The following is a 57,671-nucleotide window of genomic DNA, read 5'->3' on the forward strand; positions in this document are numbered from 1 at the left end:
TTTAGCCATACTATTTACAGTAGGAATCTTTATTATTGCACCTACAGCGGTGGTCAGTGTATTCAAATATCTCACCGTTAACGAGGTGGCCTTAAATCTCATAGAAGGCGTATTTAGAATTGCACTGTTTGTTCTCTATATTCTTCTGATTTCAAAAATGAAGGATATCCAGACGGTATTTCAATTTCATGGAGCGGAGCATAAATGCATTCACTGTTATGAAAATGGGCTGGAGCTGACACCGGAAAACTGCAAGGATTTTCTGACGCTGCATCCAAGATGCGGAACCAGCTTCCTGATGTTTGTAATGGTGATCAGCCTGCTGTTGTTCTCACTGCTGGGCTGGCCCAATCTAATTTGGAGAATTGCATCGCGCCTGCTTTTGGTTCCTGTAATTGCTGGACTCTCCTATGAATTGCTGAGATGGGCAGGACGGAGCGACTCCCCGGTGGTAAAGATCCTCAGCGTACCTGGACTATTACTTCAGAAACTGACGACGAAGGAGCCGGGGCTTGCGCAGCTTGAGGTTGCCGTCGCCGCCATGAAGGCGGTTCTGGTTCCGGTGAATACACCGGTGTATGAGGGTGAATGCGATCTAAATGGACAGTTAATGACAAAACATTAAAATTTTTATAAAGTAAGCCGATAAATATATTAGGACGATTGAAAGCAATAGTCGCGGTTTTCCTTGTATGGCAACAGGAGTGAGCATTTATGAGCCTAATTATCAAAGAACTATTACGAATTGGAGAGACTGCCCTGGATAAGGCAGGCTGCCTTGATCCGAAAATTGACGCAGAGCTGATTATGATGTTTCTGCTTACGTTGAACAAGCAACAGCTTTTTATTAAATCACCTTCGCTTCTCGATGAAAAATCCTGTGAGGCATATTTTAAACTGATTGACATTCGGGCAGGAGGTATGCCTGTTCAGTATATTACCGGAGAGCAGGAATTTATGGGGATTTCCTTTAAGGTCAATGAGAACGTATTGATCCCCAGACAGGATACAGAAACCCTTGTAGAGGAAATCATCAAAATCGCAAAAGAGAAGGCTGGGCAGAAAAAAGCGCCCAGGGGAGGCTGGCAAATTCTTGACCTGTGCTGCGGCAGCGGAGCCATTGGAGTCAGTCTAAGCAAGTATATCAGAGACGCCAAGGTCACAGCTTCCGATGTGAGTGCTAAAGCCATTTCTGTGGCTAAAGAAAACGCAGCGGCTGCAGGAGTGAGCAAACAGATCAAATTTATGGAGAGTGATCTCTTTGGAGCCTTCCGAAAAGGCTTGGGAGGAATGAAGTTCCACATCATTGCATCCAACCCGCCCTATATCCGAAGGGATATCATACCAACCCTTCAAAGAGAAGTGGCAGAGCATGAACCGCTGCTGGCGCTTGACGGTGGAGAGGACGGGCTGAAATTTTACCGAAGGATTCTTGCCGAGGCACCGGACTATCTGAGACCCCAAGGGCTGCTGTTTCTGGAAATCGGCCATGATCAAGGAGAAGCGGTTTCTTCCCTTGCCGATGACATGGAACGCTTTGAAGCCATTGATATTATAAAGGATCTTGCCGGACACGACCGGGTGGTAACCTGCAAGCTGAAGGAACCTGCAAAAGGTCAGCGACGGACAAAATAGAAGATGTAAAGCTAAAAAACTAAATAAAAGAGAACGAATCGATTTCTGAAGAAAATATGAAATTATACCATAATTTATAAATATTATAGAGCCGCTGCTTGAGGCAGGGCAATGGACTGAGCATGATAGAGACCTGGGGTAAGGATAAACTGCTTCCAAATGTTGCATTTTGATTACAAGCAAAAAAGTACTTGCCTATTCAGGCAGCTTATGCTAATATGTAATAGCTATCGTTTAGAACAGAATATTTAAGATAGATATCTATTCGGAAAGAGGTGAAAAGCATGAAGGAAGGAATCCATCCAAACTATAAGGAATGTACGGTTACATGTGCATGTGGAAACACATTTGTTACTAAATCGATGAAGGATGAACTTAGATTAGATGTATGCTCTGCTTGCCATCCGTTCTTTACGGGTCAGCAAAAGTTTATCAATCGCGGTGGTCGTGTAGAGAAGTTCAAGAAAAAGTTCAATATCGAATAATAGCAAAATTAACTGGAAATTCTCATTTCCAGTTTTTTTTAGGTTCCATTCATGCTATAATAGTTCCGACCTATTACAAACTCACCCTACCAATAGGAATGAAAACGACTTTTTAAGCCTTAGCGGTTCTGCCGCCAGGTTTTGATGTTTTTGAAAAAGTGACAGAATAAAAATAAGCTGATATAATATAAAGTTAAATGAGATTAAATGAAATTTATGTAAGATTAGGAGTAGAGAATGTACGATAAATTGGATTTCATCCAGGAAAAGTACGAGGAGCTCTCCCTTAAGGTGTCCGATCCTGAGGTTATCAACGACCAGACTGTATGGCAGAAGCACATCAAGGACATGTCCGAAATGGAGCCCATCGTAAATAAATACAAAGAATATAAGAAGACAGTTGATGAACTGAAAAACACCAAGGAAATGCTCGGCGAAGGCGGCATGGATGAGGAGCTTCGTGAACTGGCAAAGATGGAATTATCCGAGCTGGAAGAGAGGCAAGAAGTCTTAAGCAATGAGCTTCAAGTGCTTTTGCTTCCCAAAGACCCAAATGATGAAAAGAACGTAATTCTTGAAGTACGTGCAGGAACCGGCGGAGAAGAAGCCGGACTTTTCGGCAGCGACCTTTTGAGAATGTACATGAGATATGCAGAACGACGCGGCTGGAAAATTGAGGTAATGGACATCAATGACACCGGCATCGGAGGAATTAAGGAAGCCGTTATTCTGATTAAAGGGAGAGGGGCTTATTCCAGACTGAAGTATGAAAGCGGTGTTCACAGAGTGCAGCGCGTACCGGAAACAGAATCCAGCGGAAGAATTCATACCTCTGCAGCTACCGTAGCAGTATTGCCGGAAATCGACGACGTTGAAGTGGATCTCAATCCAAATGATGTAAGAGTTGATGTTTACCGTGCGTCCGGAAACGGCGGTCAGTGCGTAAATACCACAGACTCTGCAGTGCGGCTGACTCATATTCCAACGGGTCTTGTTGTCACATGCCAGGATGAAAAGTCCCAGATTAAGAATAAAGAAAAAGCATTCAAGGTATTAAGAGCCAGATTATATGACGCGAAGCTTCAGGAACAGAACAAGGAAATTTCCGAAGCAAGAAAGAGCCAGGTTGGCTCCGGTGATAGAAGTGAGCGTATCAGAACCTACAATTTCCCCCAGGGCCGTGTATCAGATCATAGAATCGGGCTAACACTATATAAACTCGATTACTTCCTGGACGGAGACCTGGATGAAATTATCGACGGGTTGATTACGTCCGATCAGGCGGAGAAAATGAAGAATTTCTAAATAAGGTATGCAACTGTCAGCAGGTTTTCTCCGAAAACACGGTCGCTTCCAGTTAACCAAAGCTCCGACGGTTTTCTATGAAAATCTGCCGACTGCCGCCGTATTTAAAATTCTCGGGGCGGAGGACGGTTTTCTACGAAAACGCACACGCCGCGGCGCTTGAGGAAGTACAATTCCGGTTTGAGTATTTAAAATTCTCGGATGCTCGGACGGCTGGTAAAAAAATTTTGCGCAAAAGCCGGTTGGCAAGGAGTTTTCTCCTATGCCGAGGCGTTACATATCAGAAACTAAAACACAAACCATGATAAAAAGAAGGTTATAACCGGATGGAAACAAAAGTATTTGATGTAAGAGATTTGAATAAACAGAATCTTGAGCAGAGCATTATCTATGATGAAGCGGAAGCCAATGAGAAGGTGGAAGCTGCGCTGGAGAAGATCGATGAGGCAGCCGGTATTCTTGCCGGTGGCGGACTTGTCGCGTTTCCTACGGAAACGGTTTACGGTCTGGGAGCCAACGCGCTGGATGGGGATGCTGTCGCTAAAATTTATGAAGCTAAGGGACGACCGAGCGATAATCCGCTGATCGTGCATATTGCCAGAGCCAGCAACATCGGGGAATTGACTCCAGCTTTAACACCGAAAATCATTCGGCTTGTAGATAATTTCTGGCCTGGTCCGCTGACCATTGTTTTGCCCAAGAAGCAGAATATTCCTGACATAACCACAGGGGGGCTGGATACTGTAGCGATACGGATGCCCGACGATCCTGTTGCGCTTGAAATGATCAAAAAAGCAGGCTGTCCAGTTGCGGCTCCAAGTGCCAATATTTCGGGAAGACCTAGCCCCACAAAAGGCGAACATGTGGTTAATGATTTGGACGGCAAGATTGATGCGATTCTTATTGGCAGTGATTGCAGAGTGGGAATTGAGTCTACCGTTTTGGATCTGACCGGAGAGGTCCCGACCATATTGAGACCGGGGATTATAACTGCTGAGAATATAGAGGCTGCTATTGGCGGTAAAGTGGAAATGGATCCTGCTCTCTACGTGAACAGACCTAGGGATGTTTCTGATGGAGAGAACAATGACTTCATTCCGAAAGCACCTGGTATGAAATACACGCACTATGCTCCCAAGGCTGAGATGACCGTAATAGAAGGACAGATTGACAGGGTAAAAAATGAAATTCAGCGGCTGAAGGGCCTGAATGAACGGCTAGGACTGAAGGTCGGTGTGATTCTCTTTGAGGAGAAGGCTTTTATCGAGGCAGCCCACGAATTCTTTGCAAAACTCAGGGATCTTGATGATGAGGGCGTAGACTTAATTTTAGCAGGTGCGTTAAGTGAGCAGGACGGGGTTGGCTTTGCAGTGATGAACAGAATGCTGAAATCGGCAGGTTACAACATCGCTAAGGTGTAAACGACCTTAGTCAGCGCAGGAATTGAAATGGCCCCCGAATTTTGTTGACGCGGAATTCAATTAATTATATGTGGAGGTGCAATATGAAAATTGCTTTGGCTGCAGATCATGGCGGCTTCGAACTCAAGGAAAAGGTGAAGGTTTATCTGCTGGACAAGGGCTATGAGGTGCTTGATTTGGGCAGTGATAACGGGGAGATCTCAGTGGATTATCCAAACTATGGGAAACTCTGTGGTGAAACCGTTGTTAAGGGAGAAGCGGACAAAGGGATTGTCGTATGCGGAACCGGAATCGGTATTTCCATCGCGGCCAACAAGGTCAAAGGAATCCGCTGCGCTCTTTGCACCAATGTTTTCATGGCAGAAATGGCCAGCAAACACAACAATGCCAATATTCTTTCTCTCGGAGGAAGAGTGCTTGACACAGAGCTTGCGCTTGAAATTGTTCATACTTGGCTTACTACGGAATTTGAAGGAGGCCGGCACCAAACAAGAGTCGATATGCTTGACTGCATATAAGGCTATGCCGGAAACTGACCGCGAAAAAGATATATTGAATAAAGATAAAGAGGGGCTTGATTCAGGTCGAGCTAGTTCGCAGTGAAAATCTACAAATTGCTAATTTGTGATTTTCTTGCATAAGTTCGCCAGGCAATTTGCTATGCAAATTGGTCGAGCTAGTATATGGAGGTATTCTAATGGGAAAAGTTTATGTATTTGATCATCCGTTAATTCAGCACAAAACTGCAATGATTCGTGATAAAAACACCAGCGTTAAGGATTTTAGAGAGCTTGTGAGAGAAATTTCAATGCTCATGGCTTATGAAGTAACCAGGGATCTTCCGTTAATGGATGTGGAAGTTGAAACGCCCCTTTGTAAGGCTACCTTGAAGATGCTTCAGGGTGAGGATATCGCCATTGTACCTATTTTAAGAGCAGGCCTGGGCATGGTTGACGGAATGCTGGAACTGATCCCCAACGCAAAAGTGGGACATATCGGCTTATATCGTGACCCGGAGACTCATCTGCCGGTAGAATATTATTGCAAATTACCTTCCGACATCGGAAACAGACAGGTGATCGTTGTAGATCCCATGCTGGCAACAGGCGGCTCCGCAGCGGCAGCCATCGATTTTATCAAGGACAGAGGTGCAAAGAAAGTGGCGTTTATGTGTCTGATTGCAGCACCTGAGGGAATTGAAGTATTACAGGAAAAGCATCCTGATGTTGACATCTACATTGCAGCCAAAGACAGCTACCTCAACGATCACAAGTATATCGTGCCGGGTCTTGGTGATGCAGGAGACAGATTATTCGGAACGAAATGAATTCTTTGAAATAATAGATTGATACGGAAAAATAGAGGTTTGATATGATGGAAACAGCACAAGAGAGAAACGTATACGACGTTCTAAAGGAAAGAGGCCTAATCAAGCAGACAACCCATGAGGATCAAATTCGTGAACTGCTGGGCAAGGAAAAGGTGACCTTCTATATTGGGTTTGACCCCACGGCAGACAGTCTTCATGTAGGACACTTCATGCAGATCATCATTATGATGTACATGCAGAAATACGGTCATAAGCCTATCGCACTTGTTGGGGGCGGCACTGCCATGGTAGGGGATCCTTCCGGCAGAACAGACATGCGGCAGATGATGACCAAGGACACCATCAGAGAAAATAGCGATAAGTTTAAGAAGACCTTCGGTAAGTTTATCAATTTTGATGACGACAAGGCCATTATTGTCAATAATGCGGATTGGCTCCTGGAGCTAAATTACGTTGAGTTTATCAGAGATATCGGAAGACATTTCTCCGTCAACAGAATGCTTACGGCAGAGTGCTTTAAGCAGCGTCTTGAGACGGGACTTTCCTTCTTGGAATTCAATTATATGCTCATGCAGTCCTACGATTTCCTGGAACTGTACAGACGTCACAATTGTAAAATGCAGTTTGGCGGAGACGATCAGTGGTCCAACATCATTCAGGGCGTTGATCTTGTAAGACGTGAAATGGGCGAGCAGGTTTTCGGAATGACCTTTGCGCTGCTTCTTACCAGTGAAGGAAAGAAGATGGGCAAAACTCAGAAGGGTGCGCTCTGGCTTGATCCGGAGAAGACATCTCCTTACGAGTTCTATCAGTACTGGAGAAATGTTGAGGATGCTGACGTAAGAACCTGTCTTTCCATGCTGACGTTCCTGCCAATGGAACAAGTGGAAGAGCTTTCAGCACTCAAGGATGCAGAAATTAATAAAGCCAAAGAAATCCTCGCATTCGAGGTGACTAAGCTGGTTCATGGAGAAGAAGAGGCTGCTAAGGCTCAGGATGCGGCAAGAGCATTGTTTTCCGGAGGAGCAAGTCTTGAAAACGTGCCCAAAACTCAGATTCCTGCTTCCCGCTTTGAAGGCGAAGGCGTTGGTGTTGTAGGTCTCATTGCAGAACTGAAGCTCGTATCCAGCAAGGGTGACGGTTTCAGAACCATTGAGCAGGGCGGACTGACCATCGACGACGTAAAAGTCACAGATGCTAAACTGATGATTACCAAGGATATGTTCCAGGATGGCAAGATCCTGATCAAAAAAGGAAAGAAGACGTTCCACTTGGTTGAACTCTTATAAGAAGAACAAAATTAAATGACATGGCTCCGGCCATGTCATTTTGATATCGTTCGATTAATTTATAATCTTAAGTTTTGAATTTAATTTTGAATTGGGATTATCAGTGCTCCTCAATGAGTCGCAGAGTTTCCCTTACCCATTGAAGTTCCGCGTCATAATGAAGCTGGTGATGGTTGAAGATGATCCTTGCGGAAGTATTCATTTCATCCGGTAGAAACTGCAGCGTTTCAAGTTTGTGTTGATGGATGGTTTCGATGGAGTGATTGAGTCTCACTTCGTAGGCACGGAGGCTAGAGGTGAGCTTTTCGGTATCCAGATGATCCGAGAAGAAGAATGCCCCATCTGAGGCAAACAAAGGTCGATATTCAAATTCAAGCAGTTGATCTAAAAGGTTTTTGAATTCCTGAATGCCTTTCTCAGTCACCGTATAAACGGTCTTTTCCGGCCGGCTTCCCGGCTTTTCTCTGGAAGCCATCAGATAGCCGTCTGCCTCCATTCTTTCCAGGTGATAGTAAATGGTGGGGAGCTTGATTTGTGTAAAATCCGACAACTGATCCAAAATCAATTTTCTAATCTGATATCCGTGCTGTGGTCCGAATCGAAGCAGCAGCCCCAGAATGTAAAGAGGTATCATGGTTTTTTCCTTTCGGTACAGTTCAGAAATAAACTTAAATGAAATTCCTTACTCCTATTATACCAAAAAAACAAGGCCTTTCCTCCTCTAATTTTGTCTTTCTCTATCTCGGTTTTCGTCCCGATACGGTGAGCCCGCAAAAATCCTTGTGAACCAAGATCTCCTGAAAATTGGAGGACGCGATTAACTGCTCCGCCTCCTTTATGGTATAGGCTGCAGATAGAGATGTAAGCATGCCGGGTCGTATCTCCTTTGGCCTTGCAGAAAAGTAAAGAAAGCCTTTGGTCAGGAGATTTACATCTCGGCGGAGGTCGGAAATACAGAAGATTCCACCTGGCTTTAGCACCCGATGGATTTCGCGAAGCGCCAGAATGGGGTCCTCCCATTCATGAAGAGAGCCATTGGAAAATACAGCATCATAGCAATAATCGGGAAACGGCATAGACATGCAGTTTCCTTGTGTGTAGCTCACCCGATGAGCAAGGTTATATTCTTTTGCATTTCCTTCTGCAATGCGAATCATAGCCGGACTGATCTCTAACCCAGTCAATGTAGCGTTCTTCGCACTCTTTAGCCATTCCAGCCCGACATAACCGGGGCCAGGTCCAATCTCCAGAACCCTGCCGCCTGTGATTCCTGCCTTAATAAAGCTTTCTACACCGTTCCAACCCTTATCTCTCATTCCTCTTGCAAACTGGTCAAATAGTTCAACTGTCAGCTCATTTTGTATTCCCGCATTGGTTTCAATTTTCCTTTGTTTTAAGCCCATGTTACAAATTCCTCCTTATAAATAAATAGTCAGTACTGAGCATCATTATACTCAGTACTGACTATACGTCAAGGGGTATTTGTAATTATCGAAGTGTTTTCAGTGCGGTGCTCCATGCTATGACCTGCGAGAAAAGGCCATCCAGCGACTTTTCATGACGCGGATCCGGTGCAAAAGCACCATCTTTGAAATCGGTGAACAGAGAGAGCATTACTTGATCTACGACATCAGCGATTTTCAGCTGGGACATGATCGGACGGAGAGATTCGACCGCTCTTGCACCGCCGATGGCGCCGTAGCTGACAAAACCAGCAGCCTTGTTGGTCCATTCAATATATAGGTAATCAAGGGCATTTTTCAGGGCACCTGAAGTAGCGTGGTTGTATTCCGGTGTCACAAATACAAAACCGTCGAATTCAGCAATCTTTGCCGCCCATTTCTTGGTATGATCTTTGGTATACTGCTGCATTGCCGCAGGATAAGGCTCCTCAAGGAGCGGCAGATTATAATCAAGCAGATCAACCAGCTCAAACTCTGCATCTGCTCTTTTCTTTGATTGCTCAAATACCCATTTTCCTACCGCTTCTCCAGCACGACCAGGACGGGTGCTCCCAATAATAATTCCAATTTTGATCATTTTTACTCCTCCTTTTCGTTTGGGAAATGCTGATTCTTTCCAGATACACATTTCCATGAAACCAATGCTTCATAAGATCTATTCAACATGATTGTGATAGAAATTTTTTCTTCTACTTCAAATCATGTGTTAATCCTAACTAATTTATACCAACAATTGGAGTATATAAGCGCTTTTATCATAAAAATTCTTAAAAAACTTTCTCAGCTGAATAGAATTATCAGCCACCTTTTTTATTTATTCGACAAAATCTTAAGTTTTTCGTAAGGTTTTTTATGCAACCTTTCCGTAGGAATACCGTCTAATATATGATAGAATCATTAGACAATATATGGGATTTGGAACATATCCTCTTATAGCAAGGAGGGTAAAGACTACGCAGAACAAAAAGGGGAAAATTATGGAGCCGTTCATTCAAGTCAAAAATGTCCGCAAGGTTTATCGGATGGGAGAGGAACGCGTCGTTGCTTTGGACAATGTGAGCCTTGATATTTTTAAAGGTGAAGTTGTCTGTTTTCTTGGATCTTCAGGCTCAGGAAAATCGACATTTCTAAATATGGTCGCGGGGCTGGAAAAGCCTACCAAAGGGGAAATTCACATTGGAGGAATTCCGATCCATACACTGAATGAAGAGAATATTACTCTTTTCAGACAGAAGAATATTGGATTCATCTTTCAGGCATATCATCTTCTGCCCATGTTTACAGCAGTCGAAAATGTCAGTCTATCGCTGATTTTTGCTGGTGTTGAGAAAAAGAAACGAGAGAAGATGGCAAAAGAGACCTTGGCGGAGGTAGGTCTAACCGGGTATGAAAATCGAAAGCCGTCGCAGATGAGCGGAGGCCAGCAGCAAAGGGTCGGCATTGCCAGAGCCCTGGTAGGAAACCCAAAGATTATCTTCGCGGATGAGCCTACCGGAAATCTGGATACCCATACTTCGAAAGAAGTAATGGAGATCATGATGCGCAAAGTCAGGGAATTTAACGGGACGCTGATCATCGTAACCCATGACAAAAAGATTGCAGAGTATGCGGACCGGGTGGTTACCATACAGGATGGCAATATTCTGTCCATTGAGGATAATCGGGAGAAAAGTCCGTAAACAACCCGAAAGATGCGAATACAAGGCCTTCGGCCAGAGATTGATAAAGGAAGCAGGGCTTTCCTTCTAAGATTAATGAAAGCCAGACCAATGATCAATATAAAATATGCAAAAGTGTGTGAGGGAAAATATGAACAGCAAGAAAAGGAAAGCAACCATTTCCGTTATTGTGGTGGCAGTTGCATTGATGATCCAGGCAATGCCTCTAGGTGGGCTCGGAACAGGAATTTTTGTCTATGGTGATAATCCGTTTATAAAGTCGAAGCTTGCGCAATCTGCATCTGTCTCTCAGGGAGATGAGAATGCTTTGGTCGCCATCCTGGTGGAGAATACCGGAAAAGATTCGGTTACGTTCAGCAGTGCAGAGCTGACCCTGAGTAAAACGAAAGAGATTACGATCTCGGGGGGAACGACAGGGACCATAACCCTATCAAGTGGAGAATCTACAAGTATCAGCTTCTATGTTACCGTTGGCAAAGATGCGGACATCGGTGATAGAACGATGAATCTAAAATTGAAAAATAACAGCGAGTTGGTTCATGAAAACGCAAATCTCGGTAGATTGAGCGTTTATGAGCTTGTGAAAAGAACCGATGAAGAGGCAAGTAGCTATGCTAACATTGTGGACATTACGCAGTCGATCAAACCGGAGGGAGGCTTTGTTTCCGGACAGGACAACGTCTTCACCGTTGAGGTGGTCAATTATGGAAACAGCAGGATCAAGAATGCGGAAGTGGTGCTGACCTTGCCTGAAGGATTGTCTCTGAATAATGCCAGCAGTTCCGTTTCACTGGGCTATCTCAGCTATAAGCAGCGCAAATCGGCTGCCTTTCCGATTATTGTTGAAGAGAATGCGGCCTCAAAGAACTATCCCATTACAGTAAAACTGAAAGGTCAAGACCAGTCAAACAAAGATGTCAGCATCGAAAAGACCTATTACATAGCGGTCAGCGGAACAGGCGCTTCTCTGCGGGATGCAGATATTGTCAATATCAATATCCCAAGCCAGGTAAGCGGGCAAGATGAATTTGTTATGTCCTTTGATGTGGTAAATAAAAGCCGCTCGGCGATCAAAGATGTCAAAATAGATGTAGAGGTGCCGGAAGGACTGCTGAACAAGACCAGAGCCTCCTTTGTAGAATCTTCTATTCCGGCGGGAGGAAGCAAAAACTATTCCGTTACAATGTTTGCCGATGCAGCAGCAAAGGAGAAGGCGTATACCATTAAAATTTCACTCTCCTCATCGGTCTCCACGGAAAAAACGCCAACAATAACCCAATATGCCAGCATCTACGTATCGGTATCCTCAGATTCCAAGACACCTCAGCTCATGGTGGATGATTACAGCTACGGAGGAACTTTTGTTCAGGCTGGTGATCAGTTTTTGTTAAACCTTGGACTCTTTAACACCAGCGCATCCCATAAAATTACCAATATTAAAGTTACGGTCAGCACAGAGGACGGCAGCATTATACCCGTCAACAGCAGTAATTCTTTCTATATTGACAGCCTGGGAAAAAAGGAGCGAACGGGTCATAGCCTGCTTCTTTCTGTAAAGCCTGGGGCTGAGCAGAAAACAACCCCCCTTACGGTGGATATGTCCTATGAAGACGGAGCGGGAAATGCGTTGACCTCAAAGGATGTGATCTCTATCCCGGTCATGCAGGAAACCCGTCTGGAGGTGGATGATGTCATTGCACCGCCGGAGCTATATACTGGAATGCAAAGCGGGCTTTCGGTTCAGTTCTACAATATGGGAAAGACAACGCTGAATAATCTCAGGGTTTCTGCTGAGGGTAATTTTGACACGCCGGAATCAACAAGCTATTTTGTGGGAAATATGGAAAGCGGAAAGAGCGATTCTTACGATTTTACCTTTATTCCCAGAGAAGAAGGCGCTATGGAGGGAAAGATTATCTTTACCTATGAGGATGCGGCGGGAGACGAGCAGGTGCTGGAACGTCCCTTCTCCTTTAATATTATGGGAGAGATGCCTGCTTGGGAGGAAGAAACTCCACCGGAAGATAACGGGGCGAAGGGCGGCAAACTGCCATGGATCATCGGTGCAGCGGCAGTGTCTGTACTCACCGGCGGCGGAATCTTTATCTGGAAGCGTAGAAAAAGAAAGAAATTAAACCGGGAGATGGAAATCGATGAATAATCGGGATTTAATCGGCCTGGCCTTCCGCAACCTGCTCCGGAGAAAGACGAGAACCATACTGGCCGTCGTCGGTGTTGTGGTGGGGACCTGCGCCATCGTCGTAATGCTTTCCATTGGTTTCGGGCTTTCTGCCAGCTTCCAGGAACAGATCGAAAGCTATGGGAATCTCCACCTAGTCAATGTCTACGGCGGAGGAGGAGGCAGGGCTTATCCGACAGGCGGAGGCAGTGGAAGTGAAAAAGACGGCATATTAAACGACAGAGCAATTACGAAAATGGAAAAAATAGAAGGGGTCGATGCGGTAACCCCGACGTTTCAGGAATATCTCTCCTTCGGAGTGGGCAAGTATATTGCCCAGGCTTCAGTCATCGGCATCCGGCCGGAGGTGATGCAGAAATTCGGCTACGAGCTCCAGGACGGAAGAATGCTTGGAGCGGGAGATAAATTTGAGGTGGTCTTCGGCAATCAGGTGCCCAGCTGGTTCTATAACCCGAAAAAGACCTGGGGCAGCTCTTGGGGCGGAGAAGCCCAGGTGGATGTGATCACCAACAAGATGATTATTACAGCAGACGAATGGTATGGACAGAAGCGACCTCAAGGCAGTAATGAGGAAAAAGTTACATACAAGGAGTATAAAATAAAAGGTGTCGGCATCCTGGCCAATCCCAGCGATGACTCTGCTTATAACGTCTATATGAGCCTGGAGGGCCTGCAAATCATAAGAGATGAGGCGAAGCGGGCGCGCAAAGAGACCGTCTCCAGGCAGGATGATACCTATGAGTCCGCCATGGTCTATGTGGGCGATATCAATGACGTGGAGGATGTGAGCAATAAAATTAGAGAGATGGGCTTTCAGACCAACAGCCTCAACGACTGGCTGAAATCCATGCAGGATACCGCCAGAATGATCCAGGGAATCCTGGGTGGCATTGGTGCGATCTCCCTGCTGGTAGCGGCTTTGGGAATCACCAATACAATGATTATGGCCATTTATGAACGCACAAAGGAAATTGGCATCATGAAGGTCATCGGGGCAAATCTGCGGGATATTCGCAAGATGTTCCTTCTTGAATCCGGCATGATCGGTTTTCTCGGCGGAATCCTCGGACTGATTCTGAGCTTCATTCTTTCTTTGTTGATGAATACGGTTCTGAGTGGTATCATGTCTGTAATGCTTGGCTCCATCGGCGGAGGGGGTTCTACGGTCTCCATCATTCCATGGTGGGTTGCGGTGGGCTCACTGGTATTCTCGACGGCAATCGGAATTATCGCCGGATATTCTCCTGCCAGAAGAGCAATGCGTTTAAGTGCATTGGAAAGCTTGAGGAACGAATAGTAAAGATCATAAGCAAAGCCTCCTCCCTAAACTTCATGTGTTTGGGAGGAGGCTTTGGCATTCTATCCCTGACGGGGTACCTTACTTCCTTCGGCAGGGAGCAAAGGAGCCTGCGGCCAGGGGCCGAAAGCTTCATTGCGGAAGTGGCGTAGCCACTCTTTTTATATTAAGCTCAAGGAGGAACTTGCCTTGTTGTGGGAAAGGAAGTATCTTTCCCTATTCTAATTTACAGATGTTACTGCTAAGCCGGTACTACAGATCTCGGCTTCCCATCTGCTGCAGCGGTCTATATTTATTTTGCAGGGGGCTTAAAGAAATGCATCCCTTCAATTTCGCAAACAAACTGCATTTTCGTTTCGATGGTTTTGTCTTGGGTGAAATCCGGGTTTACAAAATAGTAGGTGTCATCAGTGAGTTCAGCAACCCCTGTGCCGGAAAGTACTGCATAAGCGGCTGTTACGGAATCCTGTTCAATTTTCTTCTTGTAAGCTGAGCCGTTATAAATCGGTGTAAATTGATGAGGTGCTGTCATGATCGCTAAAAGATCGTCTCCGTAATAGGGGCCTGTCCAGCGATTCATAACAACCTGTCCGACGGCAACCTTGGCCTTGTAAGACAGACCATATGCTTCTGCGTTGATCAGGTGAATCAAAACGTCAACTTCTTTTCTTGAAGCGGCACCGCCTCTGTTGGCGTTGGTGACGAGACCGGCTGCATCTTCATTTGCCGGCGTACTGAAGGCAGGTGCTGGTGATACAGCTGCTGCAGTTTCAGTGATTCCAGCCGAAGCAGTATTTTCAATTGATGCAGCGTCTGCATTCGGTTCTGACTTCTCTTCTGTTTCCTGAACTGACGGCTTGCTTGTTGCATCTGTTGTATTGCTTTTTTCGCCGGTCTTGATCTCTTGATCAGCCTTCAATTGTTTTTCGGGAGCGGTATCTTCCTTATGTATATATTGCATTTTTACTGCTTGAATGGTGATTCCCGAGATTGCTTCTGAAATTTGTCCTGTGAATCCTTTTGAAGCAGGGGAGCCAAGAAATGCTCCAATCATCAGCGCCGCAAGGACACAAACCGCTTTCCATACCATTGTATTCTTTTGCTTATCCTCTAACATATTACCCTCCAAATCTTCACCATGTGGCCTGGATTCTGGTATAATGAAAAGAGAATGTATTGCTGTGACGGGTGAAATCCTTTGATGCCTTGATTGTGGACAGGTTGGAAAAAATTTATACATATTGGAAAACGGAAGGAATAATCACTGCAGATCCCGCATATACTATCAGCCACTTTTGGCGATCGGGTGTGGCGGGGAAGCGGTTGTGAGTAATGAGATTTAAAGCGGGAGGAAATATGAGGTTTGTATTTGCACCGGACTCCTTCAAGGGGTCTTTTACTTCCAGAGAGATAATCGACTGTTTGACACGTTATGCAGAAAAATACTTTCCGGAGGCGGAATTGGTTGGAATCCCCATGGCAGACGGTGGCGAAGGCACCGTTGAAGCGCTCATCTCCTCTTTGGGCGGTGTCAAAGAGGACGTGAAGGTTGTAGGACCTATGGGAGTAGAGACGAAGGCTGTAATCGGCTATCTTCATGATGGAAAAACAGCGGTTTTAGAGATGGCGCAGGCGTCTGGGCTTGCCCTGGCGGGCAGGAATAACGATCCGCTGAAAGCAACTTCCTACGGTACCGGGCAGATGATCCGTCATGCCTTGGACAGGGGAGTTGAGAATATTGTAATCGGGATCGGGGGCAGCGCGACCAACGACGGGGGTATGGGTGCAATGACCGCTCTCGGCGTCACCTTTCTGGATTCGCGGGGAAGAACCCTCACCGGATGCGGAGAAAACCTTGGGAAGGTGGCAGCTGTTGAACCGGGAAATCTTCTGATCCGCGCATCAGAAGCCAGAATTTCTGTCATTTGCGACGTAACGAATCCTCTTTTAGGTGAGAATGGGGCCACCTATGTCTACGGCCCTCAAAAGGGCGTTCGAAAGGATGAGCTTAAGGCTCTGGACACCGCAATGGAACATTATATTCAGCAAGTGGAGTGTAGGCTTGGAAGAGCGCTCAGACAGCTGCCGGGAGCAGGAGCTGCAGGCGGAATGGGCGCTGCCCTCAGCGGGTTTTTAAATGCAGAGCTGAAGCCGGGAATCGAAGTGATCCTTGATCTGGCGGGTTTTGATCGAATTGCCCAGAGTGCGTCCTTGGTAATCACCGGAGAAGGCAGGATCGACCGGCAATCATTGGAATTCGGAAAAGTTCCTTTCGGTGTGATGAAGCGCTGCAAACCACATGGTGTTCCGGTTTTGATTCTTGCAGGAAGCATGGGAAGAGAGGCAAACTCTGTATTGGAGAGCAAGCAGGTAAGCATTATGACATCGGTGAATGATGTGATGACCATCGAGGAAGCTATGGAAAATTCCGAAGAACTGCTTGAATCTGCGGTGGAGAGACTGTTCCTTATGCTTAAGATTGGACACAATTTGAGGTAAGGGGTTTCCTGCTATTAAATAATTTGATTCTTATTTTGGAAGAATAATGGAGATGACGGAAATAAAAATGCTTAAAATCAACAAAAAAACAGTTGAAATCACGCATGTTTCAATTTAACCATTGACAAAACCGGTGGTTAAATATTATAATGTTTGTGCATTATGTGTAAAAATCCATTAGCCCCGGATTTTACGATAGTTGGCCGCCGGAGTGGGGTGAAACACTACGGTAAAACGAAATATAACGCTATGAGGAGAGTTTTACAGATGAAATCATTTATCGCGAAGCCTCATGAAGTTGAAAGAAAATGGTATATAATCGATGCTGAGGGCAAAACTCTCGGTAGATTAGCTACCGAAGCAGCTTCTGTTTTGAGAGGTAAGAGAAAACCAATTTACACACCACACGTAGATACCGGTGACTATATCATTATTATAAATGCTGAGAAGGTTGAAGTAACTGGAAAGAAGAGAAAAGACAAGGTCTATAAGAGACATACCGGTTACCCGGGCGGACTGCGCGAAATCACTTTTGAAAAGCTGCAGGCTAAGAAACCCGAAGAAATTATCAGACATGCTATCAAAGGCATGATGCCCAACGGAAAGTTAGGCAGAGAAATGTATAAAAAGCTTAAGGTTTATGCTGGTCCGGAACACAAGCACGCAGCACAGCAACCAGAAGTTTGGAATTATTAAAGAAGGGAGAAAATCATAAATGGCAAAGTTGCAATATACAGGTACTGGTAGAAGAAAATCTTCTGTTGCTAGAGTCAGATTAATCCCTGGTAAAGGCAATATCACAGTAAACAAAAAATCATTGGAAGACTATTTCGGAATGGAAATCCTCAAGAGAGAGGTTAGAAGACCATTTGAAGTTGCAGGTGCAGAAGGCAAGTTTGATGTCGTAGCTACAGTAAGAGGCGGCGGATTTACAGGTCAGGCTGGTGCACTGAGACACGGAATTTCCAGAGCTCTCGCAGGCGGAGACAGAGAAGCATTCAGAGCACCTTTAAAGGCTGCTGGCTTCCTGACCAGAGATCCGAGAATGAAGGAAAGAAAGAAATACGGACTTAAAAAAGCGAGAAGAGCATCCCAGTTCAGCAAACGTTAATCGCTACAATATCAATATCAAAACCCCAATCTTCGGATTGGGGTTTTTGGATTGAATCTGTTGTACTGTCCTTTGGGTCGAAATCTGTGATAATCTGTTGGAAAAACGGGAACGCTGTAAGTTGAATTTAAAAAGATCACAAAGTAAACTTATAGGTAGACTATGTTATGCTTACTGAGTAATACTGAAAAAGTATTGCTCTTTTTTTCTTCAGTAAGAGCGCTGCGCCTTCTGAAGAAAAAGTGAGCGGCGAGAGACGCCGACGCGGTTTGTTAGCCCATCTTCAGCCGTTGTTAAGATGTAATACAAGGAGAGGTTAAATGCTGAAAGAACAGGAAGCACACGAAGCACGCAGAAGTTATATCGTTGAAGAGAATGGAATCGTCACTTATGCAAGTGATTTTTTTTATGAGACTACAAAGTTCCATTTTCACGAAATTGTTGGGAAAAGTACGGAATTTATTCTTCATGATTTACTCCGCATACACGGAAATCAGTTATATGATGGCGAGAAGACAGAGACTTACCTCTTCACCAAATTTTTGGAAGCAAGGAAGGTAAATTTCCAGAGGATTGCCAGAGAAGACGGCGTCCTTTGTTATTACATTGAAGAGGTGCAGGGCTGGAGGATGGAACAGAACAGCCAATATGTGAAGCGGTTGCTCCTTGACAACGTAAAAGGAGTGGGTTTTTTTACGGTTCCTGATTTCATGCTCTACGAGACCAATCAACATTTCCTGGATCACCTTCCAAACCCATTCAATTCCAAAGATGCTGTATATGGAAGAATGATCAGTGAGTTTTTTCCGGGATTTGATGGCAGTGAAGAAGAAGAAGCTTGGATGGAAGCTGCCGCAAAAAATCATACATGCTATGTTAGGGAAAAGAAAAGTGTGCTGGGAGGAGATGAAATCTGCTTTTTAGACTATACGCTGACACCGATAGAAAAAAGCGGTCAGGTGGAGTCCATTCTACTTGTCATGGAGGATGTTACTGAACGTGTGCTGAATAGAAAACGTGTAGCAGCCCAGGCAAGTATGATTCGGCAGCAAAACGAACTGCTAGAAGCAGTGATCGAGAATTTAAATGATGTAATTATCATCTATGACGGGCAGGGTAGAGTACTGCTGTCAAATGCCGAGTCACGCCGGGTTTACCCTCACGTCTATCTTGATGTGCCGGTCGATGAGGTCCACACAGGTTATAAGTGTTTTGACTTTGAAAATCAAGAGATTCCCAGAGAAAATCTCCCTGCATTTCGGGTTCTGAAGGGAGAGCGGATCAAGAATATGGTGATGAAGGTAAAGAGCAAGGAAAAGGTAAGTATTGTTGAAGCAAATGCGGTGCCTGTTTATAATTCAGATAATCAATTGATTGCTGCAATCATATCTCACCACGATATCACCCAGATGAAAGAGTTTGAGGAGAAATTGTATCAGCATAAGGAATTGCTGGAGATTATTTTGGATAATTCTTATGACAACATATCTGTCGTGGATCGGCATGGAAATTATATCTATAATAAGAATAACATTGTAAAGGAAGCTGCTGAGAAATTTACTGATGTCAATGAGGTCTTTCGGGCAGTCGAATATTATGATATAGACGGTAATGAGATTCCCCTTGAAAGAATGGTTCCAAATCGTGTCAAAAATGGGGAGAGGATCAAGGATGAGCTTGTTGTGGTTAAGGTTTCTGGAGAAGAGTATTATCTTCTTTACAGCGGAACGCCCATATATGATGATAAGGGCAACTTTTTATATGGAATAGGCTATAGCCGCAACTTCTCGGAAATTGTAAAAAGTCAGAATGCACTAAAAGATGCCCAGGAAAAGCTGCTAAAGTCAGAGCAGGAAAAAAATGATGTTCTTACAGAGTCTTTGAACTTAAAAGACGAGTTTCTATATTTAATCACTCATGAATTTCGCACTCCGCTGACGGTAATCAAGTCGGCAATTCAGACCATGGAACTGAAATATAGAGATATGCCAGATAAGGCGGTAAGATATCTGAAAACAATCAAACAAAATGTAAACAGGCAAATTCGGCTGGTTAACAATCTGCTGGACATTACAAGAATCAGCTCCGGGAATATCAAATTAAACAATGGGAATTACGATATCGTATTCCTAACGAAATCAATTGTAGAGTCCATTCAATCCATCGCACAACAGAAGAAAATCAAGGTTACTTTTTCAACGGAGCTGAAGAGGAAAGTGATCTGTTTTGATGAAGAGAAATTTGAACGAATCCTGCTCAATCTTCTTTCCAATTCAATCAAATTCACGCGTCCGGGAAAAACGATTCAAGTCGTTCTTTACGCGAAGAAGCTCGGAAACAAACGCATGGTCTGTATCGGGGTTCAGGATGAAGGTATCGGTATCCCAAAAGAAAAGCAAAGCTGTATTTTTGAGCGCTTTGGACAGGTGAATAACTGTGAGTCAAGAGAGGCAGAGGGCACCGGAATAGGGCTCCATCTTGTAAAGTTATTCGTTACAGTGATGGGAGGGGATATTAGCCTGGAGAGTGAAGAAGGAGTTGGAAGCACTTTTACAGTTATGTTCCCGGAAATAAAACCAATGAACGGCCCATCTGCTCTGGAGAAAACCAGTTCGATAGAAAGTGTAAATAAGCTGATTCAAATGGAAGCGGTCGAGCTGTCGGACATCTATTTATAGCTGTCCGTATCTTGGCAAGTTTAAATAAGAGCTTAGCTTACCAAGGCACGGGTACTTCGTAACAGCGATTCCTTTGTTATGATCTCGAATACCTGTGGTATAATAGATTATAGTAATAAAACAAAGTTGTAGTAAGGAGGCATATATGAAATTTAAACTCGTGCATAACAACCTAAATGTATTTGATCTGGAAAAGTCCCTTCAGTTTTATGAAGAGGCACTTGGGCTGAAAGAAGTGAGAAGAAAGGAAGCCTCGGACGGGTCCTTCATTCTAGTTTTTATCGCAAATGAGGAGTCTGCTCACCAGATTGAGCTAACCTGGCTCAGAGATAAAAAAGAACCATACAATCTTGGTGACAATGAAGTCCATATTGCCTTCAGAGTAGATGATTATGAGGGAGCTTATGCAAAGCATAAAGAGATGGGCTGCATATGCTATGAAAACCCCGGCATGGGCATCTACTTTATCTGCGATCCTGACGGATACTGGCTGGAGGTTATCCCCTACAGATAGGAGCCGGCAGAACCTTGTCAAAACTGCTCCTGAAAGGCGGCAATTGAAAGGTTGTAAATGAAAAACAGCACTTGCTGACAGAACTTGTCTAGGAAATCAGCTAAAAAAATCAACCCCCCTGTCCTATAATCTTAGCAGGGGGGTGTATTTATGAAAAAAAAGAGATTAAAGACCTTATTTACCTGGGCTGTCATTTTTACTTTCATCTTCAGCACGGCGCCTGTTCCATCATCCGCTGAGACGGCCATTGCGGACAGCGTCTACATAAACGGAAATATTTATACGATGGAGGATGATCATCCTACAGCATCGGCAATTGCTGTAAAGGGGCAGAAGCTGATCTATGTTGGTGATGACGAGAGCGCAAAGAAGTTTATTGGCAATAATACAAAGGTCACAGATTTAAAAGAAAAAACAGTGATACCAGGTCTCATCGAAGGGCATATGCATATTCCTATGCTGGGTGAAAACCTGATGAAGATTGACGCCTTCTGGAAACCCAAGGCTGAAATCCTTGCAGCAGTCAAGGCGGAAGCAGACAAGGCACAGCCGGGGGACTGGATCCAGGGTTTCGGATGGAACAATACCATCTGGGATGACAAATCTTATCCAACGAAGGAAGAACTAGACTCAGTGGCGCCTAATAATCCTGTTGTGATGGAGCGCACCGACGGTCATATGATCTGGGTGAATTCCAAAGCGTTGCAGCTTGCAGGAATCACAAAGGAATCAAAAGATCCTCAGGGAGGAGAGATTCTTCGGGACGCAAAGGGTGCGCCCACAGGCTGTCTGACGGATACGGCAGGAGAGCCGGTTCAGAAGATCATTCCTGGCCTCAGTGATGACAGAGAAATGGATGCAATTCTGGCTGCACAGGAACAGCTCTTGTCCTATGGTTTCACCAGCGCCATGGATGCCGGTTCCAATGTCAGGATCATTAACTTGTTCAAAGAGCTCTATCAAAAGAAGACGATGAAGCTTCGGGTCTACTCGCTTGTGGGCGGTGACTGGGGAGGAACCATAGCCGGACCGGAGCAGGAATATATTAAGAACAACCCTCCGCAAAAAGAGCTTTACGATGATCGGTACAGCGTCAACGCAGTCAAACTCTTTGCCGACGGCTCTCTGGGATCCAGAAGCGCGGCACTTCTTAAGGATTACAGCGACAGACACGGTCATATCGGCAATTATCAATATACAGACGAAGAACTTTATGCAGTAATGAAGCAAATCTATGACAGCGGATACCAAATTGCAACCCATGCAATCGGTGACGGGGGCGTTGATCAGGTGATTAATACCTATGAGAAGCTCATCAAAGCAGATCCAAAAGCAGATCGGAGACTGCGTATTGAGCATTATCAGGTATCTACCCTTGATGATATCAAGAGAATCGCACAGCTCCACATCCTTCCGTCCATGCAGCCGACTCATGCCACCTCTGACAAGACCATGGCTGAAGATCGGATTGGATCAGAGAGAATGAAGGGTGCATATGCGTGGAGAAAAATTATTGATGCTGGGAGCATCATCATCGGCGGTTCCGATGCACCGGTAGAATTGGTAAATCCATATCACGGATTTTATGCTGCGGTGACAAGACAGAGCAGAGACGGGCTGCCGGAAGGTGGTTGGTACATAGAGGATGCCATGACGCGGGAAGAAGCTCTCAAGGCGTTTACCATCTGGGCTGCCTACGGACAATTTGAAGAGAATCTCAAGGGCTCGCTGAAGGCGGGAAAGCTTGCGGACTTCGTAGTAATCGACAGGGATTATATGAAGTGCCCGGCCAATGAGATCAAAGATATCCAGGCTCTTCTGACCGTGCTTGGCGGGGAAGAAGTCTATCGCAGAGACCTCTCTGAAATTGGGGTGATTTGGCAGGGCGTTCCGATCAGGTTCAATACCCCGCCTGTAATGAACAGCGGAATGATTTATGCTGAAGCTGCAGCGCTGGCCGACAAGATGGGCGCATCAGCGGACTACAAGAAGGGTGACATTGAACTAAAGATGACAAAGGATCATAAAACGCTGGTACTGCCGGTCGTTCTATCACAGGATCAGCCCATGGTCTCAGTCCGCACTGTGCTGGAAGGCTTCGAATACAGCTTGGTATGGAATCCCTTAAGTCAGACGATTTCTATCGAATAATTCCAAAACCTGATTGAAAAACCGGATCCATCGAAGACCTCGCTCTTCAAGGGATTCCGGTTTTTTTGATTCTTAATAGCCCAAAGCTTCATTCACAATAATTACCTTGATCCTATCCTTGGAAAACTGACCTGCGATCAAGACAAAATCATTACAGATCCGTTGTTTGTGATTGCAGTCAATACAGTGACCCAATTTGACGCAGGGGGTTTCTTTCCCCAGCCGCAGAGCATCTAGCGGAGCCGCGATCTGCCTCGTTCTATGAATGGCTGCTTCAACATTGTCCGTCAGTTTGTTTACGCCTGCAACAACAATGACCTGTTCCGGTCCGTATAGCATCGGGGCTACTCGGCTTCCGTTTCCGTCAATGTTGAAAAGCTTACCGTCCAGCGTAACAGCGCTGGTACCCGTTATAAACGTATCCGCAGTAAAGTTTTTGAGGTAGATTTGGCGTTTTTCTTCCCTCGTAAGGGAAGGAACGAATTTGTCCAGGAAGTTGTAATTGCCGCTTCTTAAAAACTGGAAAACTCCTGTTTGCTCAAGCGTGACAGAATCACCGCTGCCCACAGTTGAACCGGGAGGAATCAGCTCGGCGAGAAGTTGGAGCAGCTGCTTAGAATCATGGACATAATATCCAGCCATGTTGTTCTTCCGAAGCTGATTCATTGCTTGCTGTGCCTTTGCATGATATTCCATCGGTATATAACGAAGACCGTCGGTTACCTGTTCGCTGTCCAGATCTGTAAAACCGAGTTTCCGATAGACTTCTGCTGCATAAGGAGATGAATTCACTGTAATTGTAGGATGGTCATAGCTGGAGCGGATATGGCCGAAGAGACTTTTGCCGATGCCTTGGCCATGGTATTCCTTTCTCACAAAGAATAAGGAAATGTGGCTCCCGTTATTTCTGGTGGCTATGACGCCAAGCAGCTGCTCCCCCGCATAGGCTCCGAAAAGCTCAAGCGTGAGCTGACTGCACTGTGAATCAATAAAGCTCTTAAACGTAGCAATTCCCTCCGGTGCATAGTCCGGCGCTTCAAATTCCTGAAATACTTGCCACACCAGATCCATGGGCTCCAATATCCCAGCTTGCTCAATTTTCCTGATCTCCAATTTCATTCCCCTCCAAAATTAAGATATATACTCATCCTATCAGATTCCTATCAAAAAGGTAAGGGTCTCCAGCAAGAACATGAAAATAATCGCCAGAAAAACCCGTCACACAATTTGGCGAAAAAAGATTGACAAAAGGGCTAAAATCCCCGATAATATTACTTGCAGATCATCTTGAATATGGGCTTATAGCGCAGCTGGGAGCATAGCTGAGTCAGAAACACAGCCCATAAGATTACAACTTCATGCGGGCTTATAGCGCAGCTGGGAGCCCAACTACGCGGAAATCACTACCCCAAGAATATTTGTAGAAACTTTGATAATTGACTTTAAAAATTTATACCATTCTGCTTAGACAGAATGGGTTTTTTCGGGGAATTGGCGAAGCTGGGATCGCGCTTGACTGGCAGTCAAGAGATCAGGAGTTCGAACCTCCTATTCTCCACCAAAAAAGCATCTCGTTTGAGATGCTTTTATTTTATCTATGCATTTGACTTTTTTCGATTAAACCATAGAATTAATGTTCTCTATTATAAATTTCTGTGCATTCGAATCATAAAGGTTCACAGGATATTTACGTCCATATTCACTACATTTCTGAATAGACATTATACCAACTGACTGTCCTTTGTCAGTAACGATTTTATAATCGTTATCATCATCATCTGTGATAATCTTTAAATAACCATTTTCCAATAGCCAATTTGTTATCTGTGTAACTTTTATTTTTCTCATATATTCCGTATTTATTGATGTGTTAATGTTATATGTAAATTCACTAATAGATACTGGAGTAGCGCTTATTTCAATATTTTTTTTATTATCTTCTACTAATCGGAAATCATATATGCCATTTCTTCTTTTGAGGCCAATATTTTCTCCGGATTTTATTGTAGTATCAAGAAATTCGGAAATCTGATTAAAATATTTATTTAGTTGTTTACTATTTAGTATTGTATCTTCAGGAAGTGGTAATCCACTAGTTGGGTCAATTCCCTTTGACAGCGCAACTGCATATTCTTTCATCTTAATTAAATCATTATATTGCATAGTAAACCTCCATTAATAATCCCAAGCAATTTTATCAAGTGCAATTAATAATTTACGACCTTCTTCAGGCTCAACCATATATATGAAATATACCTTTCCATATATATGCTCTTTGAAGAATGACTTCTTGCAGTTAATATGCTCTAGGTGACTTGATACTCCGTACTTTTGACAATAATATATTTCTTGCCAAAGTTTCCTTTTATAGAGTTTTGAAACACTAACTTTATTATCAGAAACTATCAATCCAGTAACTTCTTGACGTTGGTGTTTATATTTAACTCGGATTTTCCTTTCATTAACAGTAAATCCTTCTTCCTGTATAATATTTTTTACAATATTGATTATATTTGATAAGCCATAGTTGCCTGAAAAGGTTATATCATCGGCGTATCTTGTATAATCCGCAACATATTTTTCTGCTAATAGCGATAACCTTTTATCAAGTTTCAAACATAAGATGTTTGATATATATGGACTTGCCGGTGAGCCTTGGGGCAAATACCCGTCGTATGTACATAATCTTGCAAGTGCATAAGAAATTTCTTTAGTATATCCGTAATAATAAAAGACCATGAAGATTGATTCTATATCGATTGTCGGGAAAAAATCCTTAATATCAAAACTTATTACACATTGTTTACCGATATGTTTTTTTGCATTAGTTACTATTGAACGTTCTTTACAAAAACCCGTAACATGGTCTGAAACGGGAATATGTTCTAAAATATTATCTAATATCCACCGCTGAATCATTTTTAACTTCATTGCTGGAACGTTAAGCGTTCGATACCCTTCGGATTTTTTCGGTATTGACATCTCATTGTAATAGTTCTCCTCAAGTGTTGCCAGTATTGTTGTCAGTTCTTCTAATTCTATCCCCAAGAGCAAGGAAAGGTGCCGTTTGTCGAAAATAACAGGTAAAGATGAATCAATTAAGCGAATAGCATAAGATATACATGAATCAATATCCTTTTGAGACTGTTCCATAGATTCCAACTGTATTCGTAGCTCAGAAATATATTTTTCTTTATCCATAACAACCACCTAAAGATAACAATTTCAAACGCACTTGCTGCCGATTTCTTTAACTGAACAGGTACACTATTAATTTACTTGTAAATTTATAGTGTGATAGATTATTCCATTTGAAATAATCTATCACATCAAGTACGCTTTGCTACTTGATGTGCTAAATTATGTAGCATTGCAACTATGAAAGACTACTAGTCTTTCGCCTTCCAACAAATGCGTTTGAAAAAGATTAATAAAATGATTTTGCACGACTACCGTTTCTTTATTTGTACTAGTGAGCATATCTGTTGAGATTTTCCAACAGATATGCTCGTCCACAAGATTTTAATTTTGTGGACGAGGATAAAATCTTTGATTTTATCCTCATTCAGTAAGTGACATTTTAACTATGAGAAACAACTTGTTTCTCGCTTTCTAATCGATACAAAATCAATATTATCATTTTATTTTTTTTGAAAAATTCTTTGGAGCATATGGCTTATCCAAAGGCCATCTCTCATGGAAAAATAACTGTTCCATTGGTTCAATTTCGAAGCTAAACCAATCCAGACTGTTATTCATTAAAAAAATTCTCCCTTTGTGCGATAATGAAAGTAAATTATTCTTAATCTCGAGTAGACCGTCTTCAAGTAATTGGTTAATTAATTCAAGAGTATAAGATTCTGCAATTCCGAGATTTTTCCGCAACTCATATAATGAATATTTCTCTTTCTTTTCTTTAAAGTAAGCAAGCATAAGTAATCTTAAATACTCATCCATTTTCCTTCTCCTTTTTAGCGGCTTGATACTTCATTCTATCTCTTCTTTTTCTTTCACTTTTTAATTTTAGCCAGGTTGGCTCATCACTTTCGGCTCTTGGAAATATTGATACAAATTGTTCATGATTGCATCTAAAAATACCTAATGTATTATTAGGTGTATTATTATGAAAGGCTATTAAACCTTCAGATTTTTTAAAACCTAATATATCTGATTTTGGAATTCCCAATTCTTGTGACCCTTTCTCAAAGGTTGCTCTGGCTTCAGTTCCAGAAAATCTCTCAATGTCAAAGGCTTTGACTTGAGTATGAGAACATATCATTACAATTTTTAAATTTTCATTTTGCGAGTATGTATTAACTTTCCTAACGGCTTCATCCATTGCATGTATAACTACATAATAAATATCTTTGTCTCGAATTTTTTCTTTGATGGTTTCAATAAAATTAATAAACGTTGTTCCCGAACCACAACAGTCATCAATAAAAATGATGTCTGATATGTTTTGGAAATCTTCTTCATCAAGTTCAGAAACATTCGGAACAAAACGATTACTATGAAGTCTGTTAATAACTCTATAGTCAGAACAATAGTCATATGAACTATTCATTATCTTTTTTTCTGAAGGGATAACGCAATAAATAGCACCATCTTTTTCTGCAACACCTGCCGATGATATATGATTATGTAGTTCAACAAGTTTTGCATTTGTACTCTCGTGTGAGAAATAACAGAAGTCTTCTAGTAAGTCGAGTACAATTTTATTTAGTTCATCTGGCATTTGGTCAATCCAAGTTTTGAATTTTTCCTGAAACCCCGTTAACCGTTGGTCGAGAGGACCCCATTTTGACAAGAACTTTTCAATTAACTCATTGTATTCGTTATCCATAATATTAAACCCTGTTACTTAATAAAATCACTATAAGGAAGAAATAGTTAGAACAAAAAAATTAATATAATTAAAAATAAATTATCATCTACATTTTACGACTATAGTACAAATACTTCAACATTATTCGCTAAAAGAATATTAATTCAATGTACGTATAAAAAAAGATATCTATAATCCATAGATATCCTTTAGTCTATATCTTTAAAAAAATCAATTATTTTAATATTAAGAGTCTCTGATAATGAAAATAGTACGTCAAGAGAAAATGGTTTATTGGTATTTGGAGATTCGATTTTGCTTAAATAACTCTTGCTAATACCAATTTCGTCAGCTAATTGCTGCTGTGTTAAGCCCCTTTGTGTTCTATAATAAGCAATTTTCTGCCCAATCTGCTTATATTTCTCTGCATGACTTGCACTCATAATAACACCTCAACCCCATTATACTTGTTAATACAAAATAAATAGTTTCACTTATAGTGAAACTATGATAAGATGCAGCTGAGGTGATGGTTATGAAAATAATAGAAAGAAGAACTTTTATTGAAAAGGGTAAAAAGAAAAAATTAACTATTTTTAAGGATACATCCGCTAAAATCGAATACGTGAATCCAAAATATAATATGAAAGTTATACTTAAATTTCCCGCACAAGGCACTGTTACAAACGATGACATGATAGATTGGCTTAGTCAGTTGTATATGGATAATTGGATAAGGGAATATCAAGCAAGATTAGAGAGAAAGCAAAACGGTGCCAATTGACTTATGGCTGCTACACGTAGTTGATGGAAGGATTGTATTTTTGCCAATAAAAAGACGTTCTGATGGACGTTTAAATTTCAACACTTATAAGAGTCGATGCATGTAATGTACATGCCAGTTATCTGGGAGCGCGCCTGACTGGCAGTCAGGAGGTCAGGAGTTCGATCCTCCTTAGGTCCACCAAAAAAATATCCTTACCATTAGGTAGGGATATTTTTTTGGTTTAATCAAGAGGAGGATCGAACGCGAAAGAGCAGGCGCGTTAAGAAGGAACGTTCGGCGAACGTTCCTTTAGCGACTGGCCCAGCCGACCGAAATGGGAGGCGTCGGGCGGCATATGCGAGCAAAGCGAGCAGATGCGAATCCTCCTTAGGTCCCAATCAAAGGTCGAATTCCAGGAAACTCAGGAGAGATCCTCATTGCCTTTTTGTCCAAAGGCTCGCAGAGGCTTTGCTGACCAAAGAGGGTATTGGGAGATATACTCTTCTGATAAGAGCATATCGTAAATAGGCGATCAATATTGGAATTAGAGATATGCGAATCACAGTTCAGGGGGTGACAGGCAAAACAGACAGCGTAGCAAATGACGTGAGCGGAGGAGCAGGCGTAGCTTGTGTTAGGTCCACCAATTTGAAATTGCTAATTGAAAAAGTAGCTTCCGGGTACAGAAAAGCCGGACTAATAAAAATCTTTGACATTTTCATTACATTAAGCAAGAATATAAATATGAAGATGCAAAACATTAAGGGGTGTTTCATTTGTTAGATATGCAGCAAAATGAGTGGGAAAAAATTAACGATATAGTAAGTAAAATAAGTGAAATTGACGATATCAAAGCAATGAGAGAAAAATTCTTAAGAGAATTAAAGCTGTTGATATATTTTGATTTGGCTGATTTTTGTTTAAGTGATTTCCGAGCAGGGAAAGCAGTAAGCCTAATTGATCCTGTAGTTATAAGCAGGTATTCTAAAAATTTCGAAGAGCTATTTACTTTTAAATATGAAAAGCAATTCGAACAGTTCGATTATACGAAATGGGTTTTTTCAAACCCGGATTCCATTGTATTTAAAGAGTCTGATATTATTAACAATGATGCCAGAATGAAAAGTGCATATTACATCAACTATCTAAAACCTATGGATTTAGTAAATGTAGCAGGTATGAGTCTAGCTCACAATGGTACACAACTAGGCGCTGTTAATTTATATCGTACTGAGAAGCGAGGAGATTTTACAGATAAAGATTTATATATCCTGAATCAATTTTTACCGCATCTCACTAGAAAACTGATGGTCCATTATAGAGAATCTGTTAAAAACCTGGAGAAGTATAAAAAAACAGCATCCTTTCTGACTCTGGAGTACAACCTTTCAAAAAGGGAGATAGAAATACTTAAATTGGTATGTGACGGAAAAAATAATAAAGAAATCAGTGAAACCCTTTCGATTGCAGTAAATACGGTCAAAAAACATATGGGCAACATATTGTATAAGTTTCAGGTTGAGAATAGATTTCAACTAGTAAACTATTTAATAAAAAATGATAAAGAACTCTTTGAAGATAATAATTTATAATAAAAGTATTTCGAATTGTACAGTAAGTACGAATTAAGCCTTACATAAATATTTAAAAAAATACTACCTGGGTAGTATTTTTTTTAAATACTTCTACCAGGGTGTATTTTAAACATTAGACATTTCAAATAGAATCATCATAACGTAAAATTCTGAAGCAGTTAGGGATTGGTTTTAAGGAGAGTTAAAGAAAATGAAAGCACGAATTGATTTTGAGGATAAGGTTTGCTTAATTACCGGTGCAGGAAGTAAATCTGGAATCGGATTTTCAACAGCCCAGATTATCGGAACGTTAGGGGCAAAAGTATTATTGGTAGCAACATCTGAACGAATTTATGACAGGGCGAAAGAACTTGAAGATCTGGGAGTTGAAGCAAAAGGTTATATTGCGGATCTTATGGATCGCAGGCAAGTCAGCAATTTAATCAATAGCATTATAGATGAATATCAAAGAATTGACATTTTAATAAATAATGCGGGCATGACACAAGTTGGCTCAGAAGAAATTTTTTCGGACTTTGCCAATCTGAAGGATGATGAGTGGGATTTAACAATAAGCAGGAATCTGACTACTTGTTATAATGTGACTCATTCGGTGATATCTCACATGATTAACAGTAATTATGGCAGAATCGTAAATGTCTCATCAGTCACAGGTCCGGTTGTAAGCAATCCCGGGGAGTCAGCCTATAGTGCGGCTAAAGCAGCAATGATAGGAATGAGCAGAAGCATTGCAATCGAAGTTGCAAAGAACAATGTTATGATCAATAATGTTTTGCCTGGCTGGATTGCAACAGGATCCCAAACAGAATCCGAAGCTGCGGCCTCGCTGAATACGCCTATCGGCAGAGGTGCAAGACCTGAAGAAGTTGGGCATATGATTGTGTTTCTTGCATCTGAGCAAGCCTCATACATTACAGGCCAAAGCTTTATTGTCGATGGAGGAAATACCATTCAAGAATATAAGGGACCAAGTGCATTATATTATTAATTGGGGGAGGGATTTTAAGATGGATTTTTTCTCTTTAAAAGATAAGGTGGCAGTTGTCACAGGTGGAGGATCTGGACTAGGCTTAGCTACAGTGAAACGATTTGTGCAAGCTGGTGCAAAAGTTGTTTTGGCTGATATCTCGGACAAAACGGGACTGGCACAGGAATTAGGATGCTTATATATAAAAGCAGATGTGTCAAAAGAAAAAGATGTGGCTAATCTGATGGAGCAAACATATAGAAGCTATGGTCTCATTGACATTGTCGTCAACAATGCCGGAATTATTATGCCGGAACAACTTCTAACAGATGCAGATATGAAAGATTTTGAAAGACTGTACAGTGTTAATGTTTTCGGAGTAGTTCATGGTTTAAAATATGCACCTCAGCACATGAAGGACGGAGGAGTTATTCTCAACACAGCCTCCAATTCTGCAAACGGAGATTATGCCGGGTATGGCGCTTATATCTCTTCTAAATGTGCAGTTGTTGGACTTACTAAAGCTGCGGCGATTGAACTGGCACCTAGAAATATACGCGTCAACTGTATTTGCCCAAATACGATTGACACGCCAATGGCATATGCAGAAGGCTGCGAGACCGAGCTTCAGGTTATGGGTATAACCACTCCGCTTGGCAGAATGTGTAAAGCAGAAGAAGCAGCAGCGCTGTATCACTTTTTAGCATCTGACGATTGTCGTTATATCACAGGAGAAGATATATACATTGATGGAGGACTTAAAGCAGGTCCGAGTATCCAGATGGTTGACCATGTATTAAAAGGATTGGAAAATAAATAACGAAACGATAGAACTGGCGCTCGAGTACAGTGAAATTTTTAAATCCCAACTGTCCTATGATCTGATCAACGGTGATTTGAGTATCTGCTATTTTGTTACACCGATTCTCAGGGAGCACTTCGGCAGCTCAAAAAGCGATCTGGAAATTACAGTTACAGCACTCCAGATGATTGCTGCACTGCAGATGATACTGCTGAAAGAGGCTGAGTTCCAACGGTATACCGGCGTTAATATTCATGATCCCAAGCAAAGAGAAGAAGTTCTCAGTGCAATACTCAGCACTGCGATCAAGTCATAGTATGGAGAATACTACGATTTTGCATAGAGGGGTGCAGCCATTTTTTCAGAGGGAAGTGCAGCCATTTTACGGAGGGTAATCCAAAATGATTTTAACGCGAAAAAAAGCGGCAATGATATCCGTCATCTGTGCGGTGTTGGTAATTGCAATCATCTGTCTTTTGACAAAACCATCTCAATCCAATTTACTCTTTCAATTAGGGGAGGAAGTGAGCCCTGTAGCCATTGATGCCGGTGAATTTGTACCGGTGGATTCGAATAAGATTCTTACAGAACAGAATGCAAGACTAATCAAGGTGGAAAATTTTCATGCCAAGCAACTGAATAATGATAGAAGCTTGCATATCTATCTGCCGCCGGGCTATTATACTGACACCGTAAAAAGATTCCCAGTCCTGTATGTCCAAGATGGCAAGAGCGTCTTTGACTACTCGGATTGGTCAAAGGAGTCTCTTGGAATGCATGTTACAGCGGATAAATTGATTTCGGAAAAAAAGATACAGGAAATCATCATCGTCGGTATTGATAATATTGGAGAAGAAAGAATCAATGAATATGCGCACTGGGATGGGATTGATATGGGAAAACCCGTAAAAGGAAAGGGTCTTCTATATGAGAATTTTGTCATCCATGATGTGAAGCCTTTTATTGACCAGAACTTTAGAACCATGAAGGATCGGGAACATACAGCTTTAATGGGAGCCTCCATAGGGGGACTCGTCACGTTCAACATTGGCTATCGCCATCCCGAAACCTTCAGTAAACTTGCAATGATGTCTCCTTATTTTGGTTGGGGTGATGGCAAGATTTACAGTGAGTTAGACCGGGGAGTGTATCAAGAGAAACGGCCTGTCAAGCTGTGGATCGACGTGGGATCTACAGAAGAAGATTTTATGGGTATGGCCGCTGCAGTAATATCCTTTTTAAGAAAAAACGGTTATCAGGATTACGATGAGCTCGCGGTTTATGAAGCGCCAGGAGGGGAGCATTCAGAACGGTTCTGGGCAGATCGTGTGGAACCTATTCTTCTGTATTTCTTCGGGGATATCGGCAAACCCCAATCAGTCGCGTTATATATGGAGCAAGAGGTCAGCATCAGCAAAATGCCGTATGGAAATATGAACGCAGTTGTAACTTATGACTCAGGGTTCAAGCTGACCGATATCAAAGGAAACTATAAAGTCGAAAAGCCAGAGCTGCTACTGGTTGGAACCTATGGCCGTTTGCGGCCGCTAAAGGAGGGGAAAACAAGCGTTACATTTCTTTCTTCTTTGGGACTGGAGGCGGACGGGGAAATTACTGTTGTGAAATGACGGGTTGAATTGCAAAGTTGTTGGGAAATGACGTGGAATGGAACATTCAAAATATATATTGACATTTGATTTAAGAAGATATAGTATGAAAACAGATTTATAATACGTAGCGTGTTACTGGTTAAGCAGGCATGAGCTCATTAAAAGAAATTTTAATGAGCTCTTTTTTATTTATTTTTGAGGTGACTAATCATGTTCAACTGGCTTGAAAAGCGGGGGAAAAAATTTACCGAAGTAATATCATGTGTTGAGGGGGTTCTCATTCCGCTTAAGGATGTCAAAGACCCAGCATTTAGCAGTGGGGCGATTGGCAGGGGTATTGCAATACAACCCAAATCTTCTAGCGTTGTTTCTCCTGTGGATGGTACGATACAAATGATCTTTCCGACAAATCATGCAATTGGTATTGCAACATCGGATGGGCTTGAATTTCTGATCCACATCGGTATCGACACTGTGAAACTAAAAGGAGAAGGATTCAAACTATTTGTCTCCGAGGGGCAGACCGTTCGAAAGGGTGATGTTATAGTAGAGGTGGATTTTGATCTTTTGAATAGAAAAGGATACAGCACAGATACCATGCTGCTGTTGACAACAGATCAAGCGAAAGCGGAATTTCTGGACATTGGTCCATATGGAGAACTCGTCGGCGGGAAAGATCAGACGCTTTTTAAATGCAGTATGAAGTGAGCTCTATTCGCATTCTATTGAATTTGAAGATAAAAAGACTAAAAATAGATAAGGAGTTGAGTAAAGGCTGAATCCTAAATGAATGGATAAGCGGCTTAAGCTATGAATGAATATCTCACTAAAAAAGTTCTAAGCAACAATGTTGTGCAAGCCTATGATGTAGCAGGCGATGAAGAATGTATCTTGCTGGGCAAAGGGATTGGCTTTGGACTTAAAGACGAGGAGCCGATTGACTCAAGTAAAATTGAAAAAAAGTTCTATATTAAAGATCGGATCAATTTCAACAAATATCAGAAGCTTATAGAGAATTGTGATGAGAAGCTCATGTTTCTCGTTGAGAACTATATCGGCAAGGTCGAGAAATATTTTGGTTGTCAGTACAGCGAGAATCTTCATATTGGCTTGTTGGATCATTTAAATTTCTCGTTATATCGGCTCAGAAATAACATCACAATCTCTAATCTTTTTATTGATGAAATCAGTGTCATGTACGAAAAGGAATATACCTTTGCAAAAGAAATGCTTGAATACCTGAATCGTGAATTAGGAGTAAGCTTGCCAACAGTGGAAATCGGGTTTATTGCGCTGCATATCCACTCCTCGATCAAGGGAGATCAAGCATCGCAAACCGCTCTTTATATCAATATTATCGGCCAGTGCATGGAATTGATCGAGAGTGAATTTGGCATGAAACTTGATCCTAAGAGTCTCAATAGGGCACGACTGATTACGCACCTTAAATTCGCATTGAAAAGAGCAAGTGAGAATATAAGCGTAGACAATGTGATCATAGACTCTCTAAAATCCACGTACCCAAAGACATTTCAATTTGCAGATAGAATGGCAAAAAATATTTTCGAAAACTATGGCTTATTTCTTCCGGAAGGAGAAATCGGATACCTTACGATCCATATTGAGAATATCATTTCCGGGCAACGAAAATAAAAACGGGAGGAACTTATATGTTAAACAACTTAAAAGGGAAGTTGATTGTTTCATGTCAGGCACTTGAAGATGAGCCGCTGCATAGTTCTTTTATCATGGGAAGAATGGCCTTGGCAGCAAAGCTGGGTGGAGCAAGTGCTATTAGGGCACAAGGGGTAGACGATATCAATGAAATTAAGAAGGTCACGGGACTTCCTGTGGTAGGAATCATAAAAAGAAATTATGCCGATTCTGAAATATATATCACACCCACAAAAAAAGAAATCGATGAACTGCTGAAAACCTCCTGTGAGATGATCGCCCTGGATACAACTGATCGGAAAAGACCCGGCAATGAATCGCTGGAATTTCTAGTAAATTATATCCATAGCCATAACCGGTTTGTGATGGCGGACTGTTCCACTCAAAGGGAAGCGGTTTATGCACAAAAAATCGGTTGTGATTGCGTATCCACCACGCTTTGCGGATACACAACATACTCTGAACATTACGAAGGGCCCAATCTTTTGCTGATTAGCGCGCTGGCAAAAGAATTAAATATTCCTGTAATAGCCGAAGGTAAAATTAATACACCCAGTGATCTGAGAGACGTCTTGGATGCAGGTGCTTACTGTGCCGTTGTAGGTGGAGCTATTACAAGGCCATTGCAAATAACAAAAAAATTCACCAGTGTACTAAGGGAGGGTTATCATGTTTAAACAGCTTCAAAAAATTGGGAAGTCATTTATGCTGCCAATTGCCATACTTCCAGCAGCAGGCTTGCTTTTAGGAGTAGGCGGCGCTTTATCAAATCCCACGACGATCCAGGCATATCCCATTGTGAATATCCCATTTTTACAAGTTATTTTTAAGATTATGGCTTCCGCAGGAAGCATCGTTTTCGGCAATCTGTCATTGCTGCTTTGCATTGGTCTGGCCATCGGTCTGGCGAAAAAAGATAAGGGAACTGCAGCACTGGCGGCAGTCGTTGGGTATCTGATTATGACGACAACTACCAGTGCGATGGTAGGGATCTTTAACCCTGACGGTGCTGCCATTGACACGGGAGTTGTTGGAGCTATTGCTGTTGGCAGCGCAGCGGCATTTTTACATAACAAATACTATAATATTCAGCTGCCTGCAGTTCTTGGATTTTTCGGTGGCTCACGCTTTGTTCCTATTGTGACATCTTTTGTCTCGATCTTTATCGGTGCAGTATTCTTCTTGATCTGGCCGCCATTCCAGCAGCTTCTGATCGCATCAGGAGAAAGCATCTCGAAAATGGGCGTAATCGGTACCTTTTTTTATGGATTCCTTATGAGGCTATGCGGCGCAGTTGGTCTTCATCATATGATTTACCCCATGTTCTGGTACACAGAATTAGGAGGCGTGGCAACCGTGGCAGGTCAACAGATTGCGGGTGCGCAGAAGATATTTTTCGCACAACTGGCAGATCCAAATCATGTTGGACTTTACACTGACGGAACCAGATTTTTTGCAGGTCGTTTTGCAACTATGATGTTTGGACTTCCGGCTGCATGCTTGGCAATGTATCATACTGTGGCAAAAGATAAGAGAAAATTATTTGCCGGGTTGTTTCTAGGCGCGGCACTAACCTCATTTATTACTGGTATTACAGAACCCATCGAATTTATGTTCTTGTTTGTCAGCCCATTGCTTTATGTTTTCCATGCCTTCCTGGATGGGGTATCCTTCCTGATTGCCGATCTGCTAAACATATCAATCGGTAATACTTTTTCGGGCGGAGTCATAGACTTTACCCTCTTTGGAATCCTGCAGGGGAATGCAAAAACAAATTGGCTGTTGGTGCTTCCGGTAGGGGCATTATGGGCTGTCATCTATTACTTCTCTTTCAAATTTGCAATATTAAAGTGGAACATTCTAACTCCAGGCAGGGGCGATGATGTACTTCAAGCAGCACAGGTAACAACCAAATCGTCACTGCGGGAAGAAGCTTTGGAAATCATTTCGGCACTTGGCGGCAAAGAAAATATCGAAGATGTGGATGCATGCATTACAAGGCTGAGAGTGAATGTGAAATCAAAAGAGAAGGTCAGTAAAGAGGATTTAAAAAGAATAGGCGCTACCGATGTTCTTGAAGTTGGTGGAGGGATACAGGCTATTTATGGAGCCAAAGCGATTCTGTATAAAAATTCAATTGAAGACATCCTTGGATTAGAAGAGTAACAACAAGGGATAGGTGGCGAATGAAAAGGAGAAAAAATGGTTGAACGAAGTATTCTGATCGAGAACAAAACCGGACTTCACGCAAGGCCTGCGAGCAACCTTGTAAAGGCAGCAAAACAATTCAAATCTAAGATTCATATTATGAAAGACGATAGAGCCTATGAAGCAAAATCCATGCTGGCAATATTAAGTGCCGGTATTGTAAAGGGCACTAGAATACGGCTGGTTTGTGAGGGCGAGGATGAAGCGGATGCACTCAAAAATCTCACCGAGCTCATAGCATCAAACAAAGAGGAATAAGGGAACGATAAAACGCCTGGCTGTCAGCCAGGCGTTCTGTTTGAGCTGGTAAGCGGTCTGATGCGCCTAAGAACCAAACGTCTCGCCGTGACGAATGCAGTTCTCCACCTCATGCAAGGTGGGACATTGGGAGGTGCCGCCCATCTTTGTGACGGACACAGCACCTGCAGCATTTCCATAATTCAAGCATCTGGCAAGATCCATATTGTTCAGATAAGCATACAGGAAACCTGCGTTGAAGCTGTCGCCTGCTCCGGTGGTGTCTATGACTTTAGTTTTATATGCGCCTTGCTCAATCGTTTCATCACCGCGTATGGCTAAAGCGCCCTGGGGACCTCGCTTGACGACTAGCGTGCCGTTCTTCATCATGGAGTGAACCCGTAGGGCAGCCTGCCTGACGTCATCACTTCCTCCGATGCCGCAGGTCTCGCTCTCATTCGGAAAAAACACGTCAATATACGGTAAGACCTGGGACAGGCCATTATCCCACGTTTGTGATTCCTGCCACCCTGCATCCAAGGACAGTGTCATTCCATGGGCTTTCGCCTTCTCCAAAAAAGCGGGAAGTCCAGCCGCTAGCTTTGTCTGCAGGAAAAAGGCGCCAATATGGATGTGGCGGGCCTCGAGCCATGGCTGGGGAGGTAGTTTGTCCGCGGTCAGACAGTCGATGGTGTCTCCCTGATGGGTCACCAGAGCGCGGTCGTGTCCGCAGCTCAGTGAGACGGTCAGTCCGGTCTGCAGACTTTCCTCTTGCAGCACATGAGCCGTATCAACCCCATAGCGGTGTAGATAGGTTTCGCACACCTTGCCCCAGGTATCCGTGCCAAGGTGTCCCACAAAACCCGTCTTCAATCCCAGTGAGGCCATTACGCATGCACAGATGGCTGTAGAACTGCCAAGCTGCAGATCAGAATTCTTGCACAAAATTTCACGGCCTAGAAGGGGAACTGTGGCCAATCCTTGTAAAATCAGATCGGCGTTTAATTCTCCGATTGCAAGTACGTCCTTTTTCATTTCCAGGCCTTCCTTTCTACAGAGAAATCCATGCATCGAGACCAGTGGGCGCATCCGGGTTAGTTCCTCGGTAAATGGCCTTGTGATAAGACAAGAGCTGGCAGATTTGAATGAAAGGAAGCCCTTTGGCAATATGGCTGATTTCACGGTGGTACGGCATAAACTGAACCGAATCAGACTCCTGGGGCTTATCGGTAAAGGCTATGATGTGAGAAGTTTTCTTGGACATATCTTGCAAGAAGTCTTTCTCGTAATCATTATGGGGACCCAACACTGCGAGAATCATAGTATCTTCATTGATGAGTACAGCAGGACCATGGCGTGAATCCAGCAAATGGTAGTGATTCGAGGGAAGCTGACAAATTTCTTTAAAGGCGAGAGCTCCTTCCTCGGCTAGACCGCAAAGCTCGGCATCTCCAAGCACCACTACCTGCGACCAGGAATCTGCTGCATAATTCTTTAAAAGAGCATCTATCTGATCCAGGTAATCGTCTCCGTGGGCGATCACCTCGTCTAAATCAGCCAAGAGGTCAAAATCATGAGTCAAATTTGCTAGAATATAAGCAAATGCATAGTACAGGCAGGATACGGTACGAGTTTGGCATACGCTGTGGTCGTAGGCCCAAGGGAGATCCAGATTCATATCCGAAAGTTCTGCCAGAGCGGACGCTTCCCTGCAAGTAAGTGTCACGGTGGTAAATTGACAATTCTGTGCCTTTAAGGCTTCTAATGCAAGCAGGATCTCGCTGGTGCTGCCTGATCGGGAAACCGCAAGTACCAGGGCGCCCTCAAAGCTTTTTATGTATCGGTTGGCGTGAAGCAGCACATCTCCGGCAGGCAAGGCCGTTGAGGGAAATCCCGTCTTCATGTGTGTCATACGGGCTAGAGATTTCGCCAGACTAAAGGAGGACCCACAGCCCAGCACAATGAGAGAGGTATAACGCCTCGTTTTGATCCATTTTGAGATCTCTGTCATTTGTCCGTCTAAATATGATTTTGTCTGCTGCATGGAACGGTACTGTTCCTTGATCTCATGATAAGTTAAGTCCATTTTCTTGCCTCCTGAATTTCATTCTAACGGTAATCGTCCAACAGAGCACAAATTTTATCAAGCAATAGCGCAGACGGCTGTGTGCTCAACGTATTTTGGCGCACCTTGCGATATTGGTCAGGTAAAAATTGATGCAAAAGGCCCAGGGGAATATCCGTTTGCGATAAGTTATGTAAAAGCTTTTCCTCTGCCGCTTTTACTTCGGGGTTCCCTAGATAATACCGGCTTCTATCTGACAGACCAAAAATACGATTGATCGATAACATTCGTTCTGGCCCGTCAAAATAGGTTTTCCAATAATTTGGGTTTTCTCGCATGACACGTTCCAGAACTTCGCAATAGTGTGATTGTTTTTCCGGTGAGTCGGAAAACAATATTTTTTCCATGGATTGCAGTGCATAGAGACCCTCTCGCAGTGCAAAGGTGAGCGCTGGCCCTACTTTTAAAATAGCAACTCCGTTGCTGATCATGGTGTGCAAGGCTTCGGGACGCTGATAATCGGTGGAATGCCCCTCGAAAACCAGGCCCGGATAATCGTCGAGGGCATGGCATAGTGCGGATGCGGCCTCTGCATCATAATCCATAATTGTGTCGTTCCCAAATTCTACGCCAGGCTGTACGACCACGGCAATCACTCGTTTCCAGGCTTCGTGCAGCCCATGTTCTTCGAATGCATCTTGAAATAGGGTGACTTCCTCGTGAAAATTTTTCGGGGTGGTGACGGAGATTGTGTCTTCTTTGTCATGCGCTCCGCCTGCGATGGGAACCTCGCTGCCAACCACATAGATAGGAGGGACCGCGTCGGAATTTTTAACGTGAAGCGATCTGTACGCCTGCTCGCAAGCTGCGGCCAGACGTGCCGCTCGTCTGGCGACGACGGACGGATCCAGGCCTTGGGTGATCTCGTCGTCTGCCAAGGGCATACTGGCATCGAGATGGATTTTGGTAAATCCGGCCATTATGAAATCACGAACCAAGGTCTCTGCCTTGTTCATGGCGCTTTCTTCTGTTTCGTTCTTCCACACCATGGGTCCCAGGTGGTCACCGCCTAAAAATAAAGAGGAAAGAGGAAATTTATTTTTTAGGGCCCGCTGCTCGACAAAATCAAAAAAGTCTTGCGGCGTCATTCCTGTGTAGCCGCCAAATTGGTTGACTTGATTTGCTGTAGCTTCCAGCAGCAGCGGGATTTGATGTTTTTGAGCCCACAACATACCGGCGTCAATGACCCATTCGTTGGCGCTGCAAAGTGAGGGAATCCCGATGGGATGATCAGGGGTTCTCGTGTTCAGAAGCGTTTGAAGCGGGTGGTTCATAATCGTTACCTCGTAATATATCCATGATAGAGCTAGCGTTTGACTGACGAACGCAATTACCGGAGTTCCACAGTATAAGTAAAGAAGTCTCCTCGGACGATAGAACTGCAATACTCCACTGTGCGTACGCCAAAATAGGTGACACGTTCCAAATGCATTGCTGGCATTCTGAGTTTAAGACCCATGAGCTCAGCTTCGGATTTGCGGAGCGCTGTTGCTCGGAATTTCTCAATGACTCTGTCCGGAAAAACTCCGTCCAGCCGCATGGCGTTGTAGAGTCCTTTGCTCGAGATATTCTCTTCGGTGAGACTTGGGCACACCTCCACTGGAATATAGGAAGTCTCCAGCGTATATGGCGTATTCCCAACCAATCTGAGTCGAGTAAGCTTAAAGACTTGGCTCTGGGGCTCCAGACCAAGGTGGGATGCAATCTCGCTTTCTGCGGGAATTCGATCAAAGTGAATCACCCGGGAATGTTCCTCCATCCCTCGCTGTTTCAGCTCCTCACTAAACGAGTAAAACTTAGACAGCCGCTGTTCAAACGATATATTTGTTACAAAAGTTCCCTTTCCCTGACGGCGTACCAGGTGGCCTGAACGCTCAAGCTCATCCAGCGCTTTTCTTACCGTGATGCGGCTCACCCCATAAAGACTGCAAAGCTCTTTCTCTGAGGGGATTTTTTCTCCGGGTGGCCATTGCTTCGAAATGATCTTTTTCATCAATTCTTCTTTCAACTGATAGTAGAGTGATATGGGAATATTCCTCGATATATCTTTTTCCATTTGGTCTGATCTCCTAACTGGTACTGTGATTATAACGTTATAACCTTTAGCGACATTGTAACACGCAAACTCTGTAATTGCAACATAGTTAATTTAAAAAAGAAAAAATATTCTGGAGAAATTGACATTGAAAAAAACGCATGGTAATATTGTCATAACAAGTTGCGCTTTTAGGTTACTTCAGTAACGACAGAATGTTAAATAGATGGAAGGGGTTTTCAATGAAACGAAAATTTACATTTATCGGTGCGGGATCATTGGATTTTACGCAGGATTTGGCCAGGGACATTTTGAGCTTTGAACATTTCCGAGATGCCGAATTTCATCTCGTAGATATCCATGAAGGCAGATTGGCTTATGCAGCCAAGGCGCTTGAAAAGCTGATTCGTCACGGCGGTTACGCAGCCACTGTACATCCGACTGCTGATCGCAGGCAGGCACTTATCGATTCGGACGGCGTACTGATTACCATTTTGCAAGGCGGCGTTGATGTATGGAGACATGATATTGAAATACCGAAAAAATATGGAGTTGACATCTGTGTTGGCGATACCAGAGGGCCGTCGGGCATTTTTCGTTTTTTGAGAACCGCCCCTGTCATGCTGGACATTATCCGTGACGTTGAGGAGCTTTGTCCCAAAGCGATCGTGCTCAATTACACAAACCCCATGGCACTTTTGTGCGCGTATCTGCAGCGGCAGACGAAGGTACAGATCACGGGCCTTTGTCACAGCGTTCAAGGGACTGCAGGTATGCTGGCAAGCTGGCTTGGCGCAGACACAGAGGATATCACTTACACATGCGCCGGCATCAATCATCAGGCATTTTATCTCGATTTTAAATGGAAGGGGAAGGACGCGTACCCGTTGCTCAGAGAAGCGGTATGTACCCGGCAGGAAATCGCAAAGGAGGAACCTGTGCGTAATGAGATGTTTCTGCATCTGGATTATTATCCCACAGAGTCCTCGGGGCACAACTCAGAGTACAACGCATGGTTTCGCAAGCGTCCTGATTTAATTGAAACGTATTGTACTCATGGAACAGGATGGAACCCGGGCGAGTATGCCTACGTTCTAAAAGAATACATAGAAAAGGAAAAAACATGGGAGGCACAGTTTAAAGCGATGTTGGATTCTCCTGATGTCGATCTGACCAGGGGGGAGGAATATGCATCCAATATCTTTAATGCGCTGTTTGGAGATCATACGCCCTTTGGTTTCAACGGGAATTTACTGAATACCGAAGGACTCATCAGAAACTTGCCTCAAGGTGCATGTGTTGAGGTGCCGATGCTGGCTTCCAAAGAAGGAATTCGGCCATTCAGCGTAGGGCCGCTTCCAGACCATCTCGCTGTGCTGGTAAATACTTCTGCACGCTGTGAGGAACTGGCTGTCACAGCTGCTCTGGAAGGCGATCCGCGAAAGGTATTTCAATCCATTCTGTTCGATCCGCTGACAGCCAGCGTGCTGTCTATGGCTGAAATTCGTGATATGACTCAGGAGATGTTGTTAAAAAACAAAGATTTTCTTGGCTATTTTAACTCACTTACGATATAGCCTGAAAGACTGCTGTTTTATGCCAACGTGACCAAATAAGTTGACGCCAACGATTTTATTCTGGAGGGAATGATATGAAAAGGAAACTTATCTGTTTGCTGCTTGCACTCATGCTGCCGGGGTTACTGCTGACCGGCTGTCAGAAAAGCCAAACCACAAAAGGCAAAGTCTCTGATGGTGAACCCATCACTCTAAAATACTGGACACACTTGGAAACACCATGGAATATTTCCAACGACAAATTAATTGCAGCGTTTGAAGACGAATATCCTGACATCAAAATTGAAGTTGAAGCATATCCCTATGACGATTTTGAACAGAAGGTGCAGACTTCGCTGCTCTCCAAGTCGGGAGGCGCTGATATTTATGAGCTCTGGGGCGGATGGGCTTACGAATTTGCACCTACGGGAGTATTCTCTCCCGTGCCGGACGAACTGCTTAACGATTTACTCGATGATTGTTATGAGCCTGTGCTAGGCGCATTTGAACATGACGGTGCTTACTACGGCGTACCCATGGAGTTTAATGCAGAGTATGGCGGCATGCTTGTTAATAAACCATATTTCGATAAACATAATTTATCCTACCCCAATACTTGGGATGAGATGATTTCTCTTGCTACGAAGAATTCGGTCTCAAAAGGTGACATCTTTGATATGAGAGGGTTTGACTTCATCTCCTTCGATTCCCTCCCCTATACTTGGCTATCTATGATTTTGTCCTCCGGCGGTACCTACCTGGAGGGTGATACATTCAATTTTGATACACCGATTGCAAAAGAAACCCTGAAGCAACTCGTTGACTATGTGAAAGTCAATAAGGTTACCAATATAGAGGGGCTGTCCGGCTCGGATATCGAAAACTTCCACTGGCTCTTCCTTGATCAGGCATTAATGGTTCCGAGAGGTATCTGGAGCATTCCGGTCGGAGAGGAAGAATTTGATATCAGCTATGGAGAAGAATTCGACTATGTACCAATGCCCTTCTATGGAACGGAAAAGCGCTGGGCAGCCGAGACCGGCTGGGGGCTGGCAGTAAACAGCGGATCGGCAAATACGGAAGCCGCCTGGAAATTTATCTCATTCTGCCTGCGTCCGGAAAATCTGATCCAGCTCAACATAGACCGAGGTATGATACCGCCGCGTAAATCTGTAGCACATGATCCAGCGTACGTGAAAGCCGTACCTTATGCAAAACCCATCTTGGACGTTCTGGATGGTGCATCATTTGTAGGACCCATCAACACTGATGTTCTGAAAGAGTCGATCTGCAATATGTATGCGGATATCATTCAGAATAATACACCCATTGATGCTGCTGTGGTTAAGCTGAATCAGGACATTCAATAAATGCATTTATGAGGCCTTTATCCGTCCTGATTTAGACTTGGATAAAGGTCTCTCCCAATCCCAGCTGGAGGTTGAAATGAAAAACAATAGATTTGTCTATACCATTCTGACACCGATTTTTATCTGCATGATCGTATTTACTCTTTTGCCCATTTTAATTGGGCTTGGGATTTCCCTCTTTGATTACAATCCACTGGCTGCCGGCAATGCCTTCGTTGGTTTTGAAAACTTTAAGAAGCTCACCACTGACGGCGTGTTCCATATTGCACTGAAAAACACGTTGATCTTTGTGCTTGTCACGGTTTCGCTGAACATTGTACTTGCGCTCCTTATCGCACAGGCCATCAGTTCAATGCGTTCGAATAAAACACGATCTTTCACGCGGATGATTTTCTTTATGCCCATTGTTGCACCCCTTGCAGCCTCCAGTCTGGTTTGGAAAGTAATGTATGCCAATAAATATGGACTGTTTAACAATATACTTGGTAACCTGGGGCTTCCCACGCAAAACTGGTTGGGAGACCCGGCATGGCTGCTCCCTGCAATTATTCTTTTTACTATTTGGGCAGACATTGGCTATAACATCATCATCTTTTCGGCAGGGATGGACGGAATTCCTCATGACTTTATTGAAGCTGCGGCAATTGATGGTGCCGGTCCGGTGCGGAGATTTTTTTTCATAACCCTGCCTCTTTTGGGACGTACCACAGCTTTTGTTGTCACCATGACACTAATCTCCCATTTTCAGATGTTTGCGCAATTTGAGATTATGGGACGATCCGCCGGCAGTCCGGGCGGAGGCGGACCGAATAATGTCGGTATGGTGCTGACATTGGAGATATACAAAGAGGCGTTTAAATACAAGAACATGGGATATGCCTCTGCTATTGCATTAGTTCTGTTTCTCATAATCCTGGTTGTAACCGTTATATCCCAGCGCATCAGTCGTTCGGATTGGAGGTACTAACATGAACCTTAGAAAAAAAATAACGCCCCTCCGTATCCTTGGCATGCTCATAGCAGTGGTGGTGATTTTTGCTGTGGTGATGCCCTATCTTTGGATGCTTCTCACGTCTTTTAAAAGCACACCGGAGATTATGAAAAACCCCGATAAAATCTTACCGATCCATTGGAGTATCAACGGCTATATTAAGGTACTCACCAGATCCCCTTTCTTTATCTGGTTCACAAACAGCCTTCTTGTATCTGTTTCGGTCACACTGCTTGTTTTGCTTACCAGTTCCCTTACCGGGTATATCTTTGCAAAATATCAGTTTCGTCTGAAAAATCTACTGTTTTGGCTTATTCTTGCTTCTATGATGGTACCATTTTCCGTAACCATGATACCCAACTTTCTCATTGTCAACAAATTGGGCCTTTATGATTCTCTTGCGGCGCTCATTGTGCCCATGATGGTCTCTGGATTTGGCATATTCTTGTGCCGCCAATTCTGTGAAGACATTCCCGACAGCATCTGTGAAGCCGCAAAAATTGACGGAGCGGGTGATTTTCGAATCTATTTTACGATTATTCTGCCGCTGCTGCGTCCATGTCTGGCTGCCCTTGCAATATTCACGTTTTTGGAGAGCTGGAATGATTACCTCAGACCTCTCATCATGCTTGAAAAAGTAGACAGCATGACATTGCCTGTGGCACTGTCCTTTTTCTCAACACAACATGGTAATGACTTGAGTGCAACCATGGCAGCGGCAGCGCTGGTAATGATGCCGGTAACCATTGTCTTTCTTGTTTTTCAAAAGCACTTCATCAAAGGAATCGCCCTTACTGGGAGCAAATGATTTTCAAATCAACCCATTCCATAATTTCGATGGTTTTGCAATTACAAAACCAATGCAAAAAACTGAAAGGAGCACATGATGAAGAGACGATTCAAGCAAGCGATCTTCTGCTTGCTGATCCTACCGTTATTGCTGACCTTCAGCGCGGTTCCCGCGTTTGCTAACCTTCCGACAACAGCTGAAACGCTGGTACCGCAGAACCTTGACTATACGGAAAATCCTGTTGATATTCCCAATCCGGACAGAGGCTTTTACCGGGCGAATGACGGAATGGTAGTGCCGGTGAGAGGCTCAGGTTCCGGCACGATGAATGTGGGGGATCATCCGGTGACTGTGGGCGGTGTGCAGGTCACTACCCGGGTCAGTCATGTTTATTTCGACTTAAGGAACTTTTCGAGTAATGCTTTTACTGCAAGAGGCACCCGTTATGATGAAAGTTATCGTGCACCAGTAAATGTGTCGATTGGATCAAGGCCGGGGGATACAGTGCCCTATGACTATGCGACCCATTTTGATTACTGGAAGGAAAATGTTTTGCCCACTTGGCCCCACGGCGTTTCTCAGCCCCTAAGCAGTGATGCGCTGGCCTACATAAGGGATAAGCTTCAGCAGGTAAGAGACGGTAATGGAGTAACGCTGGTACGCTTTAATTATGACGGTGCCGGGTATGGCTGGGTAGATGTTGACCATCCCCAGGACGGTTATATTGACCAGTCCATAGCGGATATTGAGCCGGACAAAGCAACCGTGCTTGCACAAATTGCACAGCTTAAACCGATCCTTCATGAGTATGAGGACGTTATCATGGGGGTTGATGGGGGTATGTTCGGCCCATGGGGAGAAATGCATTCGACAAGCTTTGGCACAAGCCCGCAGGCTTATGCATGGCTTCTGGATGCATGGCTTGACGCCGTACCTGTATCACGTTCCATCATCGTGCAGGGAGGCGCATTTTTGTCATGGTATAACGCCGCCTATGGTAAAAACTACACATTTGAAAATATTGATCAAATACCGGCTCCGAAACGGGGAAGCCCAGAGGCACGTTTCGGTTTCTTCAACGATAGTTATGCATATGGTGAGGATGAAGGCGACAATTATCCGAATGACTGGGGTTCGCTTTCCGAAGGTGCCGGCTGGCCCGGTGATCCGCTTGGTGATGCCGAGTCCTATGATCGCGGCAGAGTGATGACCTGGATCAGACATCAAAACAACTTCTATGGCGGTGAAGCGCAGGGTGATGCGACTCTTTGGAACACGTATCCGTTTGTTGGCTGGGAAGCCTCCTATGCTCAAACCGTTTACCTCAACGCGGATTATGAGGCGAGTGTTCATGATCGATGGGGAAGCTTTTCGTACACGAAAGAAAACGTTACAAAAAAGATGACAAACGCCTATGCGGCGCCATATAAAACGGAATATGCAATCTTTGACCCCGTATATGACGGCAAAACCGGAGCGGAATATTGGCGTGACAGACTGGGCTATCGGTTGGTGCTTCGCAAAGCTAGCGCGAGCGAATGGGTAGCGCAGAATGGCACTCTCAAGTTTGAAGGAAAGATTCAGAACGTCGGTTTTGGGAATATCGTAAACAAGAAAAATGTGACGGTTATCCTGAAATCCAAAACGAAAGGGAAATCCTACAAGGCTCTTACAAACCTTGATGCAAGGGATTGGCGACCTGACCTGGACAGCAGAGCGGGCAATATCAAGGCATATCGTGATCTGAGTTTTTCGATTAAGATGGGCGCATTTGGCCAAGTTCCTGTTGGTGAATATGATATTTATCTAAAGATTAATGACCCTAAGGAAACGACTGCCAATAAACGCTGCATCCGCTTTGCTAACAAAGGAAATGCAATTTGGGATGCGGGCCTTGGTGCAAATTTGATTGGTTCGACTACAGTGAAGTCCGCACAGCCCATTCAATGACGTTTGCAAGTGTTTATATCTGACTGATCTATGGAATCCCCAGCTGTTTGAAGCCGGGGATTTCTGTTTGGTTTCGTTCATTTAAAGAGGGTCGAAATTGACAAGGATACTATTCATATAAACATAGTATGCATTTATAAATTGAATCTTTGAGTGGAAAAATACATAAAATGTAATGAAATTTGTCGAAAAATGTAAAAAATAGTTTGCCAATCGAACGCTCGTGTGATAAGTTTAACAAAAGAGTGGTTGAAATATATAATATACAAACTGGAGATGATTAGGAAAAACAGCAATTTTTTTAGAGTGAGAAGATTAGCCTTGGGGGATCGGGAAAAGGGAGAATGAAATACGATTTTTATTGGCAGCAGCTGATGCTGTCGGAAGAAGGAGAGTAAAAATGAGAGTAAATTTATCCCAAAAAATCACCATATTTATTGGGGTTCTTGTGCTGATCATAACATCAGCCCTGGGACTGATTTCCATAAATATGAGTACCGCTGCACTGCTGAGGAACCAAGAAGACGCAGTAATGCAGTATGCGAAGGAAAGTGCTGAGCTAATCCATTCGGATATCTCTAAGAACCTTGCGGTTTTAGAGGAAGTTGCCATGAGATCCCGAACGGCTACCATGGACTGGTCTGTGCAGCGGGAATCGCTGGCAGCCGATGTAGATCGACTGGGCTATTTGGATATGGCCGTCGTCCTTCCTGACGGGAGTATTACATATGTAAAAACCGGTGATACTGCACAGTTCGCAGATCAAGATATGCATTATATTGAAAAGGCAATGGCAGGAGAAGCAAACATTTCGGATGTTCTCATCAGCCCGGTAACGGGAAAGGCGGTTGTTCTGGAGTTTGCACCAATTCGTGCCAATGGAACTGTTGTTGGAGTTTTGCTGGGCCGGAGAGACGGAACCTTCATTAGCACCATCACCGATGAACTGGGAATCGGAAAACGCGGTTATGCCTTTATTATAGGCGCAGACAGTACCTTCTATGCGCATCCAAATCAAGATTACGTTATGAATCAAGAAAATGCACTTGCAAATATTGAGTCCGGAGGGCCTCTAAAGAATTTTGGTGTTGCACTAAAAGAACTTGGTCAAGGAACCGAGGGGATTGTTCATTATGCTCTGGATGGAGATGAACGTATCACGGCACTGACCCCCATACCAGGTATGAACTGGATGTTATGTGCGGGAAACTATGAAAGCGATATTCTGGGAAGCGTCAATACGCTGAGAAATACCATTGTAGCTGTATCCGGAGCAGTCGCACTTCTCGCACTATTGCTTGCATTTACGTTGGGAAATATAATCGGGAAACCGATCAAGAAGCTCAGTGAAGCTGCGGAACGTTTGGCCCTGGGCGATGTGGAAGTTGAAGTGGACGGAATTCGGAAATCGAAAGATGAAGTTGGCGATCTGCTGAACGCCTTTGGAAAAATGATTGAAAATATCAAAGGACAAGCCGAGGCAGCGAAAAAAATCGCAGAAGGAGATCTAAGCTTGGAGGTCATTCCCCGCTCGGATAAGGACGTCCTGGCCAATAGCATGGTGTCGGTGGTCTGTACCCTCAAAAACCTTGTGGAAGAGGCGGAGACACTGACGTCCGCGGCAGTAGAGGGCAGGCTGGAGAAGAGGGGAAATTCCGATCAGTTTGAAGGCGGATTCAAGCAGATTATAGGTGGATTTAACCAGACGCTTGACGGTATTGTAAATCCCTTAAATGTGGCGCTGGCCTACATAGAAAAAATTGCAAATGGCGACGATTTAGAGATCATCGAAAATAATTATCCAGGAGAATACGGAATCCTAATTGATAATCTTACAAAGGTGAGAGAATCTCTCTATTCCCTGTTAGCTGAATCCGGAGAACTTACCAAGTCAGCTGAAAGAGGGGATCTTTTCTATCGGGCTGATCTCAGTAAATTAAAGGGTGGATATGCCCAAATCGTTAATGGGGTTAATAAAACCATTGATACCCTTGTTGGTCACCTCAATGAGCTGCCATCACCGGTGATGATCATGGACAGAGATCTTTCAATACGCTATATCAATCGTATCGGTGCGGATCTTGCTGGAGCTCCGGCGGCAGAGGTCGTAGGCATGAAATGCTATGATCTTTGTAAGACAAGTGATTGCAATACTGAAAATTGTGCCTGCACTCAGGCCATGGAGCAGAATCGAAAGGTGGTAAGAGAGACGGATGCCCATCCTAACGGAAGGGACCTGGAAATTTCATATACGGGAATTCCGATTAGAGATGAAAATCAACAGGTGATCGGGGCATTGGAGCTAATTGTGGATCAAACGGAAATGAAAAGCACCCTCAGAAAAATTGAAAAGCAAGCAGCATACCAGGAACGGGAAGTGGATCAGCTGATCGTAAATCTGGAGAAGCTTGCGCAGGGTGAGTTGAGCATTGAGACACCTGTGCAGGAAGTTGATGAAGACACACAGTCCATCGGAGAAAACTTTAAAAATATTAATGCGAATCTTAAGAAAAGCGTAAGCGCAATACAGATGCTTATCGATGATGCTTCTATGCTAACCACGGCAGCTGTTGAAGGAAATCTGAAACGCAGGGCGGACGCCTCGAAACATGGTGGCGGTTATGCTCAAATCATGGAGGGCTTCAATCAGACACTGAACGCGGTAATCGCTCCCATTGATGAAGCATCGGCGGTATTGGAGGAAATGGCAAGGGGTAACCTGCATATCAGCATGGATGGTGACTATAGAGGTGAGCACGCAGTCATTAAGAATGCGCTCAATGAGACTGTGAGTAATCTGTTAAGCTATGTCAGCGAGATTTCCGAAGTTCTTACAGCGATTGGAAATGGTAACCTAAATCAGGCTATTACAGCAGACTATAAGGGCGACTTTGTTGAGATTAAGGACTCCCTGAATAATATCATTGTGTCTCTGAATCAGGTTCTGGGCAATATCAATGAGGCGGCCGAACAGGTCTCCGCTGGATCAAGGCAAGTATCAGACGGAAGTCAGGCATTGTCCCAGGGTTCCACCGAGCAGGCAAGCTCTATCGAGGAACTGACCGCTTCTATTGCGGAAATTTCATCTCAAACGAGACAGAATGCCATCAATGCCAATACTGCAAACGAGTTGACTACGGAAGCAAGAGATAATGCAGTCAAAGGCAATGACCAAATGAAAGAGATGCTGAATTCCATGATTGAGATCAATGCATCCTCGGAGAATATTTCCAAAATCATCAAGGTGATTGACGATATTGCATTCCAGACCAATATTCTTGCACTAAATGCGGCTGTGGAAGCAGCAAGGGCAGGGCAGCACGGAAAAGGTTTTGCAGTTGTAGCGGAAGAAGTACGCAACCTTGCGGCGCGCAGCGCAAGTGCGGCAAAAGAAACAACCGATCTGATTGAAGGCTCCATCAGCAAGGCAAGGGAAGGAACCAGGATTGCCGATGAAACAGCTTCTGCGCTGAATGAGATCGTCGGCGGTATCGAAAGAGCCACAGATATTGTAAGTGAAATTGCTTCTGCTTCCAATGAACAAGCTTCGGGAATTTCTCAGATCAATAAAGGAATTGAGCAAGTATCTCAGGTGGTGCAAAACAACTCAGCAACGGCAGAAGAAAGTGCGGCGGCCAGCGAGGAGCTGTCAAGCCAGGCAGAACTGTTAAAAGAGATGATTGGAAGATTCAAACTAAACAATCGTTCTGAAGGATTGCATACAGGCGAGTTCAGACTCCTTGAGTCTGCGTCGGTTTCGAAAATTACCATTGGGAATGAACGCGATAAATACTAAAAGATCTTATGCCTAAATATAAAAACATTGCAGATGGGCCCATTCAGTATCAAGCTGAATGGGTCCATCTGTATTTTCGGGTTGGGTAAATTTGATCCGCGTCTTGTATTAGCAAAGAATGAACTTCCTTCATATTCTATAACGAAGGAGTTTAATAACATAAAGGCGCTAAAAACCCTTTTATAATTAAATATTCTCAATATAAATTAAAGGATGAGTAGAAATGAGTTATTATTATTCACCATATGAATGCGGAGGGTATCAACCGCCAACGAGCGCAGTGCGGTTAAATGCAGCCACAGGCGGTGCCGGACCGTTGCCAATTATTACGACTTTGCTGGCAGATCCCATAAATGTGGTCGCCGTTTCTATTGATACAAGCGGCATGAGCCATCCAGTTGTGCTACTGAACTTTACCAGCATCATAAGTTTGCCTCTTGGTGTTTCCGTAACGCTCAACTTCGAAATCACACGAAGCTTTAATGGCGGAGCCCCAGTTAATGTTGGATCCACCTATACGTTCTCAACACTGGTTACTGCTCTTGAGGCGGAAGCCTTTGGATTCCAGTTCTTTGATAACAATTTGGATTCCGGATTGTACACCTATTCTGTTCAGCTCTCGACCAACTCAATTATTGATATCACACCTGGATTAACGGTGAACAATGCAACGCTAAGTGCTTTGGCTGTCGATAATAACCCCGCATGAGGGATTCAGACATAGTATGAATCTCTGGCTATCAAGAGCCTTAGCTAGAGTGGGCTGAAAGAAAGAGGGAATGTTCCAAAGGAGCGGAACATCCCTCTTTTTTCTGATATAAATTTCGCTTTTATTGACATTACAAAATGATACAAAATGAAGAAGACTTCATATATTGATTAAAAACAGGAGGGTGGTTATGTTTAAAAATCAGGTTCAATATCCAATTAGTGCACAAATGAACTTTATATTTAGAGCACGGCTGCTCTGGAGAGATTTGGCCACCTGGTTAAGAGCATATAAGGTCAGCCTTTATGGAGGTGTCGGAAACACAGAGGCGCTAAGCCAACGTCTTTACCAAATTCCTATGGAATATGGAAATATCCTAAAGGTATTTGTTGGAGACGAAGTCACCGAACAGTACATCAATCTATTATCGCAATATATCATTCTTCTCCAATCGTTATTTATCTCCCAAATAAACGATGATCGGGATGCAAGTGACGAACTAACAAAACAAATCTACCAAAATACAAAGAACAGAGCGGTATTATTGGCGCAGATAAATCCCTATTGGTCACGAAATGAATGGATCACCTTGATGAATAGTTTTACGCAGATGCAGATTGAAGAGGCAACAACATTTTTGACCAGGGACTATAATCAGAACATTGAAATCTTTGACAGAATCCTGTCCCTTACGACGATTATGGGTGATTATTTCTCGGAAGGGCTTACATTTTTCTTTATGCTGAACCCACATGGGACATAAACCTGCTGCGCAAATTTATGTCAGGGATGATTGATGAATGCCGTTCTGTCATATATACTGAAAGAAAAGAATTTTCACAGAACGACACAAGTTACATAGGAGGCATCTTTGGACAAGCATACAATTTTGAAAAATATATATGGGTACGATTCCTTCCGTACGGGACAGGAAGACCTGATTGACGGTGCGATTTCCGGGAGGGACGTCCTCGGAATCATGCCCACCGGAGCTGGAAAGTCCATTTGCTTTCAGGTACCGGCATTGTCTTTTGAAGGAATTACCATTGTCATTTCACCGCTGATTTCACTCATGAAAGATCAGGTCATGGCACTGGTAGACGTTGGGGTCCGTGCAGCATACATCAACAGTTCGCTGACAGAAGGCCAGATCCGGAAGGTGATGGAGAATGCACGCATGGGAGTATATAAGATCATTTATGTGGCGCCGGAACGTTTGCTGACGGATTCTTTTTTATCCCTTGTGGGTGCATTGGAAATTTCTATGATTGCAATTGATGAAGCTCATTGTATTTCCCAGTGGGGACAGGATTTCCGGCCAAGCTATCTGAAAGTCACCGATTTTATTGATATGCTGCCCGCAAGACCGGTTATCGCAGCTTATACAGCTACGGCAACGAAAGTGGTGAAAGAGGACATTGTCTGTATGCTGGGGCTGCAAAATCCTACTGTGGTTGTAACCGGATATGATCGAAAAAACCTATACTTTTCCGTGAAGAAGCCCCAGAGTAAGATGAACGCACTCCTTGATTACCTGAAGGAGAATGGGGATAAAAGCGGCATTATCTATTGCAATACCAGAAAAGCGGTGGAAGAGGTTCAGGAAGAATTGTTCGGAAGGGGATACCCCGTCACGAGGTACCATGCAGGCTTATCCGATGCCGAGCGAAAAGAAAATCAGGAAGCATTTATCAACGACAGCACCCCTGTTATGGTGGCAACCAACGCCTTTGGTATGGGGATTGATAAATCCAACGTAAGATATGTCATTCATTATAATATGCCAAAGGACATTGAGAGCTATTATCAGGAGGCTGGGCGTGCCGGAAGAGACGGAGAACCAGCGGAATGCATATTGTATTACTCCGGGCAGGATGTAAGGATCAACGAGTTCCTCATCGACAAACAGATGGAACGGGAAAATGAAGAGCTGGACAATGAGGAAAAGGAACTTATTAGTGAGCGGGATCGGGAGAGGCTCCGCAAAATGACGTACTATTGCTTTTCCAATGAGTGCCTGCGGGATTACATTCTGCGCTATTTCGGCGAATACGGAAACAGCAGCTGCGGAAACTGTGAAAACTGCCTTACAGAATATGAGGATATTGACATCACCTCGGATGCAGTGAGCATCATCAGTGTGGTACATACAAGCGGTCAGAGGTATGGAATGAATTCAATACTGGATGCGGTTCACGGAACAGATAATGCAAAGGTGAGGCAGTTCCGGCTCAATGAGAATCCCGGATTCGGAGCATTGCGGAGCAGAACCATTATCAGACTGCGGCAGATTGCGAACCATCTGCTGGTAACAGGTTATCTGCATCTGACCGCAGACCAATATCCTGTATTAAAGGTAACGAAGCAGGGAATGGAATTCCTTCGGCAGGAAATTCCTACAGAACCAATCCTTCTAAAGCTGGCGAAGAAGCAGGAGGAAGCACCAGCCGCTAAGAAAAAGACATCAAAAGGAGGCGGTGGAAGCGAAGCAAAATATCCCGAGCTGTTTGAACAGCTTCGCAAGCGGAGATACGAAATTGCGCAAAAAGAGCATAAGCCTCCTTATATCATTTTTTCAGACAAGGCATTAAAGGAAATGAGCTCATACCTACCCACCACCGAGAAAACCATGCTGGAGATCAATGGGGTTGGGAGCAGTAAACTGGAGAAGTATGGAATCGAATTTATAGGGCTGATCAAAGATTATATGAGAGAGCATAAGCTTAAGTCTTAACACAGTTTGTGCTGGTTAAACACAGTTTGTGCTGGTGTACAATTGACAGCCACCCTTTCCCGGAGGTATAATCACGGAAACTAGAGGACTGGTTTAAGGTTTTCCAATGAGCTGCATACTAATTGGAAAACAAAACAACTTGTAATATTCCGATAGAAATAGGAAAGGAGCGGTGCTGATGAGAAAGATTCTTGTGAGCGGATGCCTGTACGGTGATCATGTTCGATATGACGATGGGGATGTCCCCTGCCTCGATGAGAGATTCCTTAAATGGAAAGAAGAAGGGCGTCTTATCAAAGTCTGTCCAGAGGTTTTCGGAGGTCTGTCGATTCCACGGCCAGATTCTCAGCGTGTCGGTGACAAGGTGATGGCCTGCACCGGAGCCGATGTGACAAGGGAATATACAATTGGTGCAGAGGAGACGCTGCGGCTGGCAAAGGAATACGAGGTTGCTTTTGCCATTATGAAAGAAGACAGTCCCTCCTGTGGAAGCAGGTTCATTTATGACGGTACTTTTACCGATACGAAAACGAAAGGGCTTGGCCTAGCCGTTGAATACCTCAAAAAGGCAGGATATCCTGTATTTGATGAAGAGGAACTGGATCAGGCAGAACAGCTTTTGAAGCAGATCGAAGAATAGTATTCTTGCAACCGATCCTTGGAAGTAGGATCGCAAATAAGCGGAAAAGGAAATCTCTGCATGGAGCAAAGGTTTCCTTTTTTATTGTTAAACGGCTTGCTGCTCCATTTATACTTACATCTTAATGACGAAAATGGCACCCTTAGAGGGAAGATTGTGAGCAGTTATTGTGCCGCTGTGCCGTTCGATTACCTGTTTGCTGATGGCAAGGCCTAGACCGAAATTACCTTGTCTTCCCTTGTAGAACCGTTCGAAAATGTAAGGAAGATCATCTGTTTCACAGCCCGGGCCATCGTCAGAGATCTGTATCAAAAGTTGGTGCCCGTTTTCCGCAGAAAACGCAATGCTTACTTTCGACTCAGCATAACGAATGCAGTTGCTCACAATATTAGTAATTGCTCGTGACAGCTTTTCCTCGTCCCCTTTCAAAACAATTTCTTCATCCGGTTCACTGACAGAAATTGCGACATTCTTCTGAAGTGCGATCCCGCTCATTCTGTCTGCAATACAGCTGATAACACTGTTGATTTTTATGGTTTCAAAATGATAATTTTCCTCAATTGCTTCCAGTCTCGACAGGTAAAGCAATTCTTCCAGAAGAGAAGTCATTCTTTTCGTTTCGTTCAGAATTACATCCACTGCCGATTCTTTCTCCACGACATTATACTTGATGCCTTCCGCATAGCTTTGAATTGACATCAGCGGTGTTCGAAACTCGTGAGAGACATTCTGAAGGAAGCTCTTCTGCGCTTTATCATATGCGCCCAGTTTTTCAGACATGATATTGATGTTGTTCACCGTTTCTTGGAGTTCATCGTACACTGGGATTTGAATTTTCATCCCGAAATTTCTTTCAGAAATTGCGTTCAGATGTTGATTCAATAAATGAAAGGGCTTGGAAAGCTTCCCGGAAAGACTGGAAGACAGCAGCATTGCAATGATCGATAGAAAGAAGAGTATGACAAAAAGGATTCCGTTGATATAGAACTGCAGCTGATTGACCTTTTGCAGGCTGGTATAGATAATGATCCACCCGAGGTCGGAGCGGTTTTCCTGTGACAGTGATCTGACGACTCCAATATAATTAGCACCTGAGATAGTCATCTTCAGATACTCTTGATTACTGAAATCAGGTGATGAGTTTTTTATTTCCTTCACAATTTGTTCGCTTAGAACAGAGGTTTCATTTTCTGGCGGCGCTATCAAGTTTTCATCTCTGTCAAGCAGAATG

53 protein-coding genes and 1 tRNA gene (2 of these 54 cut by a window edge) are annotated in these 57,671 nt (G+C 43.6%); 39 read left to right on the plus strand and 15 right to left on the minus strand.

Going from position 1 to position 57,671, the window contains the following annotated elements:
* From FRZ06_17940 to FRZ06_17975, 8 genes are all read left to right on the plus strand, one after another.
* Positions 1-625: the 3' portion of a DUF1385 domain-containing protein gene (locus tag FRZ06_17940; protein ID QOX65091.1), read on the plus strand. The gene continues 368 nt to the left of window position 1, outside the view; 625 of the gene's 993 nt are visible here — the last part of the coding sequence; its start codon lies beyond the left edge, outside the window; the stop codon is at positions 623-625.
* An 89-nt stretch (positions 626-714) separates the two neighbouring features.
* The gene (gene prmC, locus FRZ06_17945) at positions 715-1,635 is read left to right on the plus strand and encodes a peptide chain release factor N(5)-glutamine methyltransferase (GenBank protein ID QOX65092.1); all 921 of its coding nucleotides are present in this window, start codon (positions 715-717) and stop codon (positions 1,633-1,635) included.
* A gap of 284 nt (positions 1,636-1,919) precedes the next feature.
* Positions 1,920-2,120 carry a 50S ribosomal protein L31 gene (gene rpmE, locus FRZ06_17950; protein QOX65093.1) on the plus strand — a complete coding sequence of 67 codons (201 nt, stop codon included), beginning with the start codon at positions 1,920-1,922 and terminating at the stop codon, positions 2,118-2,120.
* 237 nt (positions 2,121-2,357) lie between these two features.
* Positions 2,358-3,425, plus strand: coding sequence for a peptide chain release factor 1 (prfA, locus tag FRZ06_17955; protein QOX65094.1), 1,068 nt, complete (start codon positions 2,358-2,360; stop codon positions 3,423-3,425).
* Positions 3,426-3,751: 326 nt separating this feature from the next.
* The gene (locus tag FRZ06_17960) at positions 3,752-4,846 is read left to right on the plus strand and encodes a threonylcarbamoyl-AMP synthase (GenBank protein ID QOX65095.1); all 1,095 of its coding nucleotides are present in this window, start codon (positions 3,752-3,754) and stop codon (positions 4,844-4,846) included.
* A gap of 83 nt (positions 4,847-4,929) precedes the next feature.
* Positions 4,930-5,364, plus strand: coding sequence for a ribose 5-phosphate isomerase B (rpiB, locus tag FRZ06_17965; GenBank protein ID QOX65096.1), 435 nt, complete (start codon positions 4,930-4,932; stop codon positions 5,362-5,364).
* A gap of 179 nt (positions 5,365-5,543) precedes the next feature.
* Positions 5,544-6,173 (plus strand): uracil phosphoribosyltransferase, encoded by a 630-nt coding sequence (locus tag FRZ06_17970; GenBank protein QOX65097.1) that lies wholly within the window; start codon positions 5,544-5,546, stop codon positions 6,171-6,173.
* A 47-nt stretch (positions 6,174-6,220) separates the two neighbouring features.
* On the plus strand, positions 6,221-7,465 hold the full coding sequence (locus FRZ06_17975; GenBank protein ID QOX66006.1) for a tyrosine--tRNA ligase: 1,245 nt from the start codon (positions 6,221-6,223) through the stop codon (positions 7,463-7,465).
* A 100-nt stretch (positions 7,466-7,565) separates the two neighbouring features.
* Here FRZ06_17975 and FRZ06_17980 read toward each other — a convergent pair whose 3' ends face one another.
* The 3 genes from FRZ06_17980 to FRZ06_17990 form a co-directional block, all read right to left on the minus strand.
* Complete coding sequence (locus FRZ06_17980; GenBank protein ID QOX65098.1) at positions 7,566-8,099, minus strand: PadR family transcriptional regulator; 534 nt, start codon at positions 8,097-8,099, stop codon at positions 7,566-7,568.
* 103 nt (positions 8,100-8,202) lie between these two features.
* Complete coding sequence (locus tag FRZ06_17985) at positions 8,203-8,868, minus strand: class I SAM-dependent methyltransferase (GenBank protein QOX65099.1); 666 nt, start codon at positions 8,866-8,868, stop codon at positions 8,203-8,205.
* A gap of 85 nt (positions 8,869-8,953) precedes the next feature.
* Complete coding sequence (locus tag FRZ06_17990; GenBank protein ID QOX65100.1) at positions 8,954-9,505, minus strand: NAD(P)H-dependent oxidoreductase; 552 nt, start codon at positions 9,503-9,505, stop codon at positions 8,954-8,956.
* Positions 9,506-9,905: 400 nt separating this feature from the next.
* Between FRZ06_17990 and FRZ06_17995 the strand changes: the two genes are divergently transcribed.
* The 3 genes from FRZ06_17995 to FRZ06_18005 all read left to right on the plus strand — a co-directional run bounded on the left by FRZ06_17995 (position 9,906) and on the right by FRZ06_18005 (position 14,104).
* Positions 9,906-10,607 (plus strand): ABC transporter ATP-binding protein, encoded by a 702-nt coding sequence (locus FRZ06_17995; GenBank protein QOX65101.1) that lies wholly within the window; start codon positions 9,906-9,908, stop codon positions 10,605-10,607.
* A 106-nt stretch (positions 10,608-10,713) separates the two neighbouring features.
* Entirely contained in the window at positions 10,714-12,768 is a 2,055-nt protein-coding gene (locus tag FRZ06_18000; protein ID QOX65102.1) for a hypothetical protein, read from the plus strand.
* Complete coding sequence (locus FRZ06_18005; GenBank protein ID QOX65103.1) at positions 12,761-14,104, plus strand: ABC transporter permease; 1,344 nt, start codon at positions 12,761-12,763, stop codon at positions 14,102-14,104. The genes FRZ06_18000 and FRZ06_18005 overlap by 8 nt, the downstream gene beginning before the upstream one ends.
* Before the next feature lie 292 nt (positions 14,105-14,396).
* On the opposite strand, the gene FRZ06_18010 is transcribed toward FRZ06_18005, so the two are convergent.
* Positions 14,397-15,344 (minus strand): cell wall hydrolase, encoded by a 948-nt coding sequence (locus FRZ06_18010; protein ID QOX65104.1) that lies wholly within the window; start codon positions 15,342-15,344, stop codon positions 14,397-14,399.
* A gap of 116 nt (positions 15,345-15,460) precedes the next feature.
* Here FRZ06_18010 and FRZ06_18015 point away from each other — a divergent pair, with 116 nt between their 5' ends.
* The 6 genes from FRZ06_18015 (at position 15,461) to FRZ06_18040 (ending at position 23,057) form a co-directional block, all read left to right on the plus strand.
* Positions 15,461-16,603, plus strand: a complete 1,143-nt coding sequence (locus FRZ06_18015; protein QOX65105.1) for a glycerate kinase — start codon at positions 15,461-15,463, stop codon at positions 16,601-16,603.
* Positions 16,604-16,870: 267 nt separating this feature from the next.
* Complete coding sequence (gene rplM / locus FRZ06_18020; GenBank protein ID QOX65106.1) at positions 16,871-17,299, plus strand: 50S ribosomal protein L13; 429 nt, start codon at positions 16,871-16,873, stop codon at positions 17,297-17,299.
* Between the two features lie 19 nt (positions 17,300-17,318).
* Positions 17,319-17,714, plus strand: coding sequence for a 30S ribosomal protein S9 (gene rpsI, locus FRZ06_18025; GenBank protein ID QOX65107.1), 396 nt, complete (start codon positions 17,319-17,321; stop codon positions 17,712-17,714).
* Between the two features lie 320 nt (positions 17,715-18,034).
* Entirely contained in the window at positions 18,035-20,392 is a 2,358-nt protein-coding gene (locus tag FRZ06_18030) for a PAS domain-containing protein (protein QOX65108.1), read from the plus strand.
* Positions 20,393-20,537: 145 nt separating this feature from the next.
* The gene (locus FRZ06_18035) at positions 20,538-20,906 is read left to right on the plus strand and encodes a lactoylglutathione lyase (GenBank protein QOX65109.1); all 369 of its coding nucleotides are present in this window, start codon (positions 20,538-20,540) and stop codon (positions 20,904-20,906) included.
* Between the two features lie 150 nt (positions 20,907-21,056).
* Positions 21,057-23,057 (plus strand): amidohydrolase family protein, encoded by a 2,001-nt coding sequence (locus FRZ06_18040; protein QOX65110.1) that lies wholly within the window; start codon positions 21,057-21,059, stop codon positions 23,055-23,057.
* Positions 23,058-23,129: 72 nt separating this feature from the next.
* Here the strand turns inward: FRZ06_18040 and FRZ06_18045 are convergent, their stop codons facing one another.
* Positions 23,130-23,753 carry a lactate utilization protein gene (locus FRZ06_18045; GenBank protein QOX66007.1) on the minus strand — a complete coding sequence of 208 codons (624 nt, stop codon included), beginning with the start codon at positions 23,751-23,753 and terminating at the stop codon, positions 23,130-23,132.
* Positions 23,754-24,542: 789 nt separating this feature from the next.
* Between FRZ06_18045 and FRZ06_18050 the strand changes: the two genes are divergently transcribed.
* Positions 24,543-24,618 (plus strand) — tRNA-Ala (locus tag FRZ06_18050).
* Positions 24,619-24,674: 56 nt separating this feature from the next.
* Here the strand turns inward: FRZ06_18050 and FRZ06_18055 are convergent.
* The 5 genes from FRZ06_18055 to FRZ06_18075 form a co-directional block, all read right to left on the minus strand.
* Positions 24,675-25,220, minus strand: coding sequence for a hypothetical protein (locus FRZ06_18055; protein QOX65111.1), 546 nt, complete (start codon positions 25,218-25,220; stop codon positions 24,675-24,677).
* Between the two features lie 12 nt (positions 25,221-25,232).
* The gene (locus tag FRZ06_18060; GenBank protein QOX65112.1) at positions 25,233-26,258 is read right to left on the minus strand and encodes an RNA-directed DNA polymerase; all 1,026 of its coding nucleotides are present in this window, start codon (positions 26,256-26,258) and stop codon (positions 25,233-25,235) included.
* Between the two features lie 435 nt (positions 26,259-26,693).
* Positions 26,694-27,014 carry a hypothetical protein gene (locus FRZ06_18065; protein ID QOX65113.1) on the minus strand — a complete coding sequence of 107 codons (321 nt, stop codon included), beginning with the start codon at positions 27,012-27,014 and terminating at the stop codon, positions 26,694-26,696.
* Positions 27,007-27,903, minus strand: a complete 897-nt coding sequence (locus tag FRZ06_18070; protein QOX65114.1) for a hypothetical protein — start codon at positions 27,901-27,903, stop codon at positions 27,007-27,009. The genes FRZ06_18065 and FRZ06_18070 overlap by 8 nt, the downstream gene beginning before the upstream one ends.
* A gap of 191 nt (positions 27,904-28,094) precedes the next feature.
* Positions 28,095-28,328 carry a helix-turn-helix transcriptional regulator gene (locus FRZ06_18075; protein ID QOX65115.1) on the minus strand — a complete coding sequence of 78 codons (234 nt, stop codon included), beginning with the start codon at positions 28,326-28,328 and terminating at the stop codon, positions 28,095-28,097.
* 92 nt (positions 28,329-28,420) lie between these two features.
* On the opposite strand from FRZ06_18075, the gene FRZ06_18080 reads away from it, so the two are divergent.
* From FRZ06_18080 to FRZ06_18130, 11 genes are all read left to right on the plus strand, one after another.
* The gene (locus FRZ06_18080) at positions 28,421-28,669 is read left to right on the plus strand and encodes a hypothetical protein (protein ID QOX65116.1); all 249 of its coding nucleotides are present in this window, start codon (positions 28,421-28,423) and stop codon (positions 28,667-28,669) included.
* A gap of 758 nt (positions 28,670-29,427) precedes the next feature.
* The gene (locus tag FRZ06_18085; GenBank protein QOX65117.1) at positions 29,428-30,243 is read left to right on the plus strand and encodes a helix-turn-helix transcriptional regulator; all 816 of its coding nucleotides are present in this window, start codon (positions 29,428-29,430) and stop codon (positions 30,241-30,243) included.
* Positions 30,244-30,436: 193 nt separating this feature from the next.
* Entirely contained in the window at positions 30,437-31,234 is a 798-nt protein-coding gene (locus FRZ06_18090; protein ID QOX65118.1) for an SDR family oxidoreductase, read from the plus strand.
* Positions 31,182-32,033, plus strand: a complete 852-nt coding sequence (locus FRZ06_18095) for an SDR family oxidoreductase (GenBank protein ID QOX65119.1) — start codon at positions 31,182-31,184, stop codon at positions 32,031-32,033. The genes FRZ06_18090 and FRZ06_18095 overlap by 53 nt, the downstream gene beginning before the upstream one ends.
* Positions 32,034-32,109: 76 nt before the next feature.
* Positions 32,110-32,331, plus strand: coding sequence for a hypothetical protein (locus tag FRZ06_18100; GenBank protein QOX65120.1), 222 nt, complete (start codon positions 32,110-32,112; stop codon positions 32,329-32,331).
* Between the two features lie 85 nt (positions 32,332-32,416).
* Entirely contained in the window at positions 32,417-33,643 is a 1,227-nt protein-coding gene (locus tag FRZ06_18105) for an esterase family protein (protein QOX65121.1), read from the plus strand.
* 192 nt (positions 33,644-33,835) lie between these two features.
* On the plus strand, positions 33,836-34,333 hold the full coding sequence (locus FRZ06_18110) for a PTS glucose transporter subunit IIA (GenBank protein QOX65122.1): 498 nt from the start codon (positions 33,836-33,838) through the stop codon (positions 34,331-34,333).
* A gap of 102 nt (positions 34,334-34,435) precedes the next feature.
* The gene (locus FRZ06_18115; protein QOX65123.1) at positions 34,436-35,278 is read left to right on the plus strand and encodes a PRD domain-containing protein; all 843 of its coding nucleotides are present in this window, start codon (positions 34,436-34,438) and stop codon (positions 35,276-35,278) included.
* Positions 35,279-35,295: 17 nt separating this feature from the next.
* On the plus strand, positions 35,296-35,976 hold the full coding sequence (locus FRZ06_18120) for an N-acetylmannosamine-6-phosphate 2-epimerase (protein QOX65124.1): 681 nt from the start codon (positions 35,296-35,298) through the stop codon (positions 35,974-35,976).
* On the plus strand, positions 35,969-37,465 hold the full coding sequence (locus FRZ06_18125; GenBank protein ID QOX65125.1) for a PTS glucose transporter subunit IIB: 1,497 nt from the start codon (positions 35,969-35,971) through the stop codon (positions 37,463-37,465). Before FRZ06_18120 ends, FRZ06_18125 begins: the two co-directional genes overlap by 8 nt.
* A gap of 36 nt (positions 37,466-37,501) precedes the next feature.
* Positions 37,502-37,765 carry an HPr family phosphocarrier protein gene (locus tag FRZ06_18130; GenBank protein QOX65126.1) on the plus strand — a complete coding sequence of 88 codons (264 nt, stop codon included), beginning with the start codon at positions 37,502-37,504 and terminating at the stop codon, positions 37,763-37,765.
* A gap of 66 nt (positions 37,766-37,831) precedes the next feature.
* On the opposite strand, the gene FRZ06_18135 is transcribed toward FRZ06_18130, so the two are convergent.
* Genes FRZ06_18135 through FRZ06_18150 form a run of 4 tightly spaced genes read right to left on the minus strand, consistent with a single transcriptional unit; the run spans position 37,832 to position 41,925 of the window.
* Complete coding sequence (locus FRZ06_18135; GenBank protein QOX65127.1) at positions 37,832-38,833, minus strand: carbohydrate kinase family protein; 1,002 nt, start codon at positions 38,831-38,833, stop codon at positions 37,832-37,834.
* Positions 38,796-39,830, minus strand: a complete 1,035-nt coding sequence (locus FRZ06_18140; protein QOX65128.1) for an SIS domain-containing protein — start codon at positions 39,828-39,830, stop codon at positions 38,796-38,798. The genes FRZ06_18135 and FRZ06_18140 overlap by 38 nt, the downstream gene beginning before the upstream one ends.
* A 23-nt stretch (positions 39,831-39,853) precedes the next feature.
* The gene (locus tag FRZ06_18145) at positions 39,854-41,143 is read right to left on the minus strand and encodes a class II D-tagatose-bisphosphate aldolase, non-catalytic subunit (GenBank protein QOX65129.1); all 1,290 of its coding nucleotides are present in this window, start codon (positions 41,141-41,143) and stop codon (positions 39,854-39,856) included.
* A gap of 56 nt (positions 41,144-41,199) precedes the next feature.
* Positions 41,200-41,925, minus strand: coding sequence for a GntR family transcriptional regulator (locus FRZ06_18150; GenBank protein ID QOX65130.1), 726 nt, complete (start codon positions 41,923-41,925; stop codon positions 41,200-41,202).
* Between the two features lie 221 nt (positions 41,926-42,146).
* Between FRZ06_18150 and FRZ06_18155 the strand changes: the two genes are divergently transcribed.
* The 10 genes from FRZ06_18155 (at position 42,147) to FRZ06_18200 (ending at position 56,440) form a co-directional block, all read left to right on the plus strand.
* Positions 42,147-43,481 carry an alpha-glucosidase/alpha-galactosidase gene (locus FRZ06_18155; GenBank protein QOX65131.1) on the plus strand — a complete coding sequence of 445 codons (1,335 nt, stop codon included), beginning with the start codon at positions 42,147-42,149 and terminating at the stop codon, positions 43,479-43,481.
* Positions 43,482-43,555: 74 nt separating this feature from the next.
* Entirely contained in the window at positions 43,556-44,830 is a 1,275-nt protein-coding gene (locus FRZ06_18160) for an extracellular solute-binding protein (protein ID QOX65132.1), read from the plus strand.
* A 76-nt stretch (positions 44,831-44,906) separates the two neighbouring features.
* Positions 44,907-45,797 carry a sugar ABC transporter permease gene (locus tag FRZ06_18165; protein QOX65133.1) on the plus strand — a complete coding sequence of 297 codons (891 nt, stop codon included), beginning with the start codon at positions 44,907-44,909 and terminating at the stop codon, positions 45,795-45,797.
* 1 nt (position 45,798) lies between these two features.
* The gene (locus tag FRZ06_18170; protein QOX65134.1) at positions 45,799-46,629 is read left to right on the plus strand and encodes a carbohydrate ABC transporter permease; all 831 of its coding nucleotides are present in this window, start codon (positions 45,799-45,801) and stop codon (positions 46,627-46,629) included.
* 75 nt (positions 46,630-46,704) lie between these two features.
* Positions 46,705-48,561: a DUF4832 domain-containing protein gene (locus tag FRZ06_18175; protein QOX65135.1), complete on the plus strand. Its 1,857-nt coding sequence runs from the start codon at positions 46,705-46,707 to the stop codon at positions 48,559-48,561.
* Positions 48,562-48,961: 400 nt separating this feature from the next.
* Positions 48,962-52,357 (plus strand): HAMP domain-containing protein, encoded by a 3,396-nt coding sequence (locus FRZ06_18180; GenBank protein QOX65136.1) that lies wholly within the window; start codon positions 48,962-48,964, stop codon positions 52,355-52,357.
* A 223-nt stretch (positions 52,358-52,580) separates the two neighbouring features.
* Positions 52,581-53,066, plus strand: a complete 486-nt coding sequence (locus tag FRZ06_18185) for a DUF4489 domain-containing protein (protein QOX65137.1) — start codon at positions 52,581-52,583, stop codon at positions 53,064-53,066.
* A gap of 190 nt (positions 53,067-53,256) precedes the next feature.
* Positions 53,257-53,829 (plus strand): hypothetical protein, encoded by a 573-nt coding sequence (locus FRZ06_18190; protein ID QOX65138.1) that lies wholly within the window; start codon positions 53,257-53,259, stop codon positions 53,827-53,829.
* Positions 53,830-53,937: 108 nt separating this feature from the next.
* Complete coding sequence (recQ, locus tag FRZ06_18195) at positions 53,938-55,800, plus strand: DNA helicase RecQ (GenBank protein ID QOX65139.1); 1,863 nt, start codon at positions 53,938-53,940, stop codon at positions 55,798-55,800.
* 172 nt (positions 55,801-55,972) lie between these two features.
* The gene (locus FRZ06_18200) at positions 55,973-56,440 is read left to right on the plus strand and encodes a DUF523 domain-containing protein (protein ID QOX65140.1); all 468 of its coding nucleotides are present in this window, start codon (positions 55,973-55,975) and stop codon (positions 56,438-56,440) included.
* A 114-nt stretch (positions 56,441-56,554) separates the two neighbouring features.
* Here the strand turns inward: FRZ06_18200 and FRZ06_18205 are convergent, their stop codons facing one another.
* A protein-coding gene (locus FRZ06_18205) for a HAMP domain-containing histidine kinase (protein QOX65141.1) crosses the window boundary here: on the minus strand, positions 56,555-57,671 show its 3' portion. It continues 467 nt past the right edge of the window; only the last 1,117 of its 1,584 coding nucleotides appear in the window; its start codon lies off the right edge, out of view — the gene reads right to left on this strand; it ends in the stop codon at positions 56,555-56,557.

The organism is Clostridiales bacterium (genome assembly GCA_015243575.1).
GTDB classification, from domain to species: domain Bacteria; phylum Bacillota; class Clostridia; order Peptostreptococcales; family Anaerovoracaceae; genus Anoxybacterium; species Anoxybacterium hadale.

Bases quoted from the DNA above. Each gene is read 5' to 3' on its own strand.
- prmC (QOX65092.1), top strand. From the start codon at position 715: ATGAGCCTAATTATCAAAGAACTATTACGAATTGGAGAGACTGCCCTG.
- rpmE (QOX65093.1), top strand. From the start codon at position 1,920: ATGAAGGAAGGAATCCATCCAAACTATAAGGAATGTACGGTTACATGT.
- prfA (QOX65094.1), top strand. From the start codon at position 2,358: ATGTACGATAAATTGGATTTCATCCAGGAAAAGTACGAGGAGCTCTCC.
- FRZ06_17960 (QOX65095.1), top strand. From the start codon at position 3,752: ATGGAAACAAAAGTATTTGATGTAAGAGATTTGAATAAACAGAATCTT.
- rpiB (QOX65096.1), top strand. From the start codon at position 4,930: ATGAAAATTGCTTTGGCTGCAGATCATGGCGGCTTCGAACTCAAGGAA.
- FRZ06_17970 (QOX65097.1), top strand. From the start codon at position 5,544: ATGGGAAAAGTTTATGTATTTGATCATCCGTTAATTCAGCACAAAACT.
- FRZ06_17975 (QOX66006.1), top strand. From the start codon at position 6,221: ATGGAAACAGCACAAGAGAGAAACGTATACGACGTTCTAAAGGAAAGA.
- FRZ06_17980 (QOX65098.1), bottom strand. From the start codon at position 8,099: ATGATACCTCTTTACATTCTGGGGCTGCTGCTTCGATTCGGACCACAG.
- FRZ06_17985 (QOX65099.1), bottom strand. From the start codon at position 8,868: ATGGGCTTAAAACAAAGGAAAATTGAAACCAATGCGGGAATACAAAAT.
- FRZ06_17990 (QOX65100.1), bottom strand. From the start codon at position 9,505: ATGATCAAAATTGGAATTATTATTGGGAGCACCCGTCCTGGTCGTGCT.
- FRZ06_17995 (QOX65101.1), top strand. From the start codon at position 9,906: ATGGAGCCGTTCATTCAAGTCAAAAATGTCCGCAAGGTTTATCGGATG.
- FRZ06_18000 (QOX65102.1), top strand. From the start codon at position 10,714: ATGCAAAAGTGTGTGAGGGAAAATATGAACAGCAAGAAAAGGAAAGCA.
- FRZ06_18005 (QOX65103.1), top strand. From the start codon at position 12,761: ATGAATAATCGGGATTTAATCGGCCTGGCCTTCCGCAACCTGCTCCGG.
- FRZ06_18010 (QOX65104.1), bottom strand. From the start codon at position 15,344: ATGTATAAATTTTTTCCAACCTGTCCACAATCAAGGCATCAAAGGATT.
- FRZ06_18015 (QOX65105.1), top strand. From the start codon at position 15,461: ATGAGGTTTGTATTTGCACCGGACTCCTTCAAGGGGTCTTTTACTTCC.
- rplM (QOX65106.1), top strand. From the start codon at position 16,871: ATGAAATCATTTATCGCGAAGCCTCATGAAGTTGAAAGAAAATGGTAT.
- rpsI (QOX65107.1), top strand. From the start codon at position 17,319: ATGGCAAAGTTGCAATATACAGGTACTGGTAGAAGAAAATCTTCTGTT.
- FRZ06_18030 (QOX65108.1), top strand. From the start codon at position 18,035: ATGCTGAAAGAACAGGAAGCACACGAAGCACGCAGAAGTTATATCGTT.
- FRZ06_18035 (QOX65109.1), top strand. From the start codon at position 20,538: ATGAAATTTAAACTCGTGCATAACAACCTAAATGTATTTGATCTGGAA.
- FRZ06_18040 (QOX65110.1), top strand. From the start codon at position 21,057: ATGAAAAAAAAGAGATTAAAGACCTTATTTACCTGGGCTGTCATTTTT.
- FRZ06_18045 (QOX66007.1), bottom strand. From the start codon at position 23,753: ATGGAATATCATGCAAAGGCACAGCAAGCAATGAATCAGCTTCGGAAG.
- FRZ06_18055 (QOX65111.1), bottom strand. From the start codon at position 25,220: ATGCAATATAATGATTTAATTAAGATGAAAGAATATGCAGTTGCGCTG.
- FRZ06_18060 (QOX65112.1), bottom strand. From the start codon at position 26,258: ATGGATAAAGAAAAATATATTTCTGAGCTACGAATACAGTTGGAATCT.
- FRZ06_18065 (QOX65113.1), bottom strand. From the start codon at position 27,014: ATGGATGAGTATTTAAGATTACTTATGCTTGCTTACTTTAAAGAAAAG.
- FRZ06_18070 (QOX65114.1), bottom strand. From the start codon at position 27,903: ATGGATAACGAATACAATGAGTTAATTGAAAAGTTCTTGTCAAAATGG.
- FRZ06_18075 (QOX65115.1), bottom strand. From the start codon at position 28,328: ATGAGTGCAAGTCATGCAGAGAAATATAAGCAGATTGGGCAGAAAATT.
- FRZ06_18080 (QOX65116.1), top strand. From the start codon at position 28,421: ATGAAAATAATAGAAAGAAGAACTTTTATTGAAAAGGGTAAAAAGAAA.
- FRZ06_18090 (QOX65118.1), top strand. From the start codon at position 30,437: ATGAAAGCACGAATTGATTTTGAGGATAAGGTTTGCTTAATTACCGGT.
- FRZ06_18095 (QOX65119.1), top strand. From the start codon at position 31,182: ATGGAGGAAATACCATTCAAGAATATAAGGGACCAAGTGCATTATATT.
- FRZ06_18105 (QOX65121.1), top strand. From the start codon at position 32,417: ATGATTTTAACGCGAAAAAAAGCGGCAATGATATCCGTCATCTGTGCG.
- FRZ06_18110 (QOX65122.1), top strand. From the start codon at position 33,836: ATGTTCAACTGGCTTGAAAAGCGGGGGAAAAAATTTACCGAAGTAATA.
- FRZ06_18115 (QOX65123.1), top strand. From the start codon at position 34,436: ATGAATGAATATCTCACTAAAAAAGTTCTAAGCAACAATGTTGTGCAA.
- FRZ06_18120 (QOX65124.1), top strand. From the start codon at position 35,296: ATGTTAAACAACTTAAAAGGGAAGTTGATTGTTTCATGTCAGGCACTT.
- FRZ06_18125 (QOX65125.1), top strand. From the start codon at position 35,969: ATGTTTAAACAGCTTCAAAAAATTGGGAAGTCATTTATGCTGCCAATT.
- FRZ06_18130 (QOX65126.1), top strand. From the start codon at position 37,502: ATGGTTGAACGAAGTATTCTGATCGAGAACAAAACCGGACTTCACGCA.
- FRZ06_18135 (QOX65127.1), bottom strand. From the start codon at position 38,833: ATGCGCCCACTGGTCTCGATGCATGGATTTCTCTGTAGAAAGGAAGGC.
- FRZ06_18140 (QOX65128.1), bottom strand. From the start codon at position 39,830: ATGGACTTAACTTATCATGAGATCAAGGAACAGTACCGTTCCATGCAG.
- FRZ06_18145 (QOX65129.1), bottom strand. From the start codon at position 41,143: ATGAACCACCCGCTTCAAACGCTTCTGAACACGAGAACCCCTGATCAT.
- FRZ06_18150 (QOX65130.1), bottom strand. From the start codon at position 41,925: ATGGAAAAAGATATATCGAGGAATATTCCCATATCACTCTACTATCAG.
- FRZ06_18155 (QOX65131.1), top strand. From the start codon at position 42,147: ATGAAACGAAAATTTACATTTATCGGTGCGGGATCATTGGATTTTACG.
- FRZ06_18160 (QOX65132.1), top strand. From the start codon at position 43,556: ATGAAAAGGAAACTTATCTGTTTGCTGCTTGCACTCATGCTGCCGGGG.
- FRZ06_18165 (QOX65133.1), top strand. From the start codon at position 44,907: ATGAAAAACAATAGATTTGTCTATACCATTCTGACACCGATTTTTATC.
- FRZ06_18170 (QOX65134.1), top strand. From the start codon at position 45,799: ATGAACCTTAGAAAAAAAATAACGCCCCTCCGTATCCTTGGCATGCTC.
- FRZ06_18175 (QOX65135.1), top strand. From the start codon at position 46,705: ATGATGAAGAGACGATTCAAGCAAGCGATCTTCTGCTTGCTGATCCTA.
- FRZ06_18180 (QOX65136.1), top strand. From the start codon at position 48,962: ATGAGAGTAAATTTATCCCAAAAAATCACCATATTTATTGGGGTTCTT.
- FRZ06_18185 (QOX65137.1), top strand. From the start codon at position 52,581: ATGAGTTATTATTATTCACCATATGAATGCGGAGGGTATCAACCGCCA.
- FRZ06_18190 (QOX65138.1), top strand. From the start codon at position 53,257: ATGTTTAAAAATCAGGTTCAATATCCAATTAGTGCACAAATGAACTTT.